At 59.9% G+C, this 54,683-nt stretch carries 60 protein-coding genes and 2 tRNA genes (1 of these 62 running past the window's edge); 34 read left to right on the forward strand and 28 right to left on the reverse strand.

Going from position 1 to position 54,683, the window contains the following annotated elements; translation table 11 throughout:
* Positions 1-139: 139 nt before the first annotated feature.
* A complete protein-coding gene (xylF, locus tag NKH35_RS22200) occupies positions 140-1,180 on the reverse strand; it encodes a D-xylose ABC transporter substrate-binding protein (protein ID WP_023822587.1) in 1,041 nt (346 codons plus the stop codon).
* A 256-nt stretch (positions 1,181-1,436) separates the two neighbouring features.
* On the opposite strand from xylF, the gene NKH35_RS22205 reads away from it, so the two are divergent.
* Positions 1,437-2,672, forward strand: a complete 1,236-nt coding sequence (locus tag NKH35_RS22205; RefSeq protein ID WP_352522077.1) for an ROK family protein — start codon at positions 1,437-1,439, stop codon at positions 2,670-2,672.
* A 30-nt stretch (positions 2,673-2,702) separates the two neighbouring features.
* On the opposite strand, the gene phoB is transcribed toward NKH35_RS22205, so the two are convergent.
* The 7 genes from phoB to NKH35_RS22240 form a co-directional block, all read right to left on the reverse strand.
* On the reverse strand, positions 2,703-3,392 hold the full coding sequence (phoB, locus tag NKH35_RS22210) for a phosphate regulon transcriptional regulator PhoB (RefSeq protein WP_352522076.1): 690 nt from the start codon (positions 3,390-3,392) through the stop codon (positions 2,703-2,705).
* 16 nt (positions 3,393-3,408) lie between these two features.
* Positions 3,409-4,113 carry a phosphate signaling complex protein PhoU gene (phoU, locus tag NKH35_RS22215; RefSeq protein ID WP_352462178.1) on the reverse strand — a complete coding sequence of 235 codons (705 nt, stop codon included), beginning with the start codon at positions 4,111-4,113 and terminating at the stop codon, positions 3,409-3,411.
* A 41-nt stretch (positions 4,114-4,154) separates the two neighbouring features.
* Positions 4,155-4,979 carry a phosphate ABC transporter ATP-binding protein PstB gene (gene pstB, locus NKH35_RS22220; protein WP_023670110.1) on the reverse strand — a complete coding sequence of 275 codons (825 nt, stop codon included), beginning with the start codon at positions 4,977-4,979 and terminating at the stop codon, positions 4,155-4,157.
* 17 nt (positions 4,980-4,996) lie between these two features.
* The gene (pstA, locus tag NKH35_RS22225; RefSeq protein WP_352522075.1) at positions 4,997-6,313 is read right to left on the reverse strand and encodes a phosphate ABC transporter permease PstA; all 1,317 of its coding nucleotides are present in this window, start codon (positions 6,311-6,313) and stop codon (positions 4,997-4,999) included.
* Positions 6,310-7,770 carry a phosphate ABC transporter permease subunit PstC gene (gene pstC, locus NKH35_RS22230; RefSeq protein WP_023693679.1) on the reverse strand — a complete coding sequence of 487 codons (1,461 nt, stop codon included), beginning with the start codon at positions 7,768-7,770 and terminating at the stop codon, positions 6,310-6,312. Before pstC ends, pstA begins: the two co-directional genes overlap by 4 nt.
* Before the next feature lie 96 nt (positions 7,771-7,866).
* Positions 7,867-8,895 (reverse strand): substrate-binding domain-containing protein, encoded by a 1,029-nt coding sequence (locus NKH35_RS22235; RefSeq protein ID WP_023670113.1) that lies wholly within the window; start codon positions 8,893-8,895, stop codon positions 7,867-7,869.
* A gap of 498 nt (positions 8,896-9,393) precedes the next feature.
* On the reverse strand, positions 9,394-13,887 hold the full coding sequence (locus NKH35_RS22240; protein ID WP_352916404.1) for a PAS domain-containing hybrid sensor histidine kinase/response regulator: 4,494 nt from the start codon (positions 13,885-13,887) through the stop codon (positions 9,394-9,396).
* Between the two features lie 256 nt (positions 13,888-14,143).
* Between NKH35_RS22240 and NKH35_RS22245 the strand changes: the two genes are divergently transcribed.
* Positions 14,144-14,494 carry a hypothetical protein gene (locus tag NKH35_RS22245; protein WP_352916406.1) on the forward strand — a complete coding sequence of 117 codons (351 nt, stop codon included), beginning with the start codon at positions 14,144-14,146 and terminating at the stop codon, positions 14,492-14,494.
* 77 nt (positions 14,495-14,571) lie between these two features.
* Here NKH35_RS22245 and NKH35_RS22250 read toward each other — a convergent pair whose 3' ends face one another.
* Positions 14,572-15,480 (reverse strand): DUF2865 domain-containing protein, encoded by a 909-nt coding sequence (locus NKH35_RS22250; RefSeq protein WP_352916408.1) that lies wholly within the window; start codon positions 15,478-15,480, stop codon positions 14,572-14,574.
* A gap of 273 nt (positions 15,481-15,753) precedes the next feature.
* On the opposite strand from NKH35_RS22250, the gene NKH35_RS22255 reads away from it, so the two are divergent.
* Positions 15,754-15,969, forward strand: coding sequence for a hypothetical protein (locus NKH35_RS22255; RefSeq protein WP_352916409.1), 216 nt, complete (start codon positions 15,754-15,756; stop codon positions 15,967-15,969).
* A 66-nt stretch (positions 15,970-16,035) separates the two neighbouring features.
* Here NKH35_RS22255 and tolA read toward each other — a convergent pair whose 3' ends face one another.
* The 3 genes from tolA to NKH35_RS22270 all read right to left on the reverse strand — a co-directional run bounded on the left by tolA (position 16,036) and on the right by NKH35_RS22270 (position 18,081).
* Positions 16,036-16,404 (reverse strand): cell envelope integrity protein TolA, encoded by a 369-nt coding sequence (gene tolA / locus NKH35_RS22260; RefSeq protein ID WP_352916411.1) that lies wholly within the window; start codon positions 16,402-16,404, stop codon positions 16,036-16,038.
* Between the two features lie 223 nt (positions 16,405-16,627).
* A complete protein-coding gene (locus tag NKH35_RS22265; RefSeq protein ID WP_352916413.1) occupies positions 16,628-17,473 on the reverse strand; it encodes a glutathione S-transferase family protein in 846 nt (281 codons plus the stop codon).
* 26 nt (positions 17,474-17,499) lie between these two features.
* Positions 17,500-18,081 carry a VOC family protein gene (locus NKH35_RS22270; protein ID WP_352916415.1) on the reverse strand — a complete coding sequence of 194 codons (582 nt, stop codon included), beginning with the start codon at positions 18,079-18,081 and terminating at the stop codon, positions 17,500-17,502.
* Between the two features lie 290 nt (positions 18,082-18,371).
* Between NKH35_RS22270 and NKH35_RS22275 the strand changes: the two genes are divergently transcribed.
* Both NKH35_RS22275 and NKH35_RS22280 read left to right on the forward strand, forming a co-directional pair.
* Positions 18,372-18,998: a DUF5343 domain-containing protein gene (locus NKH35_RS22275; RefSeq protein WP_031262495.1), complete on the forward strand. Its 627-nt coding sequence runs from the start codon at positions 18,372-18,374 to the stop codon at positions 18,996-18,998.
* 31 nt (positions 18,999-19,029) lie between these two features.
* A complete protein-coding gene (locus NKH35_RS22280) occupies positions 19,030-19,584 on the forward strand; it encodes a Swt1 family HEPN domain-containing protein (RefSeq protein ID WP_198029749.1) in 555 nt (184 codons plus the stop codon).
* 32 nt (positions 19,585-19,616) lie between these two features.
* On the opposite strand, the gene NKH35_RS22285 is transcribed toward NKH35_RS22280, so the two are convergent.
* Complete coding sequence (locus NKH35_RS22285) at positions 19,617-20,291, reverse strand: hypothetical protein (RefSeq protein ID WP_023734655.1); 675 nt, start codon at positions 20,289-20,291, stop codon at positions 19,617-19,619.
* A gap of 36 nt (positions 20,292-20,327) precedes the next feature.
* Here NKH35_RS22285 and NKH35_RS22290 point away from each other — a divergent pair, with 36 nt between their 5' ends.
* A complete protein-coding gene (locus tag NKH35_RS22290) occupies positions 20,328-20,453 on the forward strand; it encodes a hypothetical protein (RefSeq protein WP_352916418.1) in 126 nt (41 codons plus the stop codon).
* Between the two features lie 41 nt (positions 20,454-20,494).
* On the opposite strand, the gene NKH35_RS22295 is transcribed toward NKH35_RS22290, so the two are convergent.
* Together NKH35_RS22295 and NKH35_RS22300 are read right to left on the reverse strand one after the other, a co-directional pair.
* Positions 20,495-21,034, reverse strand: coding sequence for an NYN domain-containing protein (locus NKH35_RS22295; protein ID WP_023734656.1), 540 nt, complete (start codon positions 21,032-21,034; stop codon positions 20,495-20,497).
* 107 nt (positions 21,035-21,141) lie between these two features.
* A tRNA-Glu gene (locus NKH35_RS22300) sits at positions 21,142-21,215 on the reverse strand.
* 740 nt (positions 21,216-21,955) lie between these two features.
* Here NKH35_RS22300 and NKH35_RS22305 point away from each other — a divergent pair.
* The 11 genes from NKH35_RS22305 to NKH35_RS22355 all read left to right on the forward strand — a co-directional run bounded on the left by NKH35_RS22305 (position 21,956) and on the right by NKH35_RS22355 (position 28,446).
* Positions 21,956-23,350 (forward strand): tyrosine-type recombinase/integrase, encoded by a 1,395-nt coding sequence (locus tag NKH35_RS22305; protein WP_352916420.1) that lies wholly within the window; start codon positions 21,956-21,958, stop codon positions 23,348-23,350.
* Between the two features lie 190 nt (positions 23,351-23,540).
* Positions 23,541-23,816 (forward strand): hypothetical protein, encoded by a 276-nt coding sequence (locus tag NKH35_RS22310; protein ID WP_352916422.1) that lies wholly within the window; start codon positions 23,541-23,543, stop codon positions 23,814-23,816.
* Entirely contained in the window at positions 23,816-24,016 is a 201-nt protein-coding gene (locus NKH35_RS22315) for a hypothetical protein (RefSeq protein WP_352916424.1), read from the forward strand. The genes NKH35_RS22310 and NKH35_RS22315 overlap by 1 nt, the downstream gene beginning before the upstream one ends.
* Positions 24,000-25,163 carry a bifunctional DNA primase/polymerase gene (locus tag NKH35_RS22320; RefSeq protein WP_352916426.1) on the forward strand — a complete coding sequence of 388 codons (1,164 nt, stop codon included), beginning with the start codon at positions 24,000-24,002 and terminating at the stop codon, positions 25,161-25,163. The genes NKH35_RS22315 and NKH35_RS22320 overlap by 17 nt, the downstream gene beginning before the upstream one ends.
* A complete protein-coding gene (locus NKH35_RS22325) occupies positions 25,160-25,360 on the forward strand; it encodes a hypothetical protein (protein ID WP_352916428.1) in 201 nt (66 codons plus the stop codon). The genes NKH35_RS22320 and NKH35_RS22325 overlap by 4 nt, the downstream gene beginning before the upstream one ends.
* Before the next feature lie 65 nt (positions 25,361-25,425).
* A complete protein-coding gene (locus NKH35_RS22330) occupies positions 25,426-26,130 on the forward strand; it encodes a hypothetical protein (RefSeq protein ID WP_352916430.1) in 705 nt (234 codons plus the stop codon).
* On the forward strand, positions 26,127-26,333 hold the full coding sequence (locus NKH35_RS22335) for a hypothetical protein (RefSeq protein ID WP_352916432.1): 207 nt from the start codon (positions 26,127-26,129) through the stop codon (positions 26,331-26,333). Before NKH35_RS22330 ends, NKH35_RS22335 begins: the two co-directional genes overlap by 4 nt.
* Positions 26,334-26,556: 223 nt before the next feature.
* Positions 26,557-26,901: a hypothetical protein gene (locus tag NKH35_RS22340; RefSeq protein WP_352916434.1), complete on the forward strand. Its 345-nt coding sequence runs from the start codon at positions 26,557-26,559 to the stop codon at positions 26,899-26,901.
* 19 nt (positions 26,902-26,920) lie between these two features.
* The gene (locus NKH35_RS22345; RefSeq protein ID WP_352916436.1) at positions 26,921-27,550 is read left to right on the forward strand and encodes a hypothetical protein; all 630 of its coding nucleotides are present in this window, start codon (positions 26,921-26,923) and stop codon (positions 27,548-27,550) included.
* Between the two features lie 96 nt (positions 27,551-27,646).
* Positions 27,647-28,054, forward strand: a complete 408-nt coding sequence (locus NKH35_RS22350; RefSeq protein WP_352916438.1) for a hypothetical protein — start codon at positions 27,647-27,649, stop codon at positions 28,052-28,054.
* Positions 28,055-28,086: 32 nt separating this feature from the next.
* Positions 28,087-28,446, forward strand: coding sequence for a hypothetical protein (locus NKH35_RS22355; RefSeq protein ID WP_352916440.1), 360 nt, complete (start codon positions 28,087-28,089; stop codon positions 28,444-28,446).
* Between the two features lie 26 nt (positions 28,447-28,472).
* Here the strand turns inward: NKH35_RS22355 and NKH35_RS22360 are convergent, their stop codons facing one another.
* Together NKH35_RS22360 and NKH35_RS22365 are read right to left on the reverse strand one after the other, a co-directional pair.
* Positions 28,473-28,808 carry a hypothetical protein gene (locus NKH35_RS22360; RefSeq protein WP_352916442.1) on the reverse strand — a complete coding sequence of 112 codons (336 nt, stop codon included), beginning with the start codon at positions 28,806-28,808 and terminating at the stop codon, positions 28,473-28,475.
* A gap of 19 nt (positions 28,809-28,827) precedes the next feature.
* The gene (locus tag NKH35_RS22365; protein ID WP_352916444.1) at positions 28,828-29,079 is read right to left on the reverse strand and encodes a hypothetical protein; all 252 of its coding nucleotides are present in this window, start codon (positions 29,077-29,079) and stop codon (positions 28,828-28,830) included.
* Between the two features lie 357 nt (positions 29,080-29,436).
* Here NKH35_RS22365 and NKH35_RS22370 point away from each other — a divergent pair, with 357 nt between their 5' ends.
* Positions 29,437-29,667 carry a hypothetical protein gene (locus NKH35_RS22370; protein WP_352916446.1) on the forward strand — a complete coding sequence of 77 codons (231 nt, stop codon included), beginning with the start codon at positions 29,437-29,439 and terminating at the stop codon, positions 29,665-29,667.
* A gap of 434 nt (positions 29,668-30,101) precedes the next feature.
* On the opposite strand, the gene NKH35_RS22375 is transcribed toward NKH35_RS22370, so the two are convergent.
* Complete coding sequence (locus tag NKH35_RS22375; RefSeq protein ID WP_352916448.1) at positions 30,102-30,302, reverse strand: hypothetical protein; 201 nt, start codon at positions 30,300-30,302, stop codon at positions 30,102-30,104.
* Between NKH35_RS22375 and NKH35_RS22380 the strand changes: the two genes are divergently transcribed.
* From NKH35_RS22380 to NKH35_RS22415, 8 genes are all read left to right on the forward strand, one after another.
* The gene (locus NKH35_RS22380) at positions 30,301-30,555 is read left to right on the forward strand and encodes a hypothetical protein (RefSeq protein ID WP_352916450.1); all 255 of its coding nucleotides are present in this window, start codon (positions 30,301-30,303) and stop codon (positions 30,553-30,555) included. The two genes, NKH35_RS22375 and NKH35_RS22380, sit on opposite strands and share 2 nt — an antisense overlap.
* Positions 30,556-30,752: 197 nt before the next feature.
* A complete protein-coding gene (locus NKH35_RS22385) occupies positions 30,753-31,859 on the forward strand; it encodes an ATP-binding protein (protein WP_352916452.1) in 1,107 nt (368 codons plus the stop codon).
* Positions 31,856-32,212 carry an STAS-like domain-containing protein gene (locus tag NKH35_RS22390; protein WP_352916454.1) on the forward strand — a complete coding sequence of 119 codons (357 nt, stop codon included), beginning with the start codon at positions 31,856-31,858 and terminating at the stop codon, positions 32,210-32,212. Before NKH35_RS22385 ends, NKH35_RS22390 begins: the two co-directional genes overlap by 4 nt.
* A gap of 16 nt (positions 32,213-32,228) precedes the next feature.
* Positions 32,229-32,714: a hypothetical protein gene (locus NKH35_RS22395; protein WP_352916456.1), complete on the forward strand. Its 486-nt coding sequence runs from the start codon at positions 32,229-32,231 to the stop codon at positions 32,712-32,714.
* A 369-nt stretch (positions 32,715-33,083) separates the two neighbouring features.
* Positions 33,084-33,245 carry a hypothetical protein gene (locus NKH35_RS22400; protein ID WP_352916458.1) on the forward strand — a complete coding sequence of 54 codons (162 nt, stop codon included), beginning with the start codon at positions 33,084-33,086 and terminating at the stop codon, positions 33,243-33,245.
* 1,679 nt (positions 33,246-34,924) lie between these two features.
* Positions 34,925-35,125, forward strand: coding sequence for a KTSC domain-containing protein (locus NKH35_RS22405; RefSeq protein WP_352916460.1), 201 nt, complete (start codon positions 34,925-34,927; stop codon positions 35,123-35,125).
* Between the two features lie 330 nt (positions 35,126-35,455).
* Positions 35,456-35,809: a hypothetical protein gene (locus tag NKH35_RS22410; RefSeq protein ID WP_352916462.1), complete on the forward strand. Its 354-nt coding sequence runs from the start codon at positions 35,456-35,458 to the stop codon at positions 35,807-35,809.
* Positions 35,810-35,855: 46 nt separating this feature from the next.
* Positions 35,856-36,815 (forward strand): hypothetical protein, encoded by a 960-nt coding sequence (locus tag NKH35_RS22415; protein ID WP_352916464.1) that lies wholly within the window; start codon positions 35,856-35,858, stop codon positions 36,813-36,815.
* 622 nt (positions 36,816-37,437) lie between these two features.
* Here NKH35_RS22415 and NKH35_RS22420 read toward each other — a convergent pair.
* The 6 genes from NKH35_RS22420 to NKH35_RS22445 form a co-directional block, all read right to left on the reverse strand.
* Complete coding sequence (locus NKH35_RS22420) at positions 37,438-37,743, reverse strand: HNH endonuclease (RefSeq protein WP_352916466.1); 306 nt, start codon at positions 37,741-37,743, stop codon at positions 37,438-37,440.
* A gap of 146 nt (positions 37,744-37,889) precedes the next feature.
* Positions 37,890-38,948, reverse strand: coding sequence for a hypothetical protein (locus NKH35_RS22425; RefSeq protein WP_352916468.1), 1,059 nt, complete (start codon positions 38,946-38,948; stop codon positions 37,890-37,892).
* Positions 38,949-39,442: 494 nt separating this feature from the next.
* Positions 39,443-39,907, reverse strand: a complete 465-nt coding sequence (locus NKH35_RS22430; protein WP_352916470.1) for a hypothetical protein — start codon at positions 39,905-39,907, stop codon at positions 39,443-39,445.
* A 135-nt stretch (positions 39,908-40,042) separates the two neighbouring features.
* Positions 40,043-40,117: transfer RNA gene (locus tag NKH35_RS22435), tRNA-Glu, on the reverse strand.
* A gap of 92 nt (positions 40,118-40,209) precedes the next feature.
* A complete protein-coding gene (locus tag NKH35_RS22440; protein ID WP_023734657.1) occupies positions 40,210-40,617 on the reverse strand; it encodes a VOC family protein in 408 nt (135 codons plus the stop codon).
* 13 nt (positions 40,618-40,630) lie between these two features.
* The gene (locus NKH35_RS22445) at positions 40,631-41,011 is read right to left on the reverse strand and encodes a hypothetical protein (protein ID WP_023734658.1); all 381 of its coding nucleotides are present in this window, start codon (positions 41,009-41,011) and stop codon (positions 40,631-40,633) included.
* Between the two features lie 25 nt (positions 41,012-41,036).
* On the opposite strand from NKH35_RS22445, the gene NKH35_RS22450 reads away from it, so the two are divergent.
* Both NKH35_RS22450 and rpoH read left to right on the forward strand, forming a co-directional pair.
* On the forward strand, positions 41,037-42,095 hold the full coding sequence (locus tag NKH35_RS22450; protein ID WP_023715025.1) for an RluA family pseudouridine synthase: 1,059 nt from the start codon (positions 41,037-41,039) through the stop codon (positions 42,093-42,095).
* A 244-nt stretch (positions 42,096-42,339) separates the two neighbouring features.
* A complete protein-coding gene (gene rpoH, locus NKH35_RS22455; protein ID WP_023670124.1) occupies positions 42,340-43,251 on the forward strand; it encodes an RNA polymerase sigma factor RpoH in 912 nt (303 codons plus the stop codon).
* A gap of 146 nt (positions 43,252-43,397) precedes the next feature.
* On the opposite strand, the gene NKH35_RS22460 is transcribed toward rpoH, so the two are convergent.
* The 4 genes from NKH35_RS22460 to NKH35_RS22475 all read right to left on the reverse strand — a co-directional run bounded on the left by NKH35_RS22460 (position 43,398) and on the right by NKH35_RS22475 (position 45,916).
* Complete coding sequence (locus NKH35_RS22460; RefSeq protein WP_352916472.1) at positions 43,398-44,270, reverse strand: MBL fold metallo-hydrolase; 873 nt, start codon at positions 44,268-44,270, stop codon at positions 43,398-43,400.
* 145 nt (positions 44,271-44,415) lie between these two features.
* Positions 44,416-45,075, reverse strand: coding sequence for a peroxiredoxin (locus NKH35_RS22465; RefSeq protein WP_023711663.1), 660 nt, complete (start codon positions 45,073-45,075; stop codon positions 44,416-44,418).
* 190 nt (positions 45,076-45,265) lie between these two features.
* Positions 45,266-45,631, reverse strand: coding sequence for a cell division protein ZapA (locus NKH35_RS22470; protein ID WP_023670127.1), 366 nt, complete (start codon positions 45,629-45,631; stop codon positions 45,266-45,268).
* Positions 45,632-45,643: 12 nt separating this feature from the next.
* Positions 45,644-45,916, reverse strand: coding sequence for a DUF4164 domain-containing protein (locus NKH35_RS22475; protein ID WP_023670128.1), 273 nt, complete (start codon positions 45,914-45,916; stop codon positions 45,644-45,646).
* Between the two features lie 267 nt (positions 45,917-46,183).
* Between NKH35_RS22475 and tkt the strand changes: the two genes are divergently transcribed.
* The 6 genes from tkt to NKH35_RS22505 form a co-directional block, all read left to right on the forward strand.
* Entirely contained in the window at positions 46,184-48,175 is a 1,992-nt protein-coding gene (tkt, locus tag NKH35_RS22480; RefSeq protein ID WP_023734661.1) for a transketolase, read from the forward strand.
* A 154-nt stretch (positions 48,176-48,329) separates the two neighbouring features.
* On the forward strand, positions 48,330-49,340 hold the full coding sequence (gene gap / locus NKH35_RS22485; RefSeq protein ID WP_352545474.1) for a type I glyceraldehyde-3-phosphate dehydrogenase: 1,011 nt from the start codon (positions 48,330-48,332) through the stop codon (positions 49,338-49,340).
* 206 nt (positions 49,341-49,546) lie between these two features.
* Positions 49,547-51,433: a potassium/proton antiporter gene (locus NKH35_RS22490; protein ID WP_352916475.1), complete on the forward strand. Its 1,887-nt coding sequence runs from the start codon at positions 49,547-49,549 to the stop codon at positions 51,431-51,433.
* A 145-nt stretch (positions 51,434-51,578) separates the two neighbouring features.
* Entirely contained in the window at positions 51,579-52,781 is a 1,203-nt protein-coding gene (locus NKH35_RS22495) for a phosphoglycerate kinase (RefSeq protein WP_023670132.1), read from the forward strand.
* Between the two features lie 120 nt (positions 52,782-52,901).
* Positions 52,902-53,927 carry a class I fructose-bisphosphate aldolase gene (locus NKH35_RS22500; protein ID WP_023834988.1) on the forward strand — a complete coding sequence of 342 codons (1,026 nt, stop codon included), beginning with the start codon at positions 52,902-52,904 and terminating at the stop codon, positions 53,925-53,927.
* Positions 53,928-54,102: 175 nt separating this feature from the next.
* A protein-coding gene (locus NKH35_RS22505) for a DUF899 domain-containing protein (RefSeq protein WP_352916477.1) crosses the window boundary here: on the forward strand, positions 54,103-54,683 show its 5' portion. The gene runs 160 nt beyond the window's last position; the window shows 581 of its 741 coding nt (coding positions 1-581); its start codon is at positions 54,103-54,105; its stop codon lies beyond the right edge, outside the window.

Genomic DNA, 54,683 nt, shown 5'->3' on the forward strand with positions numbered 1-54,683 from the left:
CCCCTGGGGGGTGCGGGGGGGGGGCGGGGGCGCCACACCCAACTTGCTGTTGCCCGCGGGGGGCTAAAAAAAAAATTCTTGCTATTAAAACGCCGGGGGTTCTCCCGGCGCGGCGCCTCATTTCTTCAAGTCGTCGAGATCAGTTGCAAGCCGCGACGCTGCCGGCGGCGACGCCCGTGCAGACTTCGTCCTTCTTGATCCAGCCGGCGTCGATGACGACGTTGAGGTTGTCCTTGGTGATCGCGACGGGGGTCAGGAACAGCGACTTGACGGTGTTGCCGCCAGGCGTGGTGAAGTCCTTGGCGCCGGCAATGTCGCCCGTCTTCTTGCCATCGGCAAGCTGCGAGGCGATCTCGGCGGCGTTCTTGCCGAGTTCGCGCGCGTCCTTCCACACCGACACCGTCTGCGTGCCGAGCGCGATGCGGTTCAGAGCGGCATGGTCGCCGTCCTGGCCCGAGACCGGAACCGTTCCGGCAAGGCCCTGCGCCGTCAGCGCGGCGACAACGCCGCCGGCTGTGCCGTCATTGGCCGCAACCACGGCATCGACCTTGTTGTCATTGGCGGTCAGGAACTGTTCCATGTTCTTCTGGGCATTGGCCGGCAGCCAGCCATCGGTATAGGCCTCGCCGACATTCTTGATCTTGCCCGAGTCGATGGCTTCCTTGAGCACTTCCATCGAGCCCGAGAACAGGAAATCGGCATTCGGATCCGAGCCAGAGCCCTTGATAAAGACATAGTTGCCCTCGGGCTTCGCCTTGAACACTTCGCGGGCCTGCATGCGGCCGACTTCTTTGTTGTCGAAGGTCAGGTAGAAGACGTCCTTGTTCTCGATCAGGCGGTCATAGCCGACGACCGGAATGCCTTCGTCCAGCGCCTTCTGCACCGCCGGGCCGATGGCCGACGCGTCCTGCGCCAGGACGATCAGCGCGTTGGCGCCTTGCGAGATCAGGCTTTCGACGTCGGTCAGCTGCTTGCCGGGATTGGACTGCGCGTCGGCGGAAATGTACTTGTCGCCGGCGGCTTCGATCGCCGTCTTCATCGCCGCCTCGTCCGTCTTCCAGCGCTCTTCCTGGAAGTTCGACCAGGAGACGCCGATGACCTTGTCCTTCGCCTGCGCGACCGAGACCAGCGTCAGCGACATGGCGGCGCCCGCCAGCATGGCGGCTGCAAATCTGTTCATGATAAACCCTCCCTGCCCCGCGCGCGGCGCGACAAAACTGGCCCGAAGGCCTGCACACAGAGGCTCCATTTTTTCGAGCCTCGAAAAAACACTGGTTCAATGATAAAGCGCTGTCAACATGGTTTCTGATGGCCTTGCCGAATTTTTTCGAGCTCCGCAATAAACAATGACAGGGCTGCCGGCGTCTGCCAATATTTGGCTGGTGCCGTCGAACGCCTTCACTATCATGAGGCGCGAGGAGGCCGGGAGGAAACAAATGTCGGTTGGAATCCGCCACGACGATCTGCGCCGTCGCAACCGCGCGATGGTGATTTCGGCCGTGCGCCGGGCCGGCCAGCCGTCGCGGACCGAGATTGCGGCGACCACCGGCCTCAGCCATTCGACCATATCGGCAATCTCGTCTGATCTGATTCAAGAAGGCATCCTGATTGAAGGCAAGCCTGGCGAGACCGGCTCGCTGAAACGCGGCCGGCCGCAGGTCGGCCTTGGCCTCAATCCGGAAGCGGCGGCGGTGATGACCGTGGTGCTGTCGCTGAACTTCCTCTCCGTCACCGTCATCGACTATGCCGGCCAGGTGGTCGCGGAAGAACAGCGCCGGCTCGACACGCTGACCATGCCGCGCGACGAACTGATCGGCGAATGCGTAGCAATCGTCCGGCGGCGTCTCGAGGACCCGGACCTGGACGTCCAGAGCATCGCCCGCATTGCCATGGGCATCCAGGGCATCACCGATTCGCAGGCGCGGGCCATGCTGTGGTCGCCAATCACGCCACTGACCGACATTGCCTTCGCCGACATGTTGGAAGCGGAATTCGGCATTCCGGCCACCATGGAGAACGACTGCAATATGATGGCGGTGGCGCTGCAATGGCGCCAGCCCGAGCGCTACCGCGACAATTTTATCGCCATCCTCTTATCGCACGGCATCGGCATGGGACTGGTGCTGAAAGGCGAACTTTTCACCGGCACCCATTCCTCGGGCGGCGAGTTCGGCCACATGATCCACCGTCCGGGCGGCGCGCTCTGCCGCTGCGGGCGGCGCGGCTGCGTCGAGGCCTATGCCGGAAACTACGCCATCTGGCGCAGCGCCAAAATGATGGGCGAGGATGCCGAGCCGGTCGATATCGGCGACGCTGATATGCGCGCACTCGCCGCGCGCGCCCGCGAAACCGACGGCCCGGAGCGCGAAGCCTATCGCAAGGCCGGCGAGGCGCTCGGCTTCGGCCTCGGCAGCCTGTTTGCGCTGATCGATCCGGCACCCGTCGCCATGGTAGGCGTCAGCGCCGCCGCCTTCGACTTGATCGAACCGGCATTGCGCGAAGCGATCGCCCAGACCGCCGGCGGCCAGCACTCGAAATCGATCTCCTTCGACACCGAGCCCAACGAGCTGCCGCTGATCCGCGAAGGCTGTGCCATGCGCGCGCTCGGCTTCGTCGATCAGGAGATTTTCGCGCCGGGCATTCAGGCCAAATCCGGCAAGCATGTCGCCTGAATGGCCGGCAACGGCGCGACGCGCAGCATCCTAGTCTTCCCTGATCGCGTAGCCGGCGCCGCGAATGGTACGGATGACATCCGGCATGCGGCCGTTGTTGACCGCTTTGCGTAAGCGCCCGACATGGACGTCGACGGTTCGCTCGTCGATATAGATCGTCTCGCCCCAGACATTGTCGAGCAGTTGGCTGCGCGAGAACACGCGGCCGGGATGGCGCATCATGAATTCGAGCAGCCGGAACTCGGTCGGTCCGAGCCTGATCTCGCTCTTCTTGCGGTAGACACGGTGCGACTCGCGGTCGAGCACGATGTCGCCGACCTTGAGCACGCTGGACAGCACTTCCGGCTTGGCCCGGCGCAGCAGCGCCCTCACGCGCGCCATGAACTCCGGCGTCGAGAATGGCTTGACCAGATAGTCGTCGGCGCCGGTGGACAGGCCGCGCACGCGATCGCTTTCCTCACCGCGCGCGGTCAGCATGATGATCGGCAGCCGCTCGGTTTCGGGCCGCACTCTAAGGCGCCGGCAGAGCTCGATGCCGGAAACAGCGGGCACCATCCAGTCGAGCACCAGGAGATCGGGCACGTTTTCCTGCAGGCGGATCTCGGCCTCGTCGCCGCGTGTCACCACCTCGACGTGATAGCCTTCGGATTCGAGGTTGTAGCGGAGGAGCACGCCTAGCGGCTCCTCGTCCTCCACGACCATGATGCGTGGCGCGATCATCGGCAGTTCACCCTCATCAGGCCGGCATGGCCATCGCCGTCTCGTCCTGCTTCGGACGATTGGCGGGCAGTTGCTGGCCGGTCAGCACATAATACGCATTTTCGGCGATGTTGGTGACATGATCGCCGATGCGCTCAAGATTCTTGGCGCAGAACAAGAGATGCGTGCAGGCGGTGATGTTGCGAGGGTCTTCCATCATGTAGGTCAAGAGCTCACGAAACACGGACGTGTATTTGACGTCGATGCGCTCGTCGTCATTCCTGAGTTTTGCAAGCGCTGCCGCATCGGTGGCGGCATATTCCTCGACGACGCCTTGCACCTGGATCAGCACCAGCTGCGCCATGGCGTCGATGGAGTGCGAGAGGTCGCGCGGCGTGACGCTCAAGCCCACGGTGCCGACGCGTTTGGCGATGTTCTTGGCGAGGTCGCCGATGCGCTCGAGGTCGCCCGCCATGCGGATCGAGCCGACCACGGCACGCAGATCGTTGGCCATCGGCTGACGCTTGGCGATCAGCGTGATGGCGCGGTCGTCCAGTTCGCGCTGGCGCGCATCCATGATGGCGTCGTCGGAAACGACACGCTGTGCCAGCGCATTGTCCGAATTGAGCAGCGCCCTGGTCGAGCCGCTGACCATCGAGCCTGCCAGATCGCCCATGTCGCGGATCAGCTTGCTGATCTGCCCGAGCTCTTCATCGAAGGAGGCGACGGTATGTTCACCCATGATCTTGGTCCTCGTGCCTGAAAATTCACCCGCCGGACGGCTCAGCCGAAGCGGCCGGTAATGTAGTCCTGGGTGCGCTTGTCGTCGGGGTTGGTGAACATCTTGTCGGTGGCGCCCTCCTCGACGAGATAGCCGAGATGGAACATCGCCGTGCGCTGCGACACGCGCGCCGCCTGCTGCATCGAATGGGTGACGATGACGATCGTGTAGTTCTGGCGCAGCTCGTCTATCAGCTCCTCGACACGGGCGGTGGCGATCGGATCGAGCGCCGAGCAGGGCTCGTCCATCAGGATCACCTCCGGCGACACGGCGATGGCGCGCGCGATGCACAGGCGCTGCTGCTGGCCGCCGGACAGGCCGGTGCCGGGCTCCTGCAGGCGGTCCTTGACCTCGTTCCAGATCGCCGCCTTCTTCAGGCTCTGCTCGACGATCTGGTCCATGTCGGACTTGCGCTTGGCCAGCCCATGGATGCGCGGGCCGTAGGCGACGTTCTCGTAGATGGACTTCGGGAACGGGTTGGGTTTCTGGAACACCATGCCGACGCGTGCGCGCAGTTCGACGACATCGATGTTCTTGTCGTAGATGTCGTCTTCATCGAGCGTGATCTTGCCGGTCACCCGCGCCGAATCGATGGTGTCGTTCATGCGGTTGAGGCAGCGCAAGAAGGTCGACTTGCCGCAGCCGGAGGGGCCGATCAGCGCCGTCACCTGGTTCTGGCGGACGTCGAGATTGACGTCGAACAACGCCTGCTTCTCGCCATAGAACACGCCGACCTTGTCGCCGCGCATCTTGATCACTTCGTTCGACTTGGCGTTCATTTTGTCGCCCACTGCATTCTCAAGGGACTGTTCGGTCATGATGTTCATACCAAATTGCCTTTTTTCTACCAGCGCCGCTCGAACCGGCGCCGGAGCACGATCGCGGTGATGTTCATGGCCATGAGGAAGACGAGCAGGATGATGATGGCGCCGGACATGCGCTCGACAAAAGCGCGCTCAGCCTCGTTTGCCCACATATAGATCTGAACCGGCAGCGCGGTCGCCGGATCGAAAGGCGTCGTCGGATAATCGGCGACGAAAGCGACCATGCCGATCAAGAGCAGCGGTGCTGTCTCGCCGAGCGCACGCGCCAGGCCGATGATGGTGCCGGTAAGGATGCCTGGGGCGGCAAGCGGCAGGATGTGATGGAACACCATCTGCATCTTGGAGGCGCCGAGACCTAGGGCCGCCGAGCGGATCGACGGCGGCACCGCGGCAAGGGCGGCGCGCGTGGCGATGATTATGGTCGGCAATGTCATCAAGGTCAGCACCAGGCCGCCGACGAAGGAAGCCGAGCGCGGCATGCCGAGGAAGTTGATGAACACGGCAAGGCCAAGCAGACCGAAGACGATCGACGGCACCGCCGCGAGATTGTTGATGTTGACTTCGATCAGGTCCGTAAAGCGGTTCTTCTTGGCGAACTCCTCCAGATAGATGGAGGCGGCGACGCCGATCGGCAGCGCCAGCAACAGCACGATCACCATCATGTAGAACGAACCGATGATGGCCACGCCCATGCCCGACGTCTCGGGCCGGCTGGAGGCGCCATAGCTGAACAGGCCGGTGTTGAAATGCTCGGCCATCGCGCCTTCGGCTTTGAGCTTGTTCATCCAGTCGATCTGCTGGTTGGACACCTTGCGGCGCGCTTCATCGACGCCGAGGTCGATCTGGCCCTTGAAGGCCGAGTCGAGATTGGCGGCGGCCAGGATGTCGACGTCACGCGTCGTGCCGATCACCGACGGATCGGCGGAGACGATGTCGCGCAGCTGGACGCGGGCGCCTTCCGACAGGAAGCCCTTGAGCTTCAGCATCATCGGCTTGTTGGCCGGATCGATGCCGAGCTTGGCCACCAGCGCGTTTTCGGCGAGCTTGGGATAGTTCGCCTTGATCAGCACATTCGGGTCTGTGGCACGCTTGTTCGAGGGGTCGATGACCTTCTCATCGAAGGTGATCGGAAGCGTCACCGTCGTCTGCCAGAAGGCGGTGTAGCCTTTCGAGACGATGGTGATCAACATGATGGCCAGGAACGCCAGGCCCACCGAGATCGCAATCACGCCATAGATGCGGAACCGGCGTTCGGCGGCATAGCGCGCCTTCAGCCCGATGTCGCGGCGCGGACGCGCGACGGCACCCGCCATCGTGTCCAGGGGGATGTCGGTCATTCGTACTGCTCCCGGTACTTGCGCACAATGTAGAGGGCGACGATGTTCATCACCAGCGTCAGCGCGAACAGCGTCAGGCCGAGCGCGAAGGCGACCAGCGTCTGCGGCGAGTTGAACTCGAGATCGCCGGTCAGCTGGTTGACGATCTTGACGGTGATGGTCGTCATCGCCTCGAACGGATTGGCCGTCAGATTGGCGGCGACGCCCGCCGCCAGCACGACGATCATCGTCTCGCCGATGGCGCGCGACGCCGTCAACAGGATGGCGCCGACGATGCCGGGCAGTGCCGCCGGCAGGATCACCCGCTTGATCGTCTCGGAGCGCGTGGCGCCGAGGCCGAGCGAGCCGTCACGCATTGCGCGCGGCACCGCGGTGATGATGTCGTCGGACAAAGAGGACACGACCGGGATCAGCATGACGCCCATCACCAGGCCGGCGGTGAAGATGCTCTGGCCCTGGATGAAGGGCGAGCCGCCGGTGAGTGCCGCCGACAGGTCGCGCAAGAACGGTCCGAGCGTGACCACGGCGAAGATGCCGTAGACGATGGTCGGGATGCCGGCCAGCAGTTCAAGCGCGGGCTTGACCACCGACCGGACGCTGCGCGAGGCGTATTCGGACATGTAGACCGCCGACATCAGCCCGACCGGCACTGCGACCAGAAGCGCGACGGCGGCGATGTAGAGCGTGCCGGCGAGTAGCGGGATCAGGCCGAACTGACCCTGGCTGCCGCCGGAACCGGCGGCGGCGAAACGCGGATCCCACACCGTGCCGAAGAAGAAGCTCATCGGCGATACGCTTTCGAAGAAGGTGATCGTCTGGAACAGCATCGACAGCACGATGCCGACCGTGGTCAGGATGGCGATGGTCGAGGCCGCAAGCAGCCCCCACAGCATCAACTTCTCGACATTGTTGCGCGCCCTGGCGCGCGGCGCGATCTGCCTCAGCGCATAGAAGGCGCCGGCGATCGACAGAGCGAAGGTCAGCACGGCGCCGAACAGGCCGAGCCGGTCCTGGACCTGGTTCGCCTCGACCGCGATCGGGATCATATAGTCCTGGGTGTCGCTGGCCAGTGCCACGCCCTTGGCGGCGAGCAGCGGCTGCAATTCGGCGAAAGTAGCGGGAAGTGCGGTATCGCCATCGAGCCGACGCAGGCCCTTGGCCAGGCTCTTCACCAGGCTGGCGTCGAGCGCTTCGCTGGCGACCTTTGTGTCGGCGGTGCGCTCGGGCAAAGCGGCATGGATATGCCGGTCGAGATAGAAGGAAGAGCCGATATCCCAGACGGCGAGCAAAAGGACGGCAGGCAGGACCGCGAGCAGAAAGGCCCACCAGCCATGATAATGCGCGCGCGAATGCGGCTTGACCTTGCCGGTATCCTGCGCCGCTGCGCGCTGGCGGCCGACCACAAAAGCGACCACGCCTATGGCAATGACTATGGCGAGTACGAGCAAGGACGACATCACCCACTCCAGGGAAAATTCAGATCGCCGCCGCCGTTGCGGCAAGCGGCGAAATCAGGGCGCGGATTTGGTCCGCGCCCTGATCCGGTCGGTCGATTACATTGTCTTTCCGGCGGCGAAGGCGTCGCGCTGGCCCTGACGTTCGGCGTCGGGAGCGGAAACCAGGCCGTACTGGGCGAGCGGGCTTTCCGGGCCGATCATCTGGTCATCAAGGAAGAACTCGACATATTCCTTGAGGCCGGGAACGACGCCCAGATGCGCCTTCTTGACGTAGAAGAACAACGGCCGCGACACGGGGTACGTGCCATCGGCGATGGTCTGCGTCGAAGGCACGATGCCTTCCACGGTGGCGACCTTCAGCTTGTCGGCATTGTTCTCGTAGAAGGCGAGGCCGAACACGCCAACGCCGGTCTTGTTGGAGTCGATGCGGGCCAGCGTCTCGGTGTAGTCGCCATCGATGTCGACAGCCTTGCCGTCCTTGCGGATGGCGATGCAGGTCTTGCCGATTTCCTTGTCGTCGGCGATGCCGGCAGCCTTCAAAGCGGCCTTGTCGCAGCCGGCGTCGAGCAGCTTGGTCTCGAACACTTCACGGGTGCCGTGCTTCTCACCCGGGATATAGGCGGCGATATCCCAGTCGGGCAGCTTCGGATTCACCTGGTTCCACTTGGTGTTCGGGTTGTCGACCAGCTTGCCGTCGACCACCAGCTTGGCGGCGAGCGCCTTGTAGATGTCGGCGGGAACCAGCGCCCAGTCCGGACCCTTGATGTCGGTGGCAAAGACGATGCCGTCATAGCCGATGCGGACTTCCTGGACGTCCTTGACGCCGGCGTCGGCGCAGGACTTCAGCTCGTCCTTCTTGATCGGGCGCGAGGAGTTGGCGATGTCGATCGTGTCTTCGCCGACGCCCTTGCAGAACTCCTTGATGCCGGCGCCGCTGCCGCCGGACTCGACCACCGGGGTCTTGAAGTTGGTGAAGGTTTCGCCGAACTGCTCGGCGACGATCTTGGCGTAAGGCAGCACGGTCGACGAACCGGCGACCTGGATCTGGTCACGCGCAGCGGCGACACCGGACGATGCGGCGAACGCTACCGCCACGGCCGATGCCGTAACGAGGAATTTCTTCATGTGGCCTGCTCCTGTTCGGAAGATGGTCTCTTGGCGCCCTCTTCAAACCGGCGCCCGCTGAGGCCAATAGCCTTCGATTATTACAGTCGCATGACAGTTTCGTGTCAGCCCGGTAACGTCGCACAGACGTCTTGTGGGCCGCCCCCTTTAAGCCGGTTTGTGGGAATGGAAGTTGCCGCTGGAATCAGACGCTTGCGCGATCCGTGCTGGCATCAAGTCCCGGCACACCGCAGGCCGCGATGCCGAGAAAGAAAAAACCGGACGGGAGCGCGTTGCCCGTGGCCAGGGCGAATCTTGGCCGAGCCATCGCCAAAAACAGGTCCGTTGGGGTAGATTCGACGCTGTTTCTTGTCGGCGGTCGCTTGCTCCCGCCCGTAACTGAATGAGCGGTTTCGTTGCGACCATTGTCCTGACTGGGCGCCAGCTTTGATATGGTGCGATCGCACCATATCCTTGGCTGTTGCGGCGCGGCCGCATACCCGCCCGCGCCCCAGGTCGCTATACAGCGTCTCGGTGGGGGTGGCGTGGTATTCCGACCCAGCGCTCGACCTTTTCGAGCAGCGCCCTGGGGCTGATCGGCTTGGGCAAATAGTCATCCATGCCGGCTTCCAGGCAGCGCTCACGGTCGCCCTTCAAAGCATGCGCGGTGACGCCGACGATCGGGATATGCATACCCGTATGTTCTTCAAGCCGGCGAATTGCGGCGGTGGCCTCGAGCCCATTCATCTCCGGCATCGAGACGTCCATCAGGATCATACGCGGATTGAGCCTGCCGAAGGCGTCGAGCGCCTTGCGGCCGTTGCCGACAATTTCGAAACTATAGCCGGTCTCGCCGATTATCTGGGTGAACACCATCTGGTTCACCTCATTGTCCTCGGCAACGAGGATGTCGAGCCGGCTTTCATCCCCGGCGGCCCGGGCGCGGGCGCGAACCGGCGGCGGTTGCAGCAAGGCGCGTTCCGATGCAGCGAGCGGCGGCTTTGCCGGTGACGGTCCGTTCCTGTCGTTGCCGGACCCGCTGCTTGCCGCCGGGAGCACGCGGCTCCCCGTGATATTGTGATGGTGGCGCTGGATGGTAGCGACCAGCGTTTCCAGAAGCACCGAGGAACGCGCCGGCTTGATCAGCTGGGCGTCGATGCCGAGATCGCGATAGCTGGTGTTGGCGAGCGACTGGTCGACCGAAGTCAGCATGATGATCGGCGTGTCGGCCAGCCCTGCGGTGCTGCGCACGACGCGCGCCATTTCGGCGCCGCTCATCCCCGGCATCTGATAATCGAGCACGACGCAGTCGACCGGCACGCCGTAGGCAGCCGCGGCGACCAGCACCTTGAGCCCTTCGGGTCCGCTTTCGGCGGCGCAGGAATCGAAGGTCCATGACGCCATCTGCTCGCTCAGGATCGATCGGTTGACGGCATTGTCGTCGACGATCAGCACCCGTGAGCCGGTCACGTCGACCGGCATGATCCGCCGTCCGGTCCGTTCCTCGGCCCTGGGCAATGTCACGGTGAACCAGAAGGTCGAGCCCTTGCCTTCGGCGCTCTCGACACCGATCTCGCCGCCCATCAACTCGACCAGCCGCGAGGTGATGGCGAGCCCGAGCCCTGTGCCTTCGTGGCGTCTCGTCGACGAGGTGTCGGCCTGACTGAATTTTTCGAAGACGAGCTTCAGTTTCTCGTGTGGAATGCCTATGCCGGTGTCGGTGACCGAAACGGTAAGTTTTGTCCCCGTCGGCCCCCTTTGTCCGGTCACGTCGACCAGCACGTGGCCTTCGTCGGTAAACTTCACCGCGTTGCCGACCAGATTGGTGACGATCTGCCTGATGCGACCGACATCGCCGACGAACAGGCTTTCCAGGCCCGGCTCGACGCGCACGATGAGCTCGAGGTCCTTCTCCTTGGCGCGCGTCGATATCAGCGTCGCCACATCCTCGATCGCTTCGGGCAGGTTGAAGGGCGCAGGGTCGAGCACCAGCTGTCCGGCATCGATCTTGGAGAAGTCCAGTATGTCGTTGATGATGGTCAAGAGCGCGTTACCCGACTTGACGATGATATCGGTGAACGTCTTCTGCTTGGGATCGAGGTCGGATTTGGCCAGCAACTCGGCCATGCCGAGTACGCCGTTCATCGGCGTGCGGATTTCGTGGCTCATATTGGCCAGGAATTCCGACTTGGCGCGGTCGGCCAACACGGCGCGCTGCCGCGCCTCGCGCAGTTCGGCCTCGCGCAGTTTCAGTTCGGTGATGTCGGTGGTCGACCCAATCAGATAGAGCGAACCATCGGACGCGATCATCGCGCCCTTGCGGGCGAACTGGTGGCGCACGCTGCCGTCGGCAAGCGTCACCGTTTCCTCGATCTCCTGTGTATCGCCTGTGCGCAGCACGGCGAGATCGCTGTTGACGAAGGCTTCGCCGTCCTCGCCGAAAATCTCGATGTCCGTCTTGCCGATCGCGTCTTCCCTGCGGAAGCCGGTGAGGTCGCACCAGCCCTTGTTGACGTAGAACTGCCTGAGGTCGGAGCGCTTGGCGTAGATCGACACCGGCACGTTGTCGATGAGATTGCGGAACACCTCGTTCTCGCGCATGCTCTCTTCCAGCGCCTGCTCGCGCGCCTTGACGTCGGTGATGTCGGTGCTGGACCCGACCAGGTGCACCGACCCATCGAGCGCCACCAGCCGGCTCTTGCGCGTCATCAATTGCCGCACCGTGCCGTCGCGATGGGTAACGGGCTCCTCGATCTCGCGGCCGCGGCCGGTGACGACGACCTGGGTGTCGTCATGGGTGTAGGTTTCGGCGTCGTCGATGCCGAAAAGCTGGAGATCGGTTCGGCCGATGACCTCCTCCTTGGGGATGCCGGTCAGCGCGCACCAGGCCTTGTTGACGAATTCCATGCTCAGATCCTGCGCCTTGATGAAGGCGGCGACCGGCAGTTCGTCCATGACGTGGCGGAACAGGTCGATCTGGCGCATGCTTTCCTGCAGCGCCTTTTCGCGGCTCTTGATCTCCGAGATGTCGACGCGCACGCCGATAAAGGTGCCGTCCTCGGTGCGCATATCGTAGACCTGATACCAGCGGCCGTCCGCATTGAGGCGCTCATAGGACGAGTTGGGCAGGCGATAGCGGGCGAGGATGGCATTGAGCCAGACATCGGGGTCGCCTTCATAGAGCCTGTCGATTTCTGGATCGCCGCTCGATCGGAAATAGCCGACCGAATGTCCAAGTTCCAGGGCCGCGCGGAAGCTGCGGCCAGGCTGCCATGCCGGTTTCAGCTCCGGCAGCGTGTCCTGCAGCTTGCGGTTTGCAAAGACGAACTTGTCGTCGCGGTCATAGATGATGACGGCCGCCGGCAGCGACTCCAGCACCGTGGTGAGGTTCTTGCGGGCGTCCTCGGCTTCGGTCTCGCGGCGCTTCATGTCGGAGATGTCGAACAGGAAACCGGCGACATAGTTGCGGCCGCTGGGCATGCCGACGCGGTTCTTGCGCACGATGCGCGAGCGGCTGGCGCCCTCGGCGTCGAAAGTCTCCTCGACCTCGTAGGGCGTGCCGGTCGCCAGCACGGCGCGTTCGCTGTCTTCGAACTGCGCGGCGTCCTTTTGCTTGAGGAAGTCGCCGCCGGGCCTGCCCAGCATCGCTTGCGGGCTCTGTCCGAACAGTGCCGAAAACGCCTCATTGACGAAGACGAAACGCAGATTGTCGTCCTTGACGAAGATCGGGTCCTTGACGCCGTTGATCACCGCCTCGGCCAGCCGCGATTTCTCCAGCGCATGGGCGAGTTCAGCCTCGCGATCCTTCATGTTGGTGACGTCGACATAGGAGATCAGCCTTTTGCCGCCGGCGAGCGGCGCGAGCGATGCAATCAGCGTACGGCCGTCATTGCGTGGCAGTTGCCTGGAGCCCACCAGGCCGGCCGAGATTTCTGCTTCGCGCTCGGCGATGTGGTCCTGCCATTCCGCATCGTCAGCACCGTACGGGTCCATATCGCGGCTGGCCTGCATCAGTTCGCGGAAGCCGCAGCCGATCCTGGCGCGTCGGGGATCGATTTCCCAGAAATCATAGAAGGCGCGGTTGATCACCTCCGCCCGCATGTCCGCATCAAGGACGAGCACGCCGATCGGCATCTGGTCGACCATCGTGCGAAGATTGGCGAAGGTCTCCGTGATTTTGGCGTTGGCACTCTCGATCTCTGCGTCGCGACGCTTGAGCTCGGAGACGTCGTAGTAGGTCAACAGCCGCTTGCCGCCGGACAATGCCGTCACCGAGAACATCATCGTCCTGCCGTTGGCATGGAGAAATTCGCGTGGCGCAACCGAGCCGGCGCTGATCTCCTCGATGCGGGTGGCTAGGTAGTGCTGCCACTGCTGTTCATCGAGATCGCCGTAGATGCCGTTGCGGCGGTTGAGTTCCATCAACAGACTGAACGGCGCGCCGACAGTGACGGCGCCATCGGGAATCCTGGAGAGCTCGCGATAGGCCTTGTTGACGATGAGTGTGCCGAGCTTTTCGTCAAGCAGCACGACGCCCATATGCATGGCATCCATCGTCCGCTCGAGATCGGCGAGGTGCTGCGTGGCCTCCCCGGCCGGGGGATCGCTCTCGTCCTGCCGCAGTTCGTCCAGCGCACCGGCCAGTGCCGTGACGTTGCGGCCGATGCCGCGATAGCCGATGAATTCGCCTTCGCCGTCGAACCGCGGGGAACCGGTGATCGAAACCCAGCGGCAGGCGGGACGGCCGCCCTTCAACTCATAAACAAAGTCGCGAAACGGCCGATGCGCCTGCAGATCCTCCAGATGCGCGGCGGCGTGTCGATTGCCGTGCACCATCTGCTTGAGGAAATCGAAGCGGAAACGGCCAAGAATGCTGGCGGGATCGATGCCGGTGGCGGCCTGGTAGTTCTCCGAAAGCCAGGAAAAGCGCAGCTCGGCGTCGGTCTCCCAGACCCAGTCGGCGCCGGCCTCGACCAGCTCGCGCAGCGCTTGGGGCGAAATCCCGACGGACATATCCTCGCCGCTCACAGCCCCTTTTCGGGAACCGCGTCCGCCGCGTGTTCCAACAGTCCCGTCAGCCATCCCGTTCCCACCCCGAAAACCAAGGCCGAACCCCTCAGCGGTTCGCCGGCGGAATGTGCCCGAGAAGCATTAATGATCCGCTAACCATAAAAATTCAGACTACGGCCAGAGCCCACATTGCCCTGCGGTATTCCGCCGGTTGTCGGCGGAACCGCTGCCGGGCTATAAGTCGGCAGGGGTGTTGCTGATGACCGGTTGGATTGTGCCTTGTTTCCTGTGCCTGGCGCTGCTTGCAAGCAGCGGCTGCGCACGCAGCTATGACGGCACGGTGGTGATCCCGAGGCCGCTGGATATCAGGCGGGTCTGGGATCGCGATCCGTCGCAGACTGAGGCCAACCAGATGCAGGCAGCAGCCGGTGTGTTTCCGTCGCCGCCGCAGGAATCGTACCGGCCGGCGGCACGCAGGCACACGACAATTGCTGCCCCAAGACGGCACGTCAGGTCCAGCCCACCCAGCATGGCTTCCGAACCGGCCAACCCGCTCACCTGCAAGAATGTCAGCGAACCCGGCAAACGCTACAGGATGGTTTGCCAATAGCCTGATGCATGTCGCCCAAAAGTGGCCCGCGGTTTTGGGATCACGACACGCATATACAAGGAACTTCGGCCGCGCGGTCAATCCGCCGGGAAGAAAGCCGGCCCGACCACCCTGACCGGCCGCGAGCTGGCCAATAACTCGACAGACTTTTGCTGGGCAGCCCCCGTGGCCTGGGGGGCATCGGCGCCGGCCCGGGGAATTTGTGCAAAGGTGCCAAGATCCGGCTTTGCCGACGGCAGGGGAATGATGGCGTTGCTCATATTGGCTGGCGTCACCGTGCGCGCTCTCAGTTCGGCGACACGCTGGGAGTAGCGCTTGACATCGCATGCCCGGAAAGTCGCGTCGTCGCGGTATTTGAAGGCTGCCGGCAGGTCCTTGTAGGATTTGCGCGTATCGAGTGCGACCATCTCTTCGGTTTCAAGGCTTGGGTCGCCCAGCGTGTACAGGTCGACGCCGGCATCGTCGCAGATGTAGCGGCACTGATCGACCATCTCCTTGACGTCGCCGCCTTGCACGAACTGCGATTTCGGCGCCGGGAAGAAATAGCCGTCGGAAAGACGAACGCAAAACAGCATCGAATTGCCGCCGATCATGGCGCCCGCCGGACGCTGTCTCTGTTGCCTGGCGGCGGGCGTGCAGCCGAGCGCGACGAGCCTGGCCTGCAGCCCGGACGTATCCCGGCCCGAAATCGCGGCGCCGGCGATCTGGCGCTGCACCTGCGTGCGGCTCTTGGCCAGATCGGAGCAAGCGTTGAAGAACCCGCCCACCGCACTTTGCGCTGTGCAGCGGCGTTGCCTCTCCAGCCCCTGGATCGCCGCAAGCTGGCGGCGCAACTGCGCAAGCTCGGGGCTGATCCCGCCGCTGCGGCCGGACGATGCCATCTGGCTCCTGAGCGCGGCGCATGGATCGGCTAGGGAAGCCGAAATCCCGACCACGCTTGCCGCTATCGACACCAGTGCAAAGATCACGACAAGCCACAAACGCATCTTCGGCGACCCTGGTCCTTGTACCCTGTGGAGCCGATTGCCGCTCCGGCCGATTGAGCCTCAATACTTGAGGCAAGTCTAATCCAGGTATTTTACGCCGAGTGTATTATGCCGGCTCCTGTAAATTCGCTATTACACTTTTGTTTCAAGATTGAGACGAAGCCAGGCATCGACGAGCCTGGGCCGCCGCCATGATCAATCCCGCGTTATCGGCTCTCGCGGTTGAAACCTTTCTCCGGTGTCTCGCGTTGTGTCGGGCAAAGGAGACCGAAGATGTCTATTCACTTCACTGTCTCTGGCCTGACCAGGAACCTGTTCCACTCGCTGGGGCTAGACCATGAGCGGGCGCCGAGAGCGCTCGATCCCGAACAGAGCCTGCTGCTGGAATGCTATCTGGCCGGACAGATTCCCGAATCCGCCTGGGCCGACTACGTCTTCGAGGCGCCGGATCTGCAGCGTCACGTCGATATCAGGCGCCGGCACAACTGATCAGAGCAATTCCGTGCGAGAGAGCGGTCGCCGTTTCTATGAAACGGTGACCGCTCTACTGCTCGCTCATTGCTTGGGCGAGTCAAACCGCAAGCTGAAGACATTGCCCGCGACGCCTTGCGCAAGCTTGGGCGAGAAGTTCAACGGCAGGCACTTTTGCAGAGCCGCGGTTGCGGCGTCGACGAACGACTTCTTGGCATCCGCGTCGCCGTCGACCTTGATGGCGGTTGGCCGCGGCGGGCCGATCAGCGTGCCATCGCGCTTGAAGCTGAAGCTCAAGGTGACGCTGGCATTTCCAGCATCCGCCGGCGGCGTCCAGCACGCCTGGATGGCGTCGCCGACCTCGGTCATCGTATCGAGCGGCGCGGCATTGGATGGGTAGCCTCCGACCAACACAACACCGGCAATCGCGAGCAATCTCGCCACGCCTTTCATCGCAAAGCTCCTCGCATGTCGGCCGCCGACCATGATGGTAGGGTCGAAGCCGGCAATGGCAATATGCCTGATGTCAGACTTATGGCAGGAGACGCGCCTGACGGCGCACCGGCGAAAAGCAAAAGGCCGGCATTGCGCCGACCTTTCCTTTCACCCTTGCGCCAGTACATCCGTGGTCGCGCGGTGGATAGCCTCAATAGACAGGGCTTTGGTTAACGAATCCTTAGCTTTGCGCGCTGGCCTGCGACTTCACATAGGCGATGTAGCCGCGCACGTCGCCGGCCGGCTCGGCATAGGCCTTGCCGAGCTTCTTCTCGATCGCCGCCACATACTCCTTCGCCCATTTGGGCAGCGCATAGTCGATGACTGCCAGGAACTCCAGCGTCGATGCCAGGCGTATGTCGGCGATCGACGGGTGCTTGCCGCCGATGAACGGCTTGCCGTCCCTGAAGAAGGAATGAAACACTTCCAGCGGCTCGGCGATCGCCGCCATGGCGGCCTTCTGCGCCTCGGACTTCTTGTCTGGATGCGCATCGCTGTGGCCGACTTCACCGGCATACTGCGGGAAGTTGAGCGCCGGATAGGTGGCGCGCGCCACATAGGGATAGAGCGTGCCGATCAGGTAGAACATGGCGCTGTCGACCATCGCCCGCTTGGCCGGCGCCTTCGGATAGAATTTCTCCAGCCCATGCTTGTTGGCGAGATACTGCATGATGGCGCAGCTTTCCCACAGCACGCCTCTGGGAAGACCTTTGTCCTCGATCATCGGCGTCAGATGCGCCGGGTTGCGCGCCATATAATCGGGCGAGCGCGTGTGGCCCCAGGCGTCGGTCTCGGCGGCGTCGAACCCGGCCGCACGGGCAAACACCCGAACGGTCATGTTGTTGACGCTCGGCTTCAGCATGCTGATCTTCAGTGCCGGTTTCTTTGCCGCCTTGGCCTTCGGCGCCGACTTTGCGGCTGCCTTGGGCGAGGCCTTTGCGGCTGCCTTTACCGCCGGCTTCGCGGCCGCTTTTGCCGCTGGCTTGGCCGCTGATTTCCCAGCGCTTTTGGTCACTGTCTTTGGCATTTTGGTCATCCCCTTTTTGTAGGCCGTCAGTATGGATTCTTCGGCGTCCGGTCGTCCGACAATGTCGCGCGCGACCATTCGACCAGCGTCTGGATCGCGTCGGCAAGGTGCACTTCGGCGATGTTGTAGTCGCCGCGCGCGACGCGCAGCTTGTGCGCCTGCATCAAGACGTCGGCATGGGTGAAGCCCACCGGCGGCTCGAAGCGGTAGGACGCGAGCTCGATCAACAGGCCGAGCGGATCCTCGAAATAGATCGAATCCATGAAGCCGCGATCCTTGACGCCGCTGTGCTTGATGGCGCGCTCGTCGAGCCGGGCCACCGCCTGCAGGAAAGTGACGCGCGACACCGAGAACGCAATATGATGGACGCAGCCCGGTTCGGTCGGCGTGCGCCGCTTGACCGGCGTGCGGCTCTCATCGGTGAAGATGGTGATAAGCCTTCCATCGCCGGGATCGAAATAGAGATGGCTTTCACTTGGCTTGTCGAGATTGGGCTGCTCGAAGATGAACGGCATGCCGAGCACGCCCTCCCAGAAATCGATCGAGGTCTGGCGGCCGGCGCCGACCAGCGTGATGTGATGGACGCCCTGCGATTGCAGTTTCTGCATCGGTCTCCTCTCAAGGCATCGACTGCCCGTCCGAATCCGCCCAGCGTTTTTCGCACTGCTAAAGCCGTGATCAAGGACCCATGGTGCAATGCTAATGCAATCGGCCCTTCCGCGCTAGAAGCGGCGAACGCGGCCATGATTGGACGATTGTAAAGACGGAACGATGCCTTGGATGACTAAGGCTGGATTGGCTCTCCTATCCGATCGACTCAGCGATCCACTTAGACAGTCGCTTAGTTGCGCTCCCTGCAACTTCGGCTATCGTGGAGCCCTGTCGCCAGGAGGGGATCGTGCCTGCAACATTGCCATACTTATCAGCGCCTGGGTCGATTAAGACGGCCTTCGAGAAGATCAAGGCCGCCGCGACGCCCGAGCGTGTCACGGGGGATTTTGTCACGACGAAACTTCAATTGAAGGGGGGAACGGGCGCTGCTATGCTGCCGTTCCTGAAGAGGATCGGCCTTGTGGCCTCTGACGGAAGTCCAACTGATCTTTATAAGCAGTTCCGAAACAATATGACTGACAAGGCCGCTGTGGCGGCGGCAATAAGGCACGGCTACAAGCCCCTATCCGATGCCAACGAGTATTTCTATGATCTATCAGATTCAGCCCTTCTGTCCCTGATTCTGCAGGTCACTGGAGCAGCTGCGGAAGGCCAAGTCCCCAAGCTGACCCTTTCAACACTGAAGATTTTGAAGAGCTACGCAAACTTCGATGCCGAGGATGCACCTGCGGCTCAAAATGTTCCGGCCAAAGACGTCCTGCCGATGGAAAATCTCCAATCAATGCCGCGAAGCGGATTGGGCTTGAACCTGTCGTACACCATCAATCTCAATCTGCCGGCTACTTCAGATCAAGCCGTTTTCAACGCGATATTCAAAAGCCTGAAGGAGCATCTGCTTTCGGAAAATGAATAGATCTGTCCTAGACAAGATAAAGGCGTTCGGAATGACCAATCAGATGGTTGCCGAAGACCTATCCCGGATTGCCATTCAGTATGGCCTTGAGCTTGGTCATCTACCCGCCATTTCCGCTGAGGTAAACGAAAAGTACTACCCGCAGATCGACATGGCTATTCGCGCAGAGGCGAAAGCAATGTCCCACCACTACGAAGTTTTCTACTCCCTAGAAAAATCCATCAGAGGGCTCGTCTCTGAGGTGATGGAAGCGGCTGAAAAGACGGCGGACTGGTGGCAGACTGCTCGCGTTTTGCCTAACATTAAGACGGAAGTTGCCAACCGAATACAAAAAGAGCTCGATGCCGGTGTAACGCGCCGCTCCTTTGACGAACTGGACTACACTACCTTTGGCGAGCTCTCCGGGATAATCACCGCTAACTGGGATATCTTCGGCGGGCTTTTCTCTAGCAAACGGGCAGTCGAGAAGGTAATGGCGAGCCTCAATGCGCTACGAAATCCTATAGCGCATTGCAGCCCGCTTGCTGAAGACGAGCAATTGCGGCTTCAACTTACGATGCGTGATTGGTTTCGGCTCATGGAATAAATCTGCCCACGTCCGGCCGGCGTGTCTAACAGTCACAACTTTCGCAAGCTTAGAAACGATCTTCCCTCGGCGAGGGCACCCGCCATAACTGTGCGGATGTTGCGGCGCGGATTGATCACGCTTTCGCAGGTCCGCTCGATTTTTGCGACCATCGCGTCGATGCGGCGCTTGAGCAAATCCGGGTCCTCGGCACCCTCCCAGAAAACGGCCTCGGCCTTATGCATTCGCTCGAGATGTTTTTCGAATTCCTCCGGCGACATTGGTCTTCGCCCTTGATCACGCCAAGATCGGGAAAGCTGGCGCGATGCTAGAAATATCTCGTTTATTATGCTGGTAAGCTCCGTGAAAGGTTCCGCAGTCTCCTTGCCGAAGTAAAGGCTGAAACGGTGCTTAAGGGGGATCAGCTTTGAGAACACCTCAGCCTTGTTGTTGTACCTCTCGATTGCAACGTAGGCATTGTTGAGGAGCTGGGTTTCCTCCTCAGTTTCCCCCTCTCGCTTATTTCTGGTCGAGCCTTCGCCTCCATATCCGAAGGGCGATCGAATGTGGCTCAAAGCGTCCCTAGCCTCCAAGAAGAGTTCGTAGACCCGCTCAGCGAGCTCAAAACGTTTTTGGCCAAGTGCTGATCGCCGCCATGCGGTAACGCCTATGGCTACGGAAATCGCTGCGATTACAACCGATGCTGTCTGTAAGAATGATGCCAGCATTTCATCCCCTAAAGTACATCATTGGAATCGGCTTCCATGCAGCGGCGAAACGCTTTTGGCGCGCCTAGATTCTTCACCCGCTTCCTCGACATCGACGACGAGCGTTCCGCCCTCGGCATTCGCGAAGGCCACCACTCGGCGAGCAACTGGCGAGAGCTTTGACCTGCGCGGACTGAGTCCTCCACCCTCTCCAAGGTGTTAGCTTACATTCGCAGCGTCTCTAAATACTTGTCCAAGCCGATGAATTTTGTCGCCACCTGCGCCAGCTCGCGCGAGGCGTGGTTCCAAAATACGACCTCGACCTTATAACCATCTTCCTGAAGTGCTTTGATGGTCGGCACATAATCTGCATCGCCCGCAACAAGCGTAAAGATATCCTTTTTCGGATCACCAGACTTGTAAGCGTCCTTCGTCAATAGCGTGGCAATACCAGTATCAATTTTCTTTTCCTTGTTGGCATAATTTCGGTCTTCGAGGTGAACATCGAAGCCGGCTTTCTTGGCAAACTTCCAGATTCCGTCATTAGGAGGCGGGCGCGATCCGAAGAGCGCAGCACGTTTGATTTGGCGATTGTTCTGCCCAAAGAGAAATTCGTGCAGTTTGCCAAAGCTAATCTGGTAGCCGTGATCAAGGACACCACTGTTCATCGCCTCTTTGATGTCCTTCGCAAGCCCCTGCTTAACTGCACTGACACGACGACCTTCGATATAAAGATTGGAATTGTCGACATAGACGTAGTCCATTCCATCACCCTCTCATAACCCCAACGATCCAACTATGGCCCAGTCTAGGGTGAAAAGGCATAGACGTTGAATGGAAAAAAATACTATTGGCTAAGTGCTGAAATCCTTGGTACGCCCAAGGGGAATCGAACCTTGGTCCCGTCGTGAGTGGGCGGTGTCCTGACCGCTAGACGATGGGCGCGTTCAAGAACAGCGATAGGCTTCGTACCATCACGCTAGGGCAATCAACGGCGACGCGCGCCAGAAGCGACGGCCCCTCCGGCGTTTGGCAGTGGAAGAGACTTAAGGTCACTACACCCCAATTAGGCGACGGCTCTAAGTTCGGCCTCCGCCAGCGTGCCCAGGCCCGCGCATTCGGCGCATGCCATGGTCTGCCCCGGACAGCCGGCCCGATGCGTGCCTTGCGGGCAGCAATGCCCTTTCGACTCACGCCATTTCAAGCAATCGAAAACCTGCCCGCTGCCGTGACAGCACGGGCATATGATTTTTGCCGAACTCATACCTGCTATGCCCAACCAAATCCGCGCTGCCGCAGATGCTGTCCCCGCACCGCAAGTAACAGAGATTGCTACGCTTTCAAGCGTCGCGGCCTGACTTAAATTGGGTGTATCCGGGTACGCGGACTTGCCGGATTTTCGCTGATGCCGCCGACCCTCACGGCCGAACGCGATCCGCGCGGGGGCTTGTCTGAAATGTGAATGAAAGAAACGGCCCAGCCGATACTTGGTACGCCCAAGGGGAATCGAACCCCTGTTCCCGCCGTGAGAGAGACAGCTTGGCGTTGGTGGAGAGTCCATAGCCGTCCATATTTGTCTTTCTGCACGTAATAAAATCAATAAGTTACGAAATTTCGTCCACGCTTGTCCACAGCGATCCATACCAGTATATTACACGGATATTACACGGAGCGAGGGACGAAGAATGGCCAAGGTGCTGGAAAAAAAGGGCCTCAGCACGAAAGTCGCGCGCGAAGGATTGGGGCTTGGCGATCATTGGGAATCGGTCGATCTCAATATTCATTTGGGATACAGACGCGGCGCGGCTGGAGGATCATGGTTGGTCCGCTGGCGGCATGAGGCTGGATACCGTCGCCATCCGTTAGGCGTCGCCGACGATGTCACAAGTTCTGGCACTATGGATTACAACGCTGCCCGAAAGGCGGCTCGGGATCATGTCGCCGGCCTGCGGAAGGCTAATGAGGCGAAGATTGCCGCCGACGCCGCAGCAGCCAAAATCCTTGCCGCCGGACCCGTGGTAACGGTCGAGCAAGCTGTATCTCACTATATCGAGACCCGTGATACTAGGGCCAGCAAGAGAGCCGGCCGCCAAGTTCGGTCCGATGCCGGCCAACGTTTGCGACGCTATGTCTTAGGTCAGCCCGCCCGAGGCAAACAGCCCGCTATCGAACCCGCCTCCATCGCATCGATAGCCCTGCACATGCTTGCGGATGGCGATATCGCGATGTGGCGCGATGCATTGCCAGCAGAGTTGAAGCAGTCGTCTCAACAACGGCTGATCAATGATTTTCGGGCCGCGTTGAATGGCGCCCATGATCGCAACCGATTGGAACTAGCCGCTCTGCCAGGAACCTTGAAGCATGGATTCCGTGCCATCGAAATTGATGATGAGCAATCGCCTGCCGGTGAATCTCAGGTTCTATCCGATGGCGAAGTTGACCGGCTCATTGCCGCCGCCAAGGCCATCGACAAGGCCCAACAGTGGGAAGGTGATCTCTACCGTTTAGTTCTGCTGTTGGCTGCGACTGGGGCGCGCATGTCGCAGGTTTGCCGGATGCAAGTTTGCGATGTCCAATCGCGCCTCAAGCGGCTGATGATTCCTACCAGCCGGAAGGGTAAGAAAAAGAAGATACCTGCCGTATCGGCCGCAGTCGGTCTCGACGTCTTGGATGTCCTGGCACCAATTTGTAAAGGTCGATCGCCTGGTGCAAGCCTTTTAGAACGCTGGCGGAAAGAGCAAGTTCCCGGTGCGATTACATGGCAGCGGGGCGAGCGCGGCCCCTGGCGTTCCGCATCCGAATTGTCTAGGCCATGGCAAGAAATTCGAAATCTAGCAGGACTTCCAAGCGCGACCCCTTACTGTTTTCGTCACACATCCATTGTCCGTGCTATAGAAAAGAATAATCCTATCAGAGTCGTTGCTGCTAAGCACGATACTTCTACTGCAATGATCGAAGCTCACTATTCGCGATGGATCGTTAGCGACCTTGAAGAAATGCTCAGGTCCTCGATCAGGCCGATGGTGCCGATGGAGGATGATGGGGGAAGCGTAGTGGTACCAATCAGGCCCCGCGCCTAGTTCGTCCACAGCCGTCCACGGCATCTTGACTGCTTTTCAGGTTGCCTCATACTGCAGCGGTAATTTCACCTACTCTTAACGGCCGGCACGGAATTGTAAGCAGGCAACTGCGTGTGCCCGGTACGGAGCGGAAAAACCCTGGAAAAGGGGGCTTTCGCTTTGCGCGTGGACCCCGAGTAAGGTCACCGCGTTGCGCAAGAAATTACTGATATCCAAGCACCAGGAACCTGACGGAGAGCGTCAGCATCAGGTCCAGATTCCTCGGAAGCCGGCGTATCGCCTTGCTGAATTCCTCCACATCTATCCGGGGAGTCGCAGCAAGCTTTTCGAAGTCATTGCGGCAGGCCGTTTGATCGCTCGCAAAGAGGGTGCGTCGACCATCATTCTGCACGACGAATACGAGGAGTACCTCAGATCCCTGCCGAAGGTTGATCCGAAGACAGTCGGTCCAGAGGGTGGCGAGTGATGGCCAGGATCGACTTCGAGCTGGTCGAACACGTCGCCGATCTCGTCGCCAGGAACTTCCATTCCTTCGACCGGCCCTTGGTGCCTTCGATCTGCCGCCGGCTTGGCGTCGAGAACGTCGTCGCCATCTACGCGATCCGGCGGGCTGCCGAGATCCGCCCCGAACAGGCCAAGGGGGCGCGGCATGGCGGCAGCAAATAACCGCCGACCGGGAGCGCAATCCCAGTCGGCGAAGTCATTTCAGGAAAATGCTGGATCGCAGGAATCTTATTCAGAAGGCGATCCCAATGCAATCCCAGCGGAGACTCTGGCCGAAATGGTCCGGCTTTATCGAGCCGGATTTTCCCTTTTGCCGCTCGGCGGTGAAGACGGGAAAGCGGCAACCTTTATCTTCAAGGATCGCGCGCGAGTTCCATTGCTCAGTGTTCAGAACAGAATGCTTGCAAGCAAATCCAAAGCCTTCGGTATTAGGCTTGATGGCATGCTGGTTGTCGATGTCGACACCGACACTCCCGAGGCCACCGACTATGTGCGAAAGCACTTCGGCCTCTCTCCGGTCCAGACCAAAACCGGGCGGGGCCGGCACTACTTTTTCCAATATACAGGCAAGCCGCTTCCTTCGGTCCAACTCCCCGGTATCGAGATCGATTTCAAGGTGGGTGGCAACGAATATGTCGTCGGTCCGGAATCGATACGCGTCGATGGGATCAAATACGTTCCGGTCATACGACTTATATCTATCGCCGCATTGCCGTCATTTGTGGATCAACGCGGCGCCGAGCGTCACACGACCTGGACCGGTAAAATTCCTGTCGGGAAGCGCAACAAGACGCTGTTCAACAAGGCGCTGGAATACGCTCGCTATATCGCAACCTATGATGATCTGCTGGCCGACCTTCTGGCATTGCGCACAATCATTTTAGAGTTGCCTTCTGATTTTCCAGATTCCGAAGTCAAGAAAATCGCGAGGTCAGTCTGGAAATACAAGGTCACCAACAACCTCTGGGAAGGGCGGAATTCGGTTGTGAAAATCCGTCGTGATATCATTGAGCGACTTCTCCAGCGGGATCATGGCTGCGATGCCTTTTCCCTCTTTTCGTTGCTGCAGAGCAAGCACGGTCACATACCAGGGAAGCTGTTCGGCATTGTCCCCGATGCCATGGCCAGGGCTAGGCTGATACCGCTGGGCAGGAACAGTGTGATCAGGGCGAGGGACATCCTGATCGAGGAAGGCTTGCTGGCACGAGCGGGCAAGAAGGGGATGATGATCCTGTACCGGCTAACTGAGGGGGGAGGGTGTGATGATTATATTGAATCCCTATCCGGGACGATAGGAGATGCGGCATGAAATCCTGCCAGCTGGATCTCTTCGACTGGGCGAATAATCGGCCGACCGCGAAAATCATTTCCATATTTCCAAGGCTCGCCGCGAAAATTCGGGTCGAGATTTACGGCGGCAATTTCGAAAATCCCGTAATTAAATCGCCGGCCGGCGGAAATGTGGAAAATCTCCGGCGCCATTTTTATGGAGGCGCCGGCAATTAATGAAATTCGAAAATTAAAAACCAGAAAATCAACAAAAAGGAGCGGATGGATTATGGAAATTGAGCATGAAAACGACAGGCAAAAATCTGAAATCGGCGGCACCGGATAAATCGAAGGCCTCTACCGCCAAGACCGCGAAGCAGAGAAAAAACGAATGGAAGGAACGGAAGGATAGAGGCGAGGCCGTATTCCCCCTGACCCTCAAAGTCGCAGAGGCACGAGACGCTTTCCTTGCTGCCGGCGTATTGCAGGAGTGGGACAGCGAGGATCCGAAGGAAATTGGCGAGATCGCATCTCGCATCGTGAAAGCTGTAATCAGGTTCGTGAGCGGCCATGGTAAATTGCCCTTAGATCTAGACAGAGTCGGTATCAGGACACTTGTGGGGTTGCCATCCGACCTGTTCGCCAACTGTCACCGCGAGCGGTCGCGGAACGCGTTCCAGGTCACCGATCTGCGGGCTGCTATGTTCGAGCCTCATCCTACCGGAGGCTTGATCGTGAACGCATTAACGAGTCATCTCAATCGCCAAGACCTTGATGCCGTCCTCAGACTGGCAAGAGCTTTGACCAAGGCTGAGAACAACGTTGGTTCTGCTCACATCGATGGTCGCGAATTCTTGCAAGACGTCGCCGATGTGATCAAAGCAACGGTCGAAAAAGAAACCAAGTCGTTGGCAAACCGCGTTCGTTTGCTCGAACTTGCGACGAGCCCGCAAAACGATGCCAAGCGTGGCGTTGCGAAGGCCCGCGCCACCAAGGTGAAGCTATGACCCCGTCGCAGGCAATTGCATTCGCCACTGAGGCGCTTGGCAAGGTTCGCGATAAAGTTCTTGTCGACTACGAAGCCACCCTCAAGAAGCAGGACATCAACGAGCGCGAAATCACCGTACGTCTCGCCGCCTATCGACGGCAGATGGAGACCTGGTTCCAGCGTTCGATTGAAGGGATCAAGAAGCGTTATCCAGTCCATTGAAAACCTGTCGTTGGCCTGGGCGTTTCCCCTTCCTCTCAGGCTCACTGGCCGCCGCGCTGTGACGCCAGCGTGGCGGCGCCACTAAAGGAGGTGGGGGGATCAAAATGTGGACAGCAGGCAACGCACGCCGACCGCAGATTGCTTCAGCCGCGCAATTTCTTTGTGAGCCGGCCGCCGTGGTTTCGAATTTTTTTACGCCAAGGCTGCCGAGACACTTTTAACGATGCTTGAAAGGCTCAGCAAATTGCCCGAAACCCTGAATTCACCGGCCCTTCTCCAAGCAGCAAAAGGCCTTAAAGGAGCCGACAAAAGGTCATTTCGCGACGCATTTCACCGGTTTTTCTTCAATGCCGACGTCGTTTCGCCTCATGATGCGACGCTTCTGCGCGAATTCTTCGAAGCGAAAATGAGGGCACAGCTTTTGAAGGAGATGTTGACCAGCGAGATGGAGGACGAGGGTGCTGCGAGGGTGGCTACGCCTTCTGTCCTCGCCCTCATACGACAGTCCGATGCCACCTCAAGGCTCGTGCTGAAGCTCGCCGATCGCCTCAAGTCGCCTGCTCGCTGACAGGTAAGGGTGATCCTTCGTGCCAAGCCTGCGCGTACTGGTGGGTTGCGAATACACAGGAACCGTTCGCCGGGCCTTTGCGGCTCGTGGCCACGACGCTTGGTCCTGCGATTTCTTGCCCGCTGAGGATCGCAGCAACAAACACATTGTTGGCGACATCCGACACATGCTGGCTGACGACTGGGATCTGCTGCTGGTAGCTCACCCGCCTTGCACACGACTTTGCAATTCCGGCGTGAGATGGCTTTCGAAGCCACCACGCAACCGAACGTTGCCAGAAATGTGGGACCAGCTAAATGAGGGCGCAGATCTGTTTTCGGCGTGTTGGAATGCACCGATTAAACGGATTTGTGTCGAGAACCCGGTCATGCATCGGCACGCAACGGCTCTGATAAAGGGCTATGAAAAACCGGCTCAGATCGTGCAGCCTTGGTGGTTTGGCGATCCTCAGTTCAAGGCTACGGGCCTATACCTCAGAAACCTGAAACCCTTAGTTCCAACCCAGCGCCTCAATCCGCCGCGACCCGGAACAGCCGAGCATAAGGCTTGGTCGAAAGTTCATAGAGCGTCGCCTGGTCCCAATCGTGGCCGTGAGAGGTCACGTTTCTTTGCAGGAATCGCTGAAGCTATGGCTGAGCAGTGGGGCTGATCCAAGTCACCTATCCAAGGTGATCCGCGAGTGATGTTGGCCACGCCTTGCTTATCGCATGCCATAAGTGCTTCAGTAGTTGCAGGGGGAAACTAGATGCCAAAGAAATTCACTCACACGCAAGCATTTGCACATTTTGATACGGTGCCGACGAACGTCCAATGGAGTTGGTCCGCGAGAAATGAGAGCAAAAAGATCGTCGTTGTTACTCTTTGGCAGGACGAGTTCAAAAAGGTTGACGGGAAGCTGGTCTATGCCCGGGGCGCGCTGTGGGACGACGCCAAAAGGCGAAACGGGCACAACGAGCTTATGAAGAACCTCCGCTGGGCTCTCGACAACTGTGATGGGTGGCTAAAGGTCATCGTTGCTATTCCCAAGGACAAAAACGCGCGACCCCGTTCCATTGACGAGTGTTTCCCTAGCAAGATGCAGGTCCGAGTTATGCAGCTCGACGAAGCCACCGGTGAGTTCGCGCTGGAAGCGGTATCCCGGATGGTCGCTTAACGGGCGTGGATCGCACATTTTAGGAGGGTCTAATGCCTGTCAGATATTACTCGGAAGAGAAAAAGCGGAACTTACGCGCGGTACAGATTTTCAGCATTCTCTCGGCGGCAGCCCATCGACGGGAAACCTTGACCTACGCCGGATTGGCGCAATTGCTCGGTTATGCCGGAGCTGGCGTTTTCGCTCAGACGCTCGATCTCATTTTGAGATGGTGCGCCGCCAATGAGCTGCCGCCACTGACGGTGTTGGTCGTAAATTCTGAAACCGGCCTGCCTGGAGCCGGGTTCCAAACTGCTGACGATCTCCATTCCGCAAGGGAAGAGGTTTTTAGTTTTGAGTGGCTGGACGTGTTGCCGCCGACAGTTGACGAACTGGACGCGGTCGTCGGGTAAACGCTTGGATCTGCCTCTTGGATAGATCAGCCTTTTATAGTGCCTCGCAAGGCGGCCACTTCGTCATATGAAATTGTCTCGGTGCTCCAATTCTCCTCATATCCAACGGTCGCGCGCCCCTCGACGCTGAAAGAGACATGATTGTCCCAAAACGAGTCAAATATCTGCTCGCCATCCGCGGTGTCATACGAAATGCGATAGTTTGGCCTTTGCCCTGTTCCAAGGATTCCGATCCTCATACGCGCGTTGCCGTGAAGCTTCCGGCACACAATCATGTTTTTCATCACGCCTATGACGTAGTCGAGAGGTTTGCCTAGCTTGATTGTTTTTAACGTCGCGTCGCGCGGAAGGGTCTTCGCCATATTTGGACCATTCTTGAAATTAGTACGGAAATTGAGCGAAAAGCTCGCCCATCATCTTGTCGCAAGCGGCCGGGTCTGTTGCAGCTTTGCATTCGACATTTCCCAGCGCTGTACGGGCATTTTGCCTCTTGAGCTTGGCGACCTCCTCAATGGTCAACGCTCTTTTTGTCCCGTTCTCCTCGATAGTACACGTGTCGCCGTAGCAAGTGGTTATTTGTGCCAGCGCCGATGAGCCCGAAAGGATGAACCATGTCAAAAACACCAACTTCATTTGCGACCACCTCGTTCCGAATTAGCGTGCGCCAGCTGTGACGACTTCGAGCATGAAAACGGCTCGCGGATCAATGGAGAATATGGTGGATCAGACAGACTTAAAACGATCGATGGAGATCATAGATGACACTGATTTGGAGCGCATCGCTTCGCTTGCTCTTGGGCGAATAAAGCAACTTTTTCGAGATAGACCAAACGGCGCTGGGCGGTACTCTAATCGATTGCTAGCACTTTGCCTGGTTCAGGGAGCCGCCTTGCATTTCTTGAATCAGATGACGGCATAAATGATATCGACGTTCTAGGCTTTTTCGAACGGCATCCGGAAGCAGATTTCCCTCATCGCTGGAGAGGGAACGTGGACTACGGCGCCTCCAAGTTTCGGCGCCATCCCGATGAGATCGGCTACATCGGCCGACGCATGGACATTTTCGGACGATCAATCGACCTGAACGGGCAAGCGGCGATTCCCGCCATTCAACTGTATATTTCGGGCGGAACAGCCTCTGCATGGCACTGGAGGCAGAAGGCTGGCGTTGGGATCTGGCCAGCGGAAATCCGCGGCAGGACTCTGTGGCAGCCATCCTAGCGAATTGCTGTAGTCGATTTGCCTGAGCCTCACCTTAGTGGAAGGCGACACTGTAAAATGCGACTGCCCGCCGCGCGGCGATCAGTTTCTAAACTGATGCCGTATTAATTGACGGCCCCGCCGAAAAATTAGAATACCCGGGTGGGTGGGTAATGAATGTTTTTTCTTCGTCTCGGCGCGGTAACGTTCGGTGGCATCCTTCATCGGCTGCGCTCATGCGGAAGACGCGTGCGACCCAAACTGCACGGGGGCCTGCGTTCCAATCGCTAGCGACATCGATTGCTCCTCTGGAAAGGGCAATGGTCCCGCCTACGTGCGCGCGCCGGTCATCGTTGCAGGCACGGATATATGATCTGGACCGCGATCGGCGATGGGATCGGCTGAGAAAACGGCTAGAGCCAATGCTACGGCTTGGACGGCCCGGTCCCGTTCCACTAGATGAACGCCGCTTCCTTGCCGGTGACTTCCCGCACGGCTTTCAACAGCACCTCATGCAGAACGCGCGTCTGCCGGTAGTGCTCGCAATGCGGCGATATGTATGGCTTTGCGGTGCTCAAGTGCAGCGCTTCCGCTGCCACCACAAAGCGCTCAATTTCAGCCTGTGATAATTGCAGCGAACCCTTTGATCGGGTCATGGCCCTACCCCCGAAATCTTTCCGTGTGCCAGACGATTTTGCCGTCGATCTTCATGGGCTGGTGGATCATCAGGCGCTTCGTCAGATGCTCGGGATGCCCCTCCGGCAAGGTGATTTTGATCTGCGGCTTGCAGCGGTTGCAGCCGAATTTGAGCTTCTGCGGATCTACACCGCCCTCACACATTTCACCTTTTCCAAAAATTCTCCATTGGTCAACGCTGTGATTACTTCTGTCAGCTTGCATACTATTTAGGTGTCACTACGGGCTGGCGCGAGACGCAAGGAGTAGATAACAAGCACCTAAATAGAGACGGCTGTGATTTGAAAAAACTGGACGAAACACGAAGACGCTGGTTCGCACTTCGGTCTCACAATGAGACGAGACGGCGCGATCGCGTGCGTAAACCGAGTGCATGGGGGCCGGTCAAGCGACCCGCCACTGGGTCTCGGATGGCCTATCGCGTCCAAATTTGGGAGGGCGGGGAGGTTGAATGGGCTATTTCTTCAACAGCGGGACGCAAGCCGCCCTCACCTCTCTGCTTCGATAGAAATCCCGACGACACTTATCCGTTCTTCGCAGCGCTCCGAGCGGGTTTTCAAAAGGCCATCGAGACCCATCAAGGGTTCGTTCATAGGCCAGAGGGAGGCAGGGCGTTTCCTCGAATCTCGACCTTTCACGATTTCGGCCAGCTCAGTGACATTTCTACCGCCGCATCGGTGGTCCTGGCCGCAGAATATCAGCGAATTTCTACCTTGGTCGACGTCGTGCCCCCTACGGTGAATTTGAATAAATGGAACCCAAATGTGTATGCCAAACTCACTCAGCTTGGCTTCTTCGAGATACTCGGCATCGAGAAAAAAGTCCGACCGGTCGTAAATGAAAGTGGCAAAACCCGGACCATGCGGATCGTCCGGGCGCAAAATCTTGACGCCCTTGAGTCCATTGACGAAGCGCTCAAACAGTTGGCCTTGTTCCTCGACCCGAGCGACAATCTCTCCGAAAATGTCATTGTGGAGTTTTTGACCGGTCTGAGCGAGGCGATCACAAACGTGATTCACCACGCCTATGCCGATGGGATGGAGATTCCCGACAGACACATCAACAGCCTTTGGGTCACCGCGACGGCAGACCGATTGGAAAACTCGATGACCGTTGTCGTGTATGACCAAGGCGCTACGATCCCTGTAACCTACCCAAAGATGGAAAGATTGGAAAAAGTCACCAGATATGTGGAGCGGGCAATTCGCCGGCGGCTGGAGCGGGCACTTCGCCGTCCCTCAAGCAGTCATCCATATGAAGACGACCCGACCTATATACGAGCAGCGATGCGCTACGGAGGCTCGCGCACCGATCAGCGGCACCGCGGTCTCGGGTTGCCTCAGATGTTCGATGCTTTGAAGCGCATCGGAGAGGGTAGTCTCAGCGTCTTCAGCCGCGGCGGCTGGTGCAAAAGGACGCATAATGGACGGTTTACGTCTGGTGCCCTATCATATTCAATCGGTGGAACGCTTGTCGAGTGGTCGGTTAAGCTCCCCACGCAAGGACGCACGCGATGAAAATTGATGTTGCACAGGAATTCTACACGTACCCCGCTGGGCGCTTTCCCGAAGACGGTGCGCACAATGGTCAGCTCTTCCGGGACGAGTATCTGGTGCCGCGCATCAATGAGATAATCGCCAGGGGTCTTTCAGAGGAACTGACAATCGATATCGACGGGGTCAGGTCTTTCGGATCATCCTTCTTGGAGGAGTCCTTCGCCGGACTGATACGGAACGGGATATTTCCTAAAGAGGTAGTGAAGCGGATCATTCGCATTCACTGCACGAAACCCCACCTGCTGTTCTTCAGGGATATGATCGTTTCGCTAATCGAGGATGCGCGCGTAGAAGCCCACGCACAGGTCGCCTAGTCCTATGGATAAGGTGTTGATCGCGCTCGTCAGTTTTCTGGCGGGCGTATTCTTTCAACAGTATCGAGCCGCTCGGTCAGAGGAAGGCGCACTTATCAATGAGCACATCAAGGACATCGAGAAGTTCAGCGAAGCCGCCCAAACATACTGGTTGAAAACGCCCAAGGATCTCGAGGAAGAAACATTTTTGGCTGCGAAAGTCAGGGTAACCCACGCCGGCACAACTGGGCTCTACGAGAAAATAACCCGCATTTGCGAGCCGAAGCACTCTGAGTACCAGGCTGGGATGCAGGAGCTTTACAAATCTGCCACCGGCGGGACTTTTGAAAGCGCTAGCCGCAAGTTGGACCCAGAACGTGCAATGGCGACAGCGGATCTAGCAGCGAATGCCATTCATCTTCTACGCGTCTCACGGGTCAGTCTTCTCTCGCTCGGCCACATGGGGCGAGTTACGAAGTGGTGGTTCAAGGATCTGTGGCGTGACTACGGACCAAAAGAGTAACTAGCGCTTCTGCTTAGCCATGCAGAAACCGTCGTGATGACGGTTTCTGCAATTCGTGCACACCAACACCTCCGACGTTTGATCCTCGTGTCCCGACCGAGCCGGCGCTGAAGCTCCCATCGGTCCAGCATCTTGATGTGATCGCAGGCATAGCAATTGCCCGGGACGACGTACCACTCCTCCATACGCACGGCAGATAATGTTGGCTTTTCCCGCACAGGGATAGCAGGGCCGCTCGCACTTCGCGTTACAGAGCACAGCCACGATGTCGCCGACCGTGGGCTTCTCCGACGCAGTCATGAGCTTCAGGGCGCAAAAGTACGCCGTGTTCGATATCAATCGAACGTCTTTGCCCGCCGTGGCTCTCGCATGATCGGCAGGCAGCACGTCTTCACCACCGATGTCGAGATCGAGAAGATCGTCGCAGCCCGCACCACAGACTGGCCCCGAGCCGCGCGGGACCCGGCGACGAAGTTGGCAGTCTGGTTCCACCGGCAAAACCAGAACCTCGTGAAGGAGTTCAGGCTGTGAGCGACCCTGCGCCTACCATCGTCACAAATTCACTGCCGCCCACTAAAATAAATCGTCAACGTTGAGCGGCCAAAATAGCGCGACACCTCTTTGACCATCCCATGCCGGCTGAGGTGCTAGCGGAACCTTGGATGGAACCACCCCCGGGAGGCCAGGCTCATCGCCGCCACAGTCGCCAGGTCGGGCTCCCCGTGCTCCCTCGCGACCCCCACGGCCATTGCGACCTGCGCGCCCTGGCCGTCCTGCTCGACCGGGAGATAGATCATAGTTCACAAAGCCAAAGTTTGTTATTGCATTAGGACTGCCACCAAGGACCAGCGTCCCGCCGTCCGCTCCGTTCCCCCCGGCGCCACCGCTACCCCCAACTCCCCCGCTACCACCGTTGCCCCCGGCTCCGCCACGTACGGTGCATGTTCCGCCAGGATAGTTGGTTGAGTAGCCGAATTTCCCTTCGCCTCCATCACCTCCATCACCTCCATCCTGCCCATCCTGCCCATCGCCACCCCCCTCGCCGTCTTGCGCAACAACTTTTATCCGCATGTCAAAGTAGGTTGGCTTTGGGGCGCCCGGTTGAATGCGGATCTCTTGGGCGATCAGGAAAACGGGGATGGGCTTCGGGGCACTAGCACCAGAGTTCCCGCTTGCACCAGCCAAGCCATTTGCCCCGTCACCGCCTTTTTCCCCATAGGTTGCTTTCTGTCCCCTTTGCGCTGGCGCGAACGGCGCGATGCCGCTTTGATTTCCGGCCCGCCTCCCGTCGTCGAAAACAATAGAAATTGTATCTACCGGGGCTGCGACGTTTATTATTCGCGCAACCACAGCAAAGAAGTGTGTGTCCTTGTAATTCATTACAAGCGTAGACTCAGGGCTAAATGTAATAACATCAGCTTTCAGTATTGCTATTTTGTTAAACGTTACCTGTTTATCGACACGAAACAGGTTCCCCTGAATTGGCGCATCCTTTATCTGATCTATAATATCTTGGACACGCGGATCGGCAGGTAGAGCAGCCATTATCACCCCCAATTAAAAGTAGAACTGTAAGCTATTGTACAACTTCAGCAATGTCGAGCCTGCCTGCGCCCTATAAAAGCGGCCGGCTCGACGGAGGCCGCTCGCGCGTCAGTCCACAAAGCCAGTTATCGTGATGCACGATTGCGTCCAAGATCGTCGACTCATAGACACTCCCTGTGTCTTGCTCGATCTCGCTGCTGTCGATCCCTGGCGTCGGCGACCGCTGTGTACAAGCCTCCAGATGGCCTGAGTACCACGTGGAAGAGTGGCGCGGAGAGCAGTTTGTCTCATCTTACGTCACAAGCGCCGAAGATCCCTTAGCGGCAGTGGAGAAGGCTACCGGCCGACGAGTGTCGCCAAGAGCGCTTCAGGAGCACTGGTTTAGGGTGGTCAATGAGGACGCGGGCAGCACGCACGACGTCAGTCTTGAAGATCGTGCTGCTGGGGAGTTCGCAAAATGACGAGAATTGCGGACTTAAGGCCACCTAGATGCGGTACGACCCACGAGCCCTCGCCAGACGGGCACGATCATTTCCACCTTTGCCCGATCTGCGGTCAGCAGATCGACCGCAGCGACTTCCGGCAAGTGATGTGGCACGAGCAGCCAGACCTCGAGCCCTTGGAACTGGAGCATTAGGAGGGCGCGGTTACAGGGTAGCTCTAGGATGCCGTCTGCCTCGCCAAGCAAGTTCGACTATGATCCAAATACCAAGGTTCTCTCGGTCTGGTTTGTGGCCAGCGGGAAGCACTACGAGTTCTTGGAGGTGCCGCCCGAGGCCTGCGACGCGTTTCAATCTGCGTTCGCTAAGGGCGGCTACTTTAACAGCCGCATCCGCAACCACTACGCATTCCGGCTTGCCGAATGAAGACGAGGTGCTCCATCTGGCGATTGCAAAACACTCCCGCCCCGAAGCATGCAGCGGCTTGACCTCATATCCTCCTAGAGGTGGTCCCACCGTGGGACGGATAGACTGGGGTCAGCAAATTGTGCGAATTTGCGATAGGGCCGGTTTCGGGATGAGTGGTCAGAAGCCGGTCGACCGACTTGCAATGTGCTGATCTCGCGGAGTGTGTTGAGGTCGTCTCACCGTGAGACAAGTCGAGATCAGCAGGGTGAAGCCGAATCCTGACTCGGATGGCGGCACCGCCTACCTTATATAGATACCAACGGCCTGCTGGGCCTGTTGGAGGGCACCATGAAGGCGGAGCAATTCTTCACGCCGTTTACGTACAGGACTGCTGTCGCGAGGGAAGCTGCTCAACGCGTCCTGGAATTCTTTGAGTACCTGGTTCTTTTGTGGGCTTTTTGGGCAGGCTACATGAAAATACAGAGCAACGTTTTGTGGGTCTGCTCGCTGGTGATCAGCTTGTCGATCCTGGTTTTCTTTCATTCGCTTCTGCCGCAGACCATTTTGTATCCATCTAACCCAAGGCTAGAATGGATCTACAACATCGCCATGTCGTTAGGGATGACGTTACTGGTGGCTGCCTTAATGGTGCTCTCGGTGAGGGCAATCGCCGGTCTTATCCTCACGGGAAGCAATGAGTAAGCCACCTAAACGTCCAATCGATCTAAGGCGCGAATCCGGATTCTCGATGACAATCGGGGGCCAGGGCGACGGTGCAGCTGTTATAGATATGGTCGCGACCGCAGGGTCTGCTTTTGTGATAAAGCAGAACTCGGTGCATGAGATCAGACTCGCGGATCAAATTGATCCTGATCGCACAAACATTAATGTCCCCAACACTCAACAATTGTTCGCTGAGGCTGGTTCGGATTCCGACATCGTCGCCCGAACATTCCTTTCGGCCGACGCACTTTTTACAAAAACTCATTTTCCGGATGAGAAGGTGAGAGACCGAGTAGTTTTGGTCTCGGCCGAAATCATGACCCACCTTCTGGCAGCGCAGAAGGTTCTTGATCACCTACAGGCAGACCAAGAAAAGCGAATTGCCGATGTAAAGGCGTCGAACGATCCGACAAGATTGCCAGCTGTTACGGAGGTCGAGAATCGAGCGAACACGTTCATCCAAAAATCAGAGCACGCGCTTCAGGCAATTAATCGCCTTGCTGAAATCTTTTATGGTTCGCAAATGAAGGCGGAGGGAAAATTTCCCGACAACCTCGCTCTGACCTTTGCGAAGGCTTTTGGAGAGGATGCCCAATCAACCACATTTGCAAAATCCATGGCGGTTTTTGGCCATCATGTTCGCAACACACGACATTGCGTCGAACACCGGAACGAAAATCAGCGGATCGTAGCGAAGGACTTTCAGCTCAGGTCAGACGGAAAAGTTTACCCACCGTCGATCGCAGTGGTACACCCTAAAACTCCCCTGGAGGAAACCGAACTCACGGCCTTCATGTCGGACTGGATCGAGGGACTGCTGGCTGTTACCGAAACGCTGCTCCTCTATCTCGCTGACAAAAATCACGTTCCTTTTGGAAACTTCCCGATGGGGGTGGGTTACGTACCCGAGGATCAGCGGCGCCTGCACAAAGTACGCGTGGGCTACATAATAAACATGGGCGGCAAATTGCAGCGCATAGGCTAGGTGTTGCGGCCGCCGTCCACTGCCGCCAAAGCCGTCATAATCGCGCCAATCGCGATTGTCGGCGGCATCAAACGGTAGCTTGGATTTCCCCAGCTGCCACAAGGTAGGTCGGCGCGTGACAATTTGCGAATAAATTGATTTCGACAAGGACAAACTTCTTCTTCGCATATAAATTTCCGAATTTGTAGTACTTATCGGTCACAACCAAATCTATCTGGTGCAAGTATTCATTGATGTTATCTAGCTAGTCACCTCCGATATATGTGAAATCGCGGGGCGGTCCTTGGCGATAATGTATTGCTTCAGATATGATTTAAATCCACCATGACCTAACTCCTGCACTGCAAATGAGTGGGCAATTTTGCCAGAAGCTGGCGAAAATGGCCATCCCAGAACGTCTGCATGAATTTGTGAGCCCCTTTCCCAAGAGATTGAAATCGTGGGTTGCGCAGCATTGCGCCCTGAAAGTCTGGGCTGAACATTGAAACCATGGAATATTTGTTCTCTGGATCAACAACGCCATGAAAAATGGTTGGCGGGCCCTGGGGTGGTCAGCATCGAAGATACAGCGGCAAGCCCTCAATTTTCATTTGTTGAGTGCGCTGGCTGTCGTCAGGCCCGCTTATGGCAAGTGAGTCTGACGCGTACTTTTCTTTCTCCCGGAGAATATCCCCAGCGCCCCTCGGGCGAAACGAAATGTGTCTCGCAAGAGCCGCTGCTCAAATCGACCGGTGATGGCCGCACAGCGCTCGCAACTCGATCCTGGCAAGATTAAGTTCCCCCCGAGTCCTTTGGGTATGATGTGCTCTTCGGTGAGCCGAATTTGCGGCGGCTCGCGATCGCAGTAGATACACCTCCCGACACCAACTTTTGGTCGCCGTATCTCTGGCTCCCCTGGCCGCGAAATCCTGTGGGTTGATATGATCACTTGTTCTCAGTCGGGGGCCAATTTGCCTTCAGCATCACTGTCGCGAAAATCTTGCATTGAAGCATGCCGCAAACCCTGCTCGCCACGCAAGTGCTTCACACGCCCGACTAGGCCCGGCTTAACCCAAACCGTCGCCAGCCGCTTCATCAGTCCGGCAGGCTTCCATATGGCTGTAGCCAGTCCTGCACCCACTGAGGGAGAGGACTCATTTCTAGAAGACTGTTTTTGGCATCAGTGATGGACTGCGAACCTGTCCTAGACGCTCTTTCGAGCCTGCCTATTGCCTCTAAGACATCTAAAGCTGCAGCGCGATCGCCATAGGCCTTCAACATATCGTTCCAATGAATAATGGAGGCGGCAACTACCGCGAGAGTCGTTAAATGAATTTCCGGCGATTTGGGCTCCTGGTGGCGATGCGTAAATTTGTGGCGGACCTTAAATAGGTTGCGAACAAGGTCAGCTGGCGCGGGGCGGCAGAGCGTCGAGACATAGGTCTCCATGCTCGCCCATCTTGCGCTGTCGTTCTCGCCAAACAGAATGTCCAGCGTTCCAACCGCTTGAGACACAAATTGACCGAGTGTCGTCGAATTGAACGCTAGCATCAAAGCGTGCGCACAGCTTTCGACCCCTCCAGAAGCTTGGCCGTTGAGTAGATTTGCACAGATGGTTGGTGCACCAAGAATTGCGGCATCGACGTCGGCCATCGTTCGCTTACCGAAGGGCTTCATCATCATGGTATTCGGCCAGCTAAGTGGCTGAGCATGGCCGGACATCCAAAACCTTTCTCGGTCAAAAACAATCGGCAATTCTGGATGTTCGGGGACGCGATTTACCCATAGCGGGACAGGCAGCGATCGGACGCCTCCTCGACCAGCGCCGGTGACTAACTCATACATTGGCTTGTAGAGGGCCATGACATTTAATGCCGAAATGATCTGTTCGGCCTTGAGGCTGGCCCGTTGCCAGCCCGAATAGTCAATTTCTTCCATGAAGCACTTAACCATCAACATTGCGTCGGGCTTCATTCGATCGCGTATCATGGCTACATTACCGCCGAATCCATCCGGACTTTGAACAAGCGCGTCGATGGCGTCGGGTTCAGGACTCACGAGAGCCCAATCCCTGTTCAAGAGCTCTAAGGTGATGTCGGCGGGATCCATCAATATTCCACGCACAGGTAAAAGTGCGTAGCGTTCCTTAGCCATTATACAGTGCCTCCCGATAGCGAAATCAATGACGCCTTTCCTGGAGTCGTTCAACCGCCCCTGATGCGCGTCACACCGGCCGGCACGCCAGGAATTATACGGTCATCATCCGGTCGGAGTTTGCGGAACGCCGGTTTTGCAGCAAGGGCGAAGCGCGGCCGGCGGGGCTGGCGCAGGTCCCGTGTATAGCGCACTACGGGGCACAGCGGGCGCAGGCAGACATTTCCGCTCGCCCTAAATCTGCGGCCACCCAAAACGCTTGGTCGCGATCATTGAAAGGTCCGTGCCACTTTCCGTTCCGGCCGGAATCTTCTCCATGAATACCGGCACCGTGATTGCATGCGGAGCAATCGGCGCGATGGATCCGGCCGCGATCTCTGGTCCAGTTTTCATAGACATAAAACGACATGGGAAGCCTCCGCTTTCATTGAGGCTTCCCACTAAGAGCATTTCCGGCTGCGAAACTAGTTCACTAAACAGAATTATTTCGCCGCCTATCCCGTCACTCGCAACGCTGCTTGCTGGTCTATCATGAAGCCGCCACGGCGGCGCCGGAAGCCCTTGAAGGTGTCATCGACCATGGCGGTAGCATCGGGATAGAGAATGCAGCTGTAAGACTGGCCGGCCATCATTGCCGCGATCTCCCTGGCGTGTTCCGGGTTGTCGGCGAGGCATCGCTCGACATGAGAATCTAGGACTGGCTTCCAGTTCTCGATATCGATCATGACCGCGTCCGAAGCCTCACGGCGGAGGCGCGCAAAGATGGTCCGGATATCGAACTCGCGCATGGTCTGGCTATAGTCCAGGCCGCGCCGGTTGGCGTCCGAAACGAACCTCTCAAAATCGGCTTGGCCCGGTGTGCCTTCAATCAGGTCCAGGAGATCGGGCAGCTTCGAAAGGATCATGCCGGCGACGCCAAGGATGACAGGGGAGAATAACAGGATGTCAGACCAAACCATTTCCGCAATTCCTCTAGCCTGAGGCATCGCCGGGACCTATCGAAAAAGGCGATAGCGTCCACAGCAGTCCATATCCGTTTATTACACGGATATTACACGGCGGCGGCCGGATTTGCAATAAACCCTTGATTTTCTTGGTACGCCCAAGGGGAATCGAACCCCTGTTCCCGCCGTGAGAGGGCGGTGTCCTGACCGCTAGACGATGGGCGCGTTCAAGAACCGGCGATATAGGCTGACGGTTTGGAAAAAGCAACTGGGCTTCGAACGGCCGGGCCGCTTCTGTGGAATGTCGGTTTGCGGACCTAACGTTTCGGCTCGATCAAATCCCACAGATTGCCGTAGAGATCGGCGAACACGGCCACCGTACCATAGAGCTCATGGCGCGGCGCTTCGCGGAAGTCGACGCCCTTTGCCGACATTGCTCTGTGGTCGCGGGCAAAGTCGTCGGTTTCGAGGAACAGGAAGACGCGGCCGCCTGTCTGGTTGCCGATGCTCTTCTCTTGCGCCTCGCCGTCAGCCTCGGCCAGAAGCAGCCTTGCGCCGTGACCGTTCGCCGGCGCCACCGTTACCCAGCGCTTGCCGCCGCCGAGATCGACATCTTCGGTCAGCAGAAAGCCGAGCCGTTCGACATACCAGGCAATCGCCTCGTCATAGTTGGCGACGACCAGCGCGACGGTCGCGACCCGGCGATGTCTGGCAAAGCCGCTCACAATTGCCGCCCGCTCATTTGTTGCGGATGGCAAAGCGGCCGATGAGGCGGCGCTCCGTCATGTCGTAGACGAAGATGGCGCGGCTGCCATCGGCAAGCTCGGTGTCGATTGAAATTCGGTTTCCCGACAGCGACTGGCTGATCACCTTGGCCCCGACCGGCAGCACGATGTCCTCGGCCAACGGCTCGCCACCCGGCACCTGGATGTCACTGGCGAGCGGCGGGTTCGCGGGCGGCGCTTTGCGCGATTTGTAGACAATGGCCGCGATCACCACCATAAGGGCCAGCAAAAGCAGGCCGAGATTGATGGCCATGAAACGGATGAGCCTGCCGCGCACCTTTTCGATCTCGGGATCGAGCGGCTTTTCTTCTTCGTCGGCAACGGGCCGGGCCATGGCAGAACTTTCCGGAACTTTTTCGATGAGCGCTCATAACGAAGAGACCCCTGAATTGATAGAGGCTGGACAATTCATAGAGGCGGCGCCGACCGTGCTCGAAGCCGGCGCGGAAGCGGCCGGCCAACGCCTCGACCAATGGCTGGCGAGCGCCCTCGGGCCTGACATGTCGCGCAGCCGGGTGCAGATGCTGATCCGGCAAGGTGCCGTTTCGATCGACGGCAAGCCGGTCGACGAGACCAAGCGCAAAATGAGTGCCGGCGAGCGCGTATCGGTCGTCATGCCCAAGCCCGAACCGGCCGAACCGCAAGGCGAGCCCATCGCGCTCGACGTGCTTTATGAGGACGACGAGCTGATCGTCATCAACAAGCCGGCCGGCCTCGTCGTCCATCCCGGCGCCGGCAACTGGACCGGCACGCTGGTCAATGCCCTGATCCACCACTGCGGCGACAGTCTTTCAGGCATTGGCGGCGTCAGGCGGCCGGGCATCGTCCATCGGCTGGACAAGGAAACCAGCGGCGTCATGGTGGTGGCCAAGACCGACCGCGCCCACAAGGCGCTGTCGGAGGCCTTTGCCGACCACGGCCGCACCGGCGACCTCGAACGTGCTTATTTGGCGCTGGTCTGGGGAATCCCGTCGCGGCCGACCGGAACGGTCGACGCGCCGCTTGGCCGTGCCGCCGACCGCGTGCGCCGCGCCGTCGTGCCGGAAGGCCGTGACGATGCCCGCCACGCCGTGACCCATTTCACCGTCAAGGAGCGTTTCGCCGAGGGCCAGCAGGCGTTCGCCACCGCCAGCCTGGTCGAATGCCGGCTGGAAACCGGCCGCACCCACCAGATCCGCGTTCACATGGCTCATATCGGCCATCCCGTCATCGGTGACCCCGATTACGGCCAGGCCTTCCGCACCAAGGCCAACCGGCTGCCCGAACTGCTGAAGGGTCAGGTCAAGGCATTTTCCAGGCAAGCTTTGCATGCCTGGCTTCTTGCATTTCGGCACCCGGCTACCCATTTATCGATGAGGTTCGAGGCGCCGATACCGGGGGACATGGAGGAACTCGTCGGCGGCTTCCGCAAACTCTGAACCCGAGCAATTCCAGGAAAAGTGTGAAACGGTTTTCCGTCCGGAATTGCGTTTAAACAAGCCAGCTAAAACCTGAGCGGCATTGTTCACTTCAGCGTGACACACTGTTTCGTGTTGAACAAATGCCTGTCTTTTCTGGTTTTGTTCCTATATAAATCAGTTGCCGCGGGCGAGCCTTTTGGTGCTCGCGTCACATGCCCGCCGCGTTTCGGGGGCATCACTCCAATAGAGAGGGGGCGCAATCATGGCCCAGTCACTACCCAGTATTGTTTCCGGCGAAGGCGGCCTCAGCCGCTACCTGGAAGAAATCCGCCGCTTTCCGATGCTTCAGCCGCAGGAAGAGTACATGCTCGCCAAGCGCTACGCCGAGCATGAAGACACTTCCGCTGCGCACAAGCTCGTCACCAGCCATCTTCGGCTCGTCGCCAAGATCGCCATGGGCTATCGCGGCTACGGCCTGCCGATCGGCGAAGTGATCTCGGAAGGCAATGTCGGCCTGATGCAGGCCGTCAAGAAATTCGAACCCGAGCGTGGCTTCCGCCTCGCGACCTACGCCATGTGGTGGATCAAGGCCTCGATCCAGGAGTACATCCTGCGCTCGTGGAGCCTGGTCAAGATGGGCACGACCGCCAATCAGAAGCGCCTGTTCTTCAACCTGCGCAAGGTGAAGGGCAAGATCCAGGCGCTGGACGATGGCGACCTCAAGCCCGACCAGATCACCGAGATCGCCACCCGGCTGAACGTGTCGGAAGCTGAAGTCGTGTCGATGAACCGCCGCCTGTCCGGCGACGCGTCGCTGAACGCGCCGATCCGCGCCAGCGAAGGTGAATCCGGCGAATGGCAGGACTGGCTGGTCGATGACCACGAAAGCCAGGAAGACATGCTGATCGAGCAGGACGAGCTGGAAAACCGCCGCGGCATGCTGTCGGGCGCTCTGGCCGTGCTCAACGATCGTGAGCGGCGCATCTTCGAGGCCCGCCGCCTCGCCGAGGAGCCGCTGACGCTGGAAGAACTGTCGTCCGAGTTCGACATCAGCCGCGAGCGCGTGCGCCAGATCGAGGTGCGCGCCTTCGAGAAGGTGCAGGACGCGGTCAAGGCCGCCGCCAAGCGCCAGATGCAGGCGCTGCGCACGATCGAGGCGCAGCCGGCGGCCTAAGGCTGGGTTCGGTTAAGGAACAGAAGGCGGCGTCGGGAAACCGGCGCCGCCTTTTTTGTTTTGTCGTCCGTCGGCGGTTAGCGAAAGTCGGACAACAGCTGATCTCCCCCCTTGAGGGGGAGATCGGCAGCTTCGCCACTGCCCTCTCAAAGCCCATCAAGCGGAAACTTCAGATACCGCCTCCCATTGGCCTCCGGTTCCGGCAGCCGTCCACCATTCATGTTGACCTGCAGCGCATGCAGGATCAGCCGCGGCATCGGCAGTGTCTTGTCGCGCGCTTCGCGCAAGTCGACGAACTCGGCTTCGCTGCGCGCCGCAACGAGGTGGATATTCTTTGCCCTCTGCTCGGCGACCGTGCTCTCCCAGCACGGCTCGCGGCCGCCGGCCTGATAGTCGTGGCCGACGAACACGCGCATATCGTCCGGCAGCGCCAGAATGCCCTCAATCGAATGCCACAGCCGCGCGGCACTGCCGCCGGGAAAGTCCGTCCTTGCCGAGCCGCTGTCGGGCATGAACAGCGTGTCGTGGACGAAGGCGGCGTCGCCGACGACATAGGTGATCGAGGCGAGCGTGTGGCCGGGCGAGAACAGCACCTTGACCGGCAGGTTGCCGATCATGAACGTTTCGCCTTCCCCAAACAGCCGGTCCCACTGCGAGCCGTCTGCGGGGAAATCCGGCCAGTTGTAGATCGCCTTCCACAGCGCCTGGACTTCGATGATCCTGTCGCCGATCGCCGTCGGCGCGCCGGTCTTTTCCCGGAGATAGTGCGCCGCCGAGAAATGATCGGCATGCGGATGGGTGTCCAGGATCCACTCGAGCTCCAGCCCGTTTTCGCGGATAAAATCCAGCAAGGCGTCGGCATTCTTCGTCGCCGTCGCGCCGGATTTTTCGTCGAAATCGAGGATCGGGTCGATGACGGCGCAGCGTCTCGTCACCGGGTCGGTGACGACATACTGGATGGCGCCGGTCGGCTTGTCGTAGAAGCCGGCGACCTCAGGTTTGGCCGAAGCGATGTCCAATGTCCGGCCCCCCTGCCCCTTGCCCGACAGGAACCGTTTTCTCCGTCGGGTTGAACAAGAGCATGGTCATCTGGCAAAGCGCGCCGGTCAAGCACGCCTTGCCACAAATAGGACTGAAGCCCCAAATAGCTCCGACGGAGAAAACCTAGGCTGACGGCTGCTTGGTCTTCCTGAGATAGGGCAGGATCGTCTCGAAAGCGCCAAAACGCTTGACCGCATCTTCGTTCGAAACCGCGGCGGTGATGATCACATCCTCGCCCTGCTTCCAGTTGGCCGGCGTCGCCACCTGGTGCTTGGCGGTCAGCTGCATGGAATCGACCGCGCGCAGGATCTCGTCGAAGTTGCGGCCCGTCGTCATCGGGTAGGTCAGCACCAGCTTGATCTTCTTGTCCGGCCCGATGACATAGACCGAGCGCACCGTGGCGTTGTCGGCCGGCGTGCGGCCTTCCGACGTCTCGCCGGCGCCCGCCGGCAGCATGTCATAAAGCTTGGCCACCTTGAGGTCCTTGTCGCCGATCAGCGGGTAATTCACCGTCTGGCCGGTCGCCGTCTTGATGTCGGCCTGCCACTTGTCGTGGCTCGCAACGGGATCGACGGAAATGCCGATGACCTTGACGTTGCGCTTCTTGAACTCGCCTTCGAGCCCCGCCATCGTGCCCAGCTCGGTGGTGCAGACCGGGGTGAAATTCTTCGGATGGCTGAACAGGATCGCCCAGCCGTCGCCGATCCAGTCATGAAACTTGATCGGCCCTTGCGTGGTATCGGCGGTGAAGTCAGGCGCGATGTCGTTGATACGAAGGCTCATGGCATTATTTCCCCAGCAACAGATTTCGTCAGGAGCGGCCGTGGACGGCGTCAACGCTCCGGCATTCCCGCATCTTAGCGCAAAAATCGCGGCTGCAGGACAATAGGAAACTATTATTGGCGACGGAACGAGCACTTTCGTTCTACGGACCGACGTTGGGCCGACAATCTTTCGTTTGTGCGGGGAAGGCTCAGGCCTTGTTGACCGCCAGCGACGTGGCCAGGTCTTCCATGCGCTGGGCGAGCGCGCCGAGCGCGCTGGTCAGCACGGTGTCGTTCTTGTCGGCCTTGGTCAGCGCTTCGTCGCGCGTCTTGCGCAGCGTCTGCACTTCGGTCTCCATGCCCTTGACCCGCTTCTGCAGCTCCGAAAGCTCGTCCATCACCATGATACCGGCCATCACCGTCAGCCGCTGGTCGCCGATCTCGCCGAACGAATCCTTCAGATGCGAGACATAACGGTCGAACCGCTCGGCGAGGTCGATCAGGTGCTCCTCCTGACCCTCGTCGCAAGCCATGCGATACTGCTTGCCGTCGATGGAAACCGTGACCTGTGCCATGGCCTGCAGCTCCTACCTGTCCAGCACCGCGCGGATGGTTTCCATGGCGGTCACCAAGCGGCGCGACACTTCCTTGTTGGCATCTTCCAGCCGTTCGGCGCGGGCTTCGGAATTGTCGAGTTCCTGCGCCAGCCGTGAACGGTCGGCGTTCATGCGCTGCACCTCAGCCTCGGCTTCGGAATAGTCGCGCTCGTGCTCGAGCTTGGCCGCGACGGCGTTTTCCAGCCCCTCGATGGCCTTGCCCAGCCTGTGGATGACTTCCTTGAGTGTGGTTTCGCCGGTCATGGCCTTCGTCCTGTGCCCTGCCCATCACCGAATCGCTTCGCGTTCAGAACGCGTTAACAAGGAAACATTAGGCACCGGGTGAAGGCAACGTCAACAAAGCTCTCGCGACTGTCCCCCGCTAACGCTAATGTAGGTCGCCCCATAAGGTCTCAAAGCCATCACAAGACCGGCAAATGTGCTGCCGATTTGTTGACTAAAAGCCCGTGGCTGCTATGGCACTCTTTCCTGGGCTCTGCCAAGCCCACAAATTCCCACCCCGGAGGTACCATGACGTCGCGTGAACAACATGACCGGATGGCCAATGCGATCCGTTTTCTCTCCATGGACGCCGTCGAGAAGTCCCAGTCCGGCCATCCCGGCCTGCCCATGGGCTGCGCCGACATCGCCACAGTGCTGTTCACCCGCTTTCTGAAATATGATCCGAAGAACCCCCATTGGCCGGACCGAGACCGCTTCATCCTGTCGGCCGGCCATGGTTCTATGCTGCTCTACTCGCTGCTGCATCTGACCGGTTACGAGGACATGACCCTCGACCAGATCAAGCATTTCCGCCAGCTGGGTTCCAAGACTGCCGGCCATCCCGAATACGGCCATGCCACCGGCATCGAGACGACGACCGGCCCGCTCGGCCAGGGTCTCGCCAATTCGGTCGGCTTCGCGCTCGGCGAGCGCATCATGAACGCCGCCTTCGGCAACGACCTCGTCGACCACTACACCTATGTGCTGGCCGGCGACGGCTGCCTGATGGAAGGTGTTTCCCAGGAAGCCATCGCGCTGGCCGGCCACCTCAAGCTCAACAAGCTGATCGTCTTCTGGGACAACAACAACATCTCGATCGACGGTCCGGTTTCGCTTGCAGACAACACCGACCAGGTCGCCCGCTTCCAGGCCTCGGGCTGGAACGCCAGCCACATTGACGGCACCGACCCCGAGGCGATCGCCTACGCCATCGAAGCCGCCCGCCATTCCGACAAGCCGACGATGATCGCCTGCAAGACGACCATCGGCTTCGGCGCCCCGACCAAGGCCGGCACCAACAAGGCCCACGGTTCGCCGCTCGGTGCCGACGAGATCGCAGGCGCGCGGAAATTCTTCAACTGGGACTCGCCGCCCTTCGAAATTCCGGCCGACATTCTCGACGCCTGGCGCACCGCCGGCAAGGCCGGCGTCAAGCCGCGCACCGACTGGGAAGGCCGCCTGGCCAAGGCCAAGCCTGAGTTGAAGACCGAGTTCGAGCGCCGCCTCGCCGGCAAGCTGCCGTCGAATTTCGATGCCGTCATTGCCGACTACAAGAAGAAGCTGTCGGCCGACAAGCCGAAGGTCGCCACCCGCAAATCGTCGGAAATGGCGCTGGAAGTCATCAATGGCGCGGTGCCGGAAACCATCGGCGGCTCTGCCGACCTCACCGGCTCCAACAACACCAAGACCAGCCAGACCAAGAACATCACGCCGGACGATTACGGCCAGCGCTATGTCCACTACGGCATCCGCGAGCATGGCATGGCGGCCGCCCTCAACGGCCTGACGCTGCATGGCGGCCTCATCGCCTATGGTGGCACCTTCATGTGCTTCTCCGACTATGCCCGTCCGTCGATGCGGCTGGCGTCGCTGATGGGCATCCGCTCGATCTTCGTCATGACCCATGATTCGATCGGTTTGGGCGAAGACGGCCCGACCCACCAGCCGGTCGAGCACCTGGCGGCGCTCCGCGCCATCCCCAACCACAATGTCTTCCGCCCGGCCGACGCGGTGGAAACCGCCGAATGCTGGCAGATCGCCATTGAATCGGAAAAGACCCCGTCCACCCTGGCGCTCACCCGTCAGAACCTGCCGACGGTGCGCACCGAGCACTCGGCCAGGAACCTCTCGAGCCAGGGCGCCTATGAACTGGCCGCGGCGAGCGGCGAAGCGGCGGTGACGATCTTCGCCACCGGCTCCGAGGTCGAGATCGCGCTCGGCGCCCGTGATTTGCTTGAAAAGCACGGGCACCCGACCCGCGTCGTCTCGGTGCCTTGCTTCGAACTGTTCGACCAGCAGAGCGACGCCTACCGCAAGGAGACGATCGGCAACGCGCCGATCAAGATGGCGATCGAGGCTGGCATCCGTCAGGGCTGGGATCACCTGATCGGCTCCGACGGCATCTTCATCGGCATGACCGGCTTTGGCGCTTCCGGCACCATCGAGCAGCTCTACCCGCATTTCGGCATCACCGCCGAAGCCGCGGCCAAGGCGGCGGAAGCCCGCCTGCACGGCCAGTAAGATCAGGGTCAGTCCCGCGCACCTCCGAGGCGGATTCGCGGGGTGGACCAACCTAATCGATTTAAATTCGGCCTTCTGCGGCTGGATTCTTGTGCCATCCGCCGCTATGAAGCTGCGGACCCATCTGCCGCCTCCAGCTCCCAGGGAGAGTAAAATGACCGTCAGAGTTGCCATCAACGGATTTGGCCGCATCGGCCGCAACATCCTGCGCGCCATCCATGAATCCGGCCGCAAGGACATCGACGTCGTCGCCGTCAACGACCTCGGCCCGGTCGAGACCAACGCGCATCTGCTGCGCTATGACAGCGTGCACGGCCGCTTCCCGCATGAAGTGTCGGTCTCGGGCGACCAGATCACCGTCGGCAAGGAGAGCTTCAAGGTCACCGCGATCAAGGACCCGGCGCAACTGCCGTGGAAGGAACTCGGCATCGACATCGCGCTCGAATGCACCGGCATCTTCACCGCCCGCGACAAGGCTGCCGCGCATTTGACCGCCGGCGCCAAGCGCGTCGTCGTCTCCGCGCCTGCCGAAGGTGCTGACCTCACCGTCGTCTACGGCATCAACCACGACAAGCTAAGCAAGGACCACATCGTCATCTCGAATGCGTCCTGCACCACCAACTGCCTGGCGCCGCTCGCCGCCGTGCTGCACGAGACCGTCGGCATCGAAAAGGGCATGATGACGACGATCCACTCCTACACCGGCGACCAGCCGACGCTGGACACCATGCACAAGGATCTCTACCGCGGCCGCGCAGCTGCCCTGTCGCAGATCCCGACCTCGACCGGTGCGGCCAAGGCGATCGGCCTGGTGCTGCCCGACCTCAAGGGCAAGCTCGACGGCATCTCGATCCGCGTGCCGACCCCTAACGTCTCGGTCGTCGACTTCAAGTTCATCGCCAAGCGCGCCACCACCGTGCAGGAGATCAACGAAGCGGTGATCGCCGCCTCCAACGGCAAGTTGAAGGGCATTCTCGGCGTCACCCATCATCCGAATGTGTCGATCGACTTCAACCACGATCCGCGCTCGTCGATCCTGGCGCTCGACCAGACCAAGGTCATGGACGGCAACTTCGTTTCGGTGCTGTCCTGGTACGACAATGAGTGGGGCTTCTCCAACCGCATGGCCGACACCTCGGTCGCCTTCGGCAAGACCATCGCCTGACCTGAAGGCATCGTCTCGCAGCTTCGAACGCCCGGCTTTGCCCGGGCGTTTTTCGTCAGCGCGCCGGGCAACGCGCGCCGAGCCGCCAAACGCCGGAAAATCAGCGGCATAAGGCAAAAAGCCATCCTTGCGCCTTGCACCGGCCATGCCTTCGCCCCACTCTCCCGTGAATCGGTAGAAAGAGGAATTCGAGGGGCAAATCACGGATGGAGCATGCGATCTATCTCGTCACGCTGGTCGGCACAGCGCTAGTCGTTGCCGCAGCGTTCTCGAGCCTGATCGCCTTCCGCTTCGGCGCCCCGTTGCTGCTGCTCTTCCTCTGCATCGGCCTCGCCAGCGGCGTCGATGGTCTCGGCATCGAATTCGACAATGCGCGCGTGGCATATTTTGCCGGCTCACTGGCGCTGGCGGTCATCCTGTTCGATTCCGGTTTCGGCACGCCGCTCAACGCGCTGCGCCAGGCGGCCGGACCGGCGCTGTCGCTGGCGACCTTCGGCGTAATCCTGACCACTGGCCTGTTCGGCGCCGCCGCCTATTACCTGCTCGACCTCAGCTGGCTGGAATCCTTCCTGCTTGGAGCTGCCGTCGCCTCGACCGATGCGGCTGCGGTGTTCTTCCTGCTGCGCGCCGGCGAAATCAATCTGCGCGAGCGCGTGCGCGCGACACTGGAAGTCGAATCCGGCACCAACGACCCGATCGCCATCTTCCTGACCATCACGCTGGTCGAGATCATCGCCGCCCACGCCAATCCCGAGGCCCATGTGCTGGTCACCGACCTGATCCTCGGCTTCCTGCTCAATATGGGGCTCGGCGCCGTCGTCGGCGTGCTTGGCGGGCTCGGCATCGTGCGCCTCGTTGACCGGCTCAACCTCGACCATGGCCTGCTGCCGATTTTCGTGCTGACCCTGTCACTGATGGTGTTCGCCGCCGCCGGTGCCATTGGCGGCTCGGGCTTCCTGGCGGTCTATCTCGCCGGGCTGATTGCCGGCAACTCCGACATCCGCGCCGTCACCATCCTGAAGCGCTTCCAGGACGGCATGTCGTGGCTGGCACAGATCATCATGTTCCTGATCCTCGGCCTGTTCGCGACACCCTCGCAGTTTCCGGCGATCATGGTGCCGGCGGTGCTGCTCGGCCTGTTCCTGATGTTTGTCGCGCGCCCTGTCGCCGTCTGGCTCTGCCTGATCCCGTTCCGCCTGCCGCGTCCCGAGATCGCCTTCGTCTCCTGGGTCGGCCTGCGCGGCGCCGTGTCCATCCTGCTTGCCATCACTCCGCTGCTCGGTGGGCTGGAGAACGGCCGCACCATCTTCAACGTCGCCTTCATCATCGTTCTGGTATCGCTGGTGGTGCAGGGCTGGTCGGTCGGGCCGCTGGCGCGCCGGCTCGGCCTGATCGTGCCGGCGAGACTCGGGCCGCTCGACAAGGTCGAACTCGAACTGCCGGGCTCCGCCCACCACGAACTGCTCGCCTACCGTGTTGCGCCCGGCAGCCCGGTGGCGCGCGGCGAGCGAATCCCGCGCTGGGCACGGCCCTCGTTGGTGCTGCGCGACGGCCGCTCGATGCGTTTCCAGGACATGGGCCGGCTCGCGGCCGGCGACCAGGTTTATATCTTCGTGCCCGACCGCTATCCGCGCCTGCTTGACAAGCTGTTTGCCAGCCGCGCCGTAGTCGACCCCGAGGATGCCGACTTCTTCGGCGCCTTCGCCGTCGATCCCGCCCGCTCGGCCGCAGAGCTCGAGGCCGCATACACACCGGGATTGAGCGAAGCCGAGCAGAAGCTCACCGTCGGCGCGCTGGTGACGGCAAGGCTTGGCGGCCATGCCGAATATGCCGACCGGGTGCTGATCGGCCCGATCGAATTGATCGTCCGCGACGTCGACGACAAGGGCAAGATCACCGGTCTCGGCCTCTCCTTCGAGCCGACCGCGCCGGTGGCGCGGGTTCCGGTGTTCCTGAGCGCCGGCGAGATCGGCGATCGTGTCTCCGCCTTCATCCGCAACTGGCGCAAGCCGACCGAGACGCAGACTGCAGAGGCGACAGCCAATGAGAAGGCCCTTGAGCCGACGGCGGAAAAGATAACGACAGAAGGCTGACAAGCGATCGGTTCACGCTGAGGTCCCGCATCATCACGACAGCCTTCGCCTTGATCTCAAAATTTAGCTCGCACCCCGGCTCAAGCCTTGCATCGTCATCGATGCGAGGTATGGTCCCGGCGATTTTCCACGGAAAGGAACCCGCATGGCCGCCTTCAAGACACTCGACGATATCGGCAATATCAGCGGCAAGCGCGTGCTGGTGCGCGTCGACCTCAACGTGCCCGTCGCCGACGGCAAGGTCACCGACGCCACCCGCATCGAACGCATCGCGCCGACCATCGCCGAGCTGTCCGGCAAGGGCGCCAAGGTCATCCTGCTCGCGCATTTCGGCCGCCCGAAGGATGGTCCCTCGCCCGAATTCTCGCTGGAGCCGATCGCCAAGGCTGCCGCGGAGGTGCTTGGCCGCCCGGTCGGCTTTGCCGGCGACTGCGTCGGCGACACGGCGGGCAGTGCGGTCGCCGCCATGAACAAGGGCGATGTGCTGCTGCTGGAAAACACCCGCTTCCACAAGACCGAGGAGAAGAACGACCCGGCCTTTACAGAGCGGCTCGCCGCCAATGGCGATATCTTCGTCAACGACGCCTTTTCCGCCGCCCACCGGGCGCACTCCTCGACCGAAGGCCTGGCGCGGCTGTTGCCGTCCTATGCCGGCCGCACCATGCAGGCCGAGCTCGAGGCGCTGGAGAAGGGGCTCGGCAATCCGGTCCGCCCTGTCGTCGCCATTGTCGGTGGCGCCAAGGTGTCGACCAAGATCGACCTGTTGATGAACCTGGTGAAGAAGGTCGACGCGCTGGTCATCGGCGGCGGCATGGCCAACACTTTTCTCGCCGCGCGTGGCACCGCTGTCGGCAAGTCGCTGTGCGAGCATGACCTTGCCGCGACCGCCAAGCAGATCATGATCGAGGCCGCCGAGGCAGGCTGCGCCATCATCCTGCCTGTCGACGGTGTCGTCGCCAAGGAATTCAAGGCGGGTGCGGCCAGCGAGACCGTTGCCATTTCGGATGTCCCGGCTGACGGCATGATCCTCGATGTCGGCGAAAAGACCGTGAAGACGATCGGTGAATGGATCGACCGCGCCGCGACGCTGGTCTGGAACGGCCCGCTCGGCGCCTTCGAGATCGAGCCTTTCGACCACGCCACGGTGGCGGCGGCCAGGCACGCGGCGGCCCGCACCAGGGCCGGCAAGCTGGTCTCGGTCGCCGGTGGCGGCGATACGGTGGCCGCCCTCAACCATGCCGGCGTCGCCGACGACTTCACCTATGTCTCGACCGCCGGCGGCGCTTTCCTCGAATGGATGGAAGGCAAGCCGCTGCCCGGCGTCGACGTGCTGAAGAAACAAGCCTGACCGGATCGGGGGCGCAAAAACGGACGCCAGGAACTTTCAATCGATTCGAGCTTTCCGATCCCATTCCTTTGGCGGTAGACTTCCGTTACGCGCGGAACGTACCCCCTTAGGAGAAGAAAAATGAGCGAACGTCTCGAAGACATTGCCGCCGCGATGGTGGCCGGCGGCAAGGGCCTGCTGGCCGCCGATGAGAGCTCCGGCACCATCAAGAAGCGCTTCGACGTTATCGGCGTCGAATCGACCGCCGATAGCCGCCGCGACTACCGCGAGATGATGTTCCGCGCCAAGGACGCAATGACGAAGTACATCTCCGGCGTCATTCTCTACGACGAGACCATCCGTCAGAAGGCTGCCGACGGCACGCCTCTGGTCGACATCATCAAGGCGGCGGGCGCCATTCCCGGCATCAAGGTCGATGCCGGCGCCAAGCCACTCGCCGGCTTTCCCGGCGATACCGTTACCGAAGGCCTCGACGGCTTGCGCGAGCGGCTCGCAGATTATTACAAGCTCGGCGCCCGCTTCGCCAAATGGCGCGCGGTGATCGACATCGACACCGGCAAGGGCGTGCCCTCGGTCAATTCGATTGCCTCCAACGCCCATGCGCTGGCCCGCTATGCCGCACTGTGCCAGGAGGCCGGCATCGTGCCGATCGTCGAACCGGAAGTGCTGATGGACGGCGCGCACGACATTGACACCTGCTACGACATCTCGAAGGCAACGCTGATCAAGCTCTATGACGAGCTGCATGCGGCGCGCGTTGTGCTGGAAGGCACCATCCTGAAGCCGAACATGGTGCTGGCCGGCAGGAAATCAGGTAAGGTGAGCAGCCCCGAAGAGGTCGCGGAAAAGACCATAAAACTGTTCCGCGAAACCGTACCGGCAGCGGTGCCGGGCATCGCCTTCCTTTCGGGCGGGCAGTCGGACGAGGAGGCGACCGCCAACCTCAACGCCATCAACGCCATTGGGCCGCATCCGTGGAAGCTGACCTTCTCCTATGGCCGCGCCTTGCAGGCCGCCCCGCAAAAGGCCTGGAGCGGCAAGGCATCGAACGTCGCCGCCGGCCAGGCCGCCTTCACCCATCGTGCCCACATGAACCATCTGGCGGCGCTGGGACAATGGAAGGCGAGCCTCGAACAGGCCGCCTGAGCGCAGTCCTCCTGGTTGTCATACAACCCGGGCCGATGCGCCCGGGTTTTGTTTATGCAAAGCCGGGCTTGGGACGGAGTTCGTCCATCCTTATCTCCTTTTCGGCAAAAGCTGACGGCGATGTCGGTTTCTGCCCACCCCAAACGTCCTTGGGTGAACAGACAGGGAGAACTTCATGACTCGCAACAAGGTGGTTTCGCGTGAAGACTGGTTTGAGGCGCACAAGGCGCATCTGGCGCGCGAGAAGGAATTGACACGGTTGCGCGAGCGCATCGCCGCCGAGCGGCGTGAACTGCCTTGGATGAAAATCCGCAAGGACTATGTCTTCGAGACCGAGCAGGGTCCGAAGAACCTGGCCGGACTGTTCGGCGCCAACAGCCAGCTCATCGTCTACCACTTCATGATGACGCCTGGGTCGGATCATCGCTGCGAAGGGTGCTCCTTCCTTGCCGACCATATAGACGGCGCCGATCAGCATCTCAGGCACCACGACGTGTCGCTGGTGGTGGTTGCGCGCGCGCCGCTGGCGGAACTGCTGCCTTACAAGCAGCGTATGGGTTGGAAATTCGACTGGGTTTCGTCCTACGCCTCGGATTTCAACTTCGACATGCAGGTCTCCTTCACCGACAAGCAGATCGCGGCCGGCGACACCACCTACAATTTCGAGACGCGTCCGCGCACGTCAAAGGACCTTCCCGGCACCAGTGTTTTCTACAAGGACGAGAACGGCGACATATTCCTTACCTTTATGTCGCG

Origin of the sequence: Mesorhizobium sp. M1143 (assembly GCF_040318435.1) — a bacterium.
Taxonomy (GTDB): Bacteria; Pseudomonadota; Alphaproteobacteria; order Rhizobiales; family Rhizobiaceae; genus Mesorhizobium.

What these genes read in the sequence shown, in the direction of transcription:
- xylF (WP_023822587.1), bottom strand. Translation starts at nt 1,180, where the DNA reads ATGAACAGATTTGCAGCCGCCATGCTGGCGGGCGCCGCCATGTCGCTG.
- NKH35_RS22205 (WP_352522077.1), top strand. Translation starts at nt 1,437, where the DNA reads ATGTCGGTTGGAATCCGCCACGACGATCTGCGCCGTCGCAACCGCGCG.
- phoB (WP_352522076.1), bottom strand. Translation starts at nt 3,392, where the DNA reads ATGATCGCGCCACGCATCATGGTCGTGGAGGACGAGGAGCCGCTAGGC.
- phoU (WP_352462178.1), bottom strand. Translation starts at nt 4,113, where the DNA reads ATGGGTGAACATACCGTCGCCTCCTTCGATGAAGAGCTCGGGCAGATC.
- pstB (WP_023670110.1), bottom strand. Translation starts at nt 4,979, where the DNA reads ATGAACATCATGACCGAACAGTCCCTTGAGAATGCAGTGGGCGACAAA.
- pstA (WP_352522075.1), bottom strand. Translation starts at nt 6,313, where the DNA reads ATGACCGACATCCCCCTGGACACGATGGCGGGTGCCGTCGCGCGTCCG.
- pstC (WP_023693679.1), bottom strand. Translation starts at nt 7,770, where the DNA reads ATGTCGTCCTTGCTCGTACTCGCCATAGTCATTGCCATAGGCGTGGTC.
- NKH35_RS22235 (WP_023670113.1), bottom strand. Translation starts at nt 8,895, where the DNA reads ATGAAGAAATTCCTCGTTACGGCATCGGCCGTGGCGGTAGCGTTCGCC.
- NKH35_RS22240 (WP_352916404.1), bottom strand. Translation starts at nt 13,887, where the DNA reads ATGTCCGTCGGGATTTCGCCCCAAGCGCTGCGCGAGCTGGTCGAGGCC.
- NKH35_RS22245 (WP_352916406.1), top strand. Translation starts at nt 14,144, where the DNA reads ATGACCGGTTGGATTGTGCCTTGTTTCCTGTGCCTGGCGCTGCTTGCA.
- NKH35_RS22250 (WP_352916408.1), bottom strand. Translation starts at nt 15,480, where the DNA reads ATGCGTTTGTGGCTTGTCGTGATCTTTGCACTGGTGTCGATAGCGGCA.
- NKH35_RS22255 (WP_352916409.1), top strand. Translation starts at nt 15,754, where the DNA reads ATGTCTATTCACTTCACTGTCTCTGGCCTGACCAGGAACCTGTTCCAC.
- tolA (WP_352916411.1), bottom strand. Translation starts at nt 16,404, where the DNA reads ATGAAAGGCGTGGCGAGATTGCTCGCGATTGCCGGTGTTGTGTTGGTC.
- NKH35_RS22265 (WP_352916413.1), bottom strand. Translation starts at nt 17,473, where the DNA reads ATGCCAAAGACAGTGACCAAAAGCGCTGGGAAATCAGCGGCCAAGCCA.
- NKH35_RS22270 (WP_352916415.1), bottom strand. Translation starts at nt 18,081, where the DNA reads ATGCAGAAACTGCAATCGCAGGGCGTCCATCACATCACGCTGGTCGGC.
- NKH35_RS22280 (WP_198029749.1), top strand. Translation starts at nt 19,030, where the DNA reads ATGACCAATCAGATGGTTGCCGAAGACCTATCCCGGATTGCCATTCAG.
- NKH35_RS22285 (WP_023734655.1), bottom strand. Translation starts at nt 20,291, where the DNA reads ATGCTGGCATCATTCTTACAGACAGCATCGGTTGTAATCGCAGCGATT.
- NKH35_RS22290 (WP_352916418.1), top strand. Translation starts at nt 20,328, where the DNA reads ATGCAGCGGCGAAACGCTTTTGGCGCGCCTAGATTCTTCACCCGCTTC.
- NKH35_RS22295 (WP_023734656.1), bottom strand. Translation starts at nt 21,034, where the DNA reads ATGGACTACGTCTATGTCGACAATTCCAATCTTTATATCGAAGGTCGT.
- NKH35_RS22305 (WP_352916420.1), top strand. Translation starts at nt 21,956, where the DNA reads ATGGCCAAGGTGCTGGAAAAAAAGGGCCTCAGCACGAAAGTCGCGCGC.
- NKH35_RS22315 (WP_352916424.1), top strand. Translation starts at nt 23,816, where the DNA reads ATGGCCAGGATCGACTTCGAGCTGGTCGAACACGTCGCCGATCTCGTC.
- NKH35_RS22320 (WP_352916426.1), top strand. Translation starts at nt 24,000, where the DNA reads ATGGCGGCAGCAAATAACCGCCGACCGGGAGCGCAATCCCAGTCGGCG.
- NKH35_RS22325 (WP_352916428.1), top strand. Translation starts at nt 25,160, where the DNA reads ATGAAATCCTGCCAGCTGGATCTCTTCGACTGGGCGAATAATCGGCCG.
- NKH35_RS22330 (WP_352916430.1), top strand. Translation starts at nt 25,426, where the DNA reads ATGAAAACGACAGGCAAAAATCTGAAATCGGCGGCACCGGATAAATCG.
- NKH35_RS22335 (WP_352916432.1), top strand. Translation starts at nt 26,127, where the DNA reads ATGACCCCGTCGCAGGCAATTGCATTCGCCACTGAGGCGCTTGGCAAG.
- NKH35_RS22340 (WP_352916434.1), top strand. Translation starts at nt 26,557, where the DNA reads ATGCTTGAAAGGCTCAGCAAATTGCCCGAAACCCTGAATTCACCGGCC.
- NKH35_RS22350 (WP_352916438.1), top strand. Translation starts at nt 27,647, where the DNA reads ATGCCAAAGAAATTCACTCACACGCAAGCATTTGCACATTTTGATACG.
- NKH35_RS22355 (WP_352916440.1), top strand. Translation starts at nt 28,087, where the DNA reads ATGCCTGTCAGATATTACTCGGAAGAGAAAAAGCGGAACTTACGCGCG.
- NKH35_RS22360 (WP_352916442.1), bottom strand. Translation starts at nt 28,808, where the DNA reads ATGGCGAAGACCCTTCCGCGCGACGCGACGTTAAAAACAATCAAGCTA.
- NKH35_RS22365 (WP_352916444.1), bottom strand. Translation starts at nt 29,079, where the DNA reads ATGAAGTTGGTGTTTTTGACATGGTTCATCCTTTCGGGCTCATCGGCG.
- NKH35_RS22380 (WP_352916450.1), top strand. Translation starts at nt 30,301, where the DNA reads ATGGCCCTACCCCCGAAATCTTTCCGTGTGCCAGACGATTTTGCCGTC.
- NKH35_RS22375 (WP_352916448.1), bottom strand. Translation starts at nt 30,302, where the DNA reads ATGACCCGATCAAAGGGTTCGCTGCAATTATCACAGGCTGAAATTGAG.
- NKH35_RS22385 (WP_352916452.1), top strand. Translation starts at nt 30,753, where the DNA reads ATGGCCTATCGCGTCCAAATTTGGGAGGGCGGGGAGGTTGAATGGGCT.
- NKH35_RS22390 (WP_352916454.1), top strand. Translation starts at nt 31,856, where the DNA reads ATGAAAATTGATGTTGCACAGGAATTCTACACGTACCCCGCTGGGCGC.
- NKH35_RS22400 (WP_352916458.1), top strand. Translation starts at nt 33,084, where the DNA reads ATGATCGGCAGGCAGCACGTCTTCACCACCGATGTCGAGATCGAGAAG.
- NKH35_RS22405 (WP_352916460.1), top strand. Translation starts at nt 34,925, where the DNA reads ATGCCGTCTGCCTCGCCAAGCAAGTTCGACTATGATCCAAATACCAAG.
- NKH35_RS22410 (WP_352916462.1), top strand. Translation starts at nt 35,456, where the DNA reads ATGAAGGCGGAGCAATTCTTCACGCCGTTTACGTACAGGACTGCTGTC.
- NKH35_RS22415 (WP_352916464.1), top strand. Translation starts at nt 35,856, where the DNA reads ATGACAATCGGGGGCCAGGGCGACGGTGCAGCTGTTATAGATATGGTC.
- NKH35_RS22425 (WP_352916468.1), bottom strand. Translation starts at nt 38,948, where the DNA reads ATGGCTAAGGAACGCTACGCACTTTTACCTGTGCGTGGAATATTGATG.
- NKH35_RS22430 (WP_352916470.1), bottom strand. Translation starts at nt 39,907, where the DNA reads ATGGTTTGGTCTGACATCCTGTTATTCTCCCCTGTCATCCTTGGCGTC.
- NKH35_RS22445 (WP_023734658.1), bottom strand. Translation starts at nt 41,011, where the DNA reads ATGGCCCGGCCCGTTGCCGACGAAGAAGAAAAGCCGCTCGATCCCGAG.
- NKH35_RS22450 (WP_023715025.1), top strand. Translation starts at nt 41,037, where the DNA reads ATGAGCGCTCATAACGAAGAGACCCCTGAATTGATAGAGGCTGGACAA.
- rpoH (WP_023670124.1), top strand. Translation starts at nt 42,340, where the DNA reads ATGGCCCAGTCACTACCCAGTATTGTTTCCGGCGAAGGCGGCCTCAGC.
- NKH35_RS22465 (WP_023711663.1), bottom strand. Translation starts at nt 45,075, where the DNA reads ATGAGCCTTCGTATCAACGACATCGCGCCTGACTTCACCGCCGATACC.
- NKH35_RS22470 (WP_023670127.1), bottom strand. Translation starts at nt 45,631, where the DNA reads ATGGCACAGGTCACGGTTTCCATCGACGGCAAGCAGTATCGCATGGCT.
- NKH35_RS22475 (WP_023670128.1), bottom strand. Translation starts at nt 45,916, where the DNA reads ATGACCGGCGAAACCACACTCAAGGAAGTCATCCACAGGCTGGGCAAG.
- tkt (WP_023734661.1), top strand. Translation starts at nt 46,184, where the DNA reads ATGACGTCGCGTGAACAACATGACCGGATGGCCAATGCGATCCGTTTT.
- gap (WP_352545474.1), top strand. Translation starts at nt 48,330, where the DNA reads ATGACCGTCAGAGTTGCCATCAACGGATTTGGCCGCATCGGCCGCAAC.
- NKH35_RS22490 (WP_352916475.1), top strand. Translation starts at nt 49,547, where the DNA reads ATGGAGCATGCGATCTATCTCGTCACGCTGGTCGGCACAGCGCTAGTC.
- NKH35_RS22495 (WP_023670132.1), top strand. Translation starts at nt 51,579, where the DNA reads ATGGCCGCCTTCAAGACACTCGACGATATCGGCAATATCAGCGGCAAG.
- NKH35_RS22500 (WP_023834988.1), top strand. Translation starts at nt 52,902, where the DNA reads ATGAGCGAACGTCTCGAAGACATTGCCGCCGCGATGGTGGCCGGCGGC.